Raw genomic sequence first — 56,008 nt, 5'->3', positions numbered from 1 at the left:
CGAAGTCATTGGCCTCGAGCACTTGCCTCAGCTTTTCGACAAATTCGGCCTGCTGTTCGAGCGCGGCAAACAGCTTCTTGACCTGGTCGCGGCTGATGTCGGGATTGGCGAGCGTCGCCGGAACCTCGCGCGCCATCTCGGCGCCGGTCTCGGCCTGCTCTCTGAGGATATCCAGCCAGTCAGTCACGCCACGCCATACCCTACCCGCCACAATCTTGTTCCGGACCGCGGCAATCGTCAACCGCCCGGGAGCAGCGGAGGACAGTACTTTCACGCCTGCAGCAGGAATTGCGGGCGGTGGTTTTTGTTCCCAAATCCCAAGCGCCTGCATGAAGACGCTGCAGCATAGGCAGCGCCAGGCATGCGAGGCGCAGGGACTTCTTCGTCTGCGAGGAGACGCAGCACTCACCCCTTCGCTTTCGCTCGGACATCATGCCGTTTGGCCGCTTGCTCGCATTTCTTGCGGATTTCCTCGACCTCGGTTTCGGTCAGATGCTCGATGCCGATGAAATGGTTGTGGCCGGTGCCGACCCGGATCAGCTCGTCGAGCTTGGCCTGGATCGCAGCACCGTCGCGGTTCTGGGTGTTCTGGATCAGGAACACCATCAGGAAGGTGATGATGGTCGTGCCGGTGTTGATCACCAGCTGCCAGGTGTCGGAAAAGCCGAACACCGGACCTGATACCGCCCAGGCCAACACGACAATGCAGCAGCCGAGAAAGGTCAGCGGCAGGCCGGCGGCATAGGCTACCTTGTTGGCGATCTTGGTGAAAACCTTCTCGCACATGGCCACATCCCTTCGGTGCGAAGGAAACAACCGGGCCCCGCTTCGGGTTCCGCAGCCGGCGCTTAGGCCTGCCTCGCTTCCCAGCGGTCGAGAAAGGCCTCGATCGGCAGGCTCTGCATGTCGGGGATCGCCTCGAACAGTCTTTCGCGCGGCCAATCCCACCAGGCCAGCGCCTCGATGCGGGCGATAACCTCGACGGGGAACCGCATCTTCAGCCTCTTTGCGGGCACGCCGGCAAAAACCTCAAACGGCGCGACGTCGCGCGTCACCACGGAATTCGCCCCGACCACCGCTCCATTGCCAATGCTCACACCGGGCATGATCACCGCACCATGTCCGACCCACACATCGTGTCCGATAATCACGGGCTTAGCCCTGCGACGCTCGCGGAAATCGTTGTCGACGCCGAGATAGCGGAAATACTCGTTCGGCCGGTAGCTCAGCTTGTGCGTGGTCAGCCGCTCCATCGGATGCTCTAGCGCGTTGATGCGCGTATTTGCGGCGATCGAGCAGAACTTGCCGATCGTGGTGTAGATCGCCTCGGCGTGGCGCTCGAAATAGGAGTAGTCGCCGACCACCACCTCGCGCAACACGACGCGCTCGCCGACGATCACATGGCGGCCAAGCCGGCAGCCTTTCAGCTCCGACGTCGGGTGGATTCGCGGTTCGTCATCCTTGAAGCGAAGGTTTGCTTGATCGTCCATGACGCGGATGTACGCCCGCGCCACACTGCCCGCAAGCTATTGCGGCTTGCCCTTGGCCCAGACGACGTTCTGGCCATAGAGCGGCACCGTGGTCATCGACATCTTGGCCGAGCCGTCCTGCACTTGGCGCGAATGGGCGAGATAGATTAGTGTCTCGTTTTTCTGGTCGTAGATGCGGTTCACCACCTGCTCCTTCCAGATCAGGCTGATGCCCTGTTTGAAGACCTCCTCGCCCTCCTGGCCGAGGTCGATCTCGCCAATGGTGATCGGTCCGGTCTGCTGGCACGAGATTGCGGTGTCCGACGGGTTCTCGAACCAGTTGCCTTTCTGCAGCCGGTCGATCACGCCGCGGTCGAAATAGGAGACGTGGCAGGTGACGCCCTCGACCTTGGGGTCCTTGATCGCCTCGACGATGATGTCGTTGCCGAGCCAGTCGACGCCGACCTCGCCCACCTGCTGGGCCATGGCGGGCAATGCTGCGCCGAGCGCAAGGGTGGTCGCAAGGACGGAAAGGGCAAGCCGCATGAAAGCCTCCTGAATTGGCTGAAGTCGTCCACACTTGGGTCGCCCGCGCCCGCCTTGCAAGCCAGAGACGCTGCATCCTGCTCGCGAAAAGGTGTTTTGTGGACGAATGAGAGCGTCAACATGTCCCTTTTGGCAAATCACGCGCCGCGCTATGTAGGGTTGATGAAACAGGCCTTGCCCATATCGCTTTCGGCGACCGCGTGGATCGCGCTCGGCATGATGGCGTTTGCGGCAGCTTCGGGCCTCGCCTTCGCCTCCTGGCTGGACAAGGACGCCGGCATCTTCATGTCGCTGGTCGAGGCCGGCATGTCCTGGTGCTTCTGAACCGGTCATCAATAACACCATGGAATCACAATCGATGATGCGCACGATCCTTGCCGGCATTCTGATCCTGATGGCCGCCGGCGTCGGCTGGCTGACCTTCGACTGGTACAGCAGCAAGACCAGCGCCCAGGCTTTCGGTGCGCCCTTCGTGCTTGTCGATCAGAAGGGCGCCGAGATCACCGAAGCGGCGTTCCGCGGCCAGCCAAGTGCTGTCTTCTTCGGCTTCACCCATTGCCCCGAGGTCTGCCCGACCACGCTGTTCGAGCTCGACGGCCTGCTCAAGCAGATGGGCGACGAAGGCAAGAACCTCCGCGCCTATTTCGTCTCGGTCGATCCCGAGCGCGACACGCCCGAGGTGATGAACAGCTACGTCAGCAACGTCTCCGACCGCATCACCGGCATCACCGGCTCGCCCGACAAGATCGCCGCCATGGCCAAGGCCTTCGGTATCTATTCCAAGAAGGTGCCGACCGAAGGCGGCGACTACACCATGGATCACACGGCGTCGGTGCTGTTGCTCGACAGCAAGGGTGATTTCTTCGGCACGATCGCCTATGAGGAGAACCCAGAGACCGCACTTGCCAAGCTCAAGCGGCTTGCCAAGGAAGGCTGACCCTCCTCTCCCGGACCCGACATGACCCAGACACGGCTGCACTTTACCACCGGCCGCGAAGCCGCCAACCGCATCTTCGCTGCCCTCGAAACCGCCTTCGAGGAAGATGGCTGGCCGATCGCCGTGATCGAGGTCGACGAGGACCGCGATATCCACGAGGTCTCGCTCTACACGGATGGCGATGTCGAGGACGTTGCCCGCCGCATGGCCGAGGTGGTTGCAGAAGCAGGCCACAAGGGCCCGCTGGGCCGTGAGGTGCTACCCGACGTCGACTGGGTGGCGAAGTCGCTCGAAGGCCTGAAGCCGGTGCAGGCAGGACGCTTCATCGTTCATGGCAGCCATGACCGCGAGGACGTGCGCCCCGGACAGATCGCCATCGAGATCGAGGCCGGCCTCGCTTTCGGCACCGGCCATCACGGCACCACGGCAGGCTGCCTCGCGATGATCGAAAAGGTGATGGCCGCGGAAAAACCGGCCAAGGCGCTCGACCTTGGTACCGGCAGCGCCGTGCTGGCGATCGCAGTCGCCAAGCTGGCGCCGATCCCGGTACTGGCAACCGACATCGACCCGGTCGCAACCGACGTTGCCGCCGCGAATGTCCGCCTCAATGGTGCTGCCGACCACGTCGAGACGGTCACCGCCGCAGGCTTCGACGACCCGATCTTCGCCGCGCGCGGCCCTTTCGACCTGATCGTCGCCAACATCCTGGCGCAGCCGCTGATGCTGCTGGCGCCCGAAATGGCCACGAACCTTGCGGTCGACGGCTCCCTCGTGCTGTCGGGTATCCTCGACCGTCAGCACGACGCCGTGGTCGAAGCCTATGTCGCGGCAGGCTTCCGCCACATCGAGACCTTCCACAGGGAAGGCTGGGTGACAATCCACCTCAAGAACTGAGCCCGCTGGACAAGCCGGCGGCGTTGCCAGCAACGGCCGGCGCGGATAGGTTCGCCCGACATCCAGCTTTCGGGAAACCACCATGTTCCAGTCCTTTGATTCAGCCGGCGATCCCACCGTCGGCAAGCCGCGCGTGGCGTTGCTCCGGCAATGGCTCAAGGAAAATGGGCTCGACGGCTTCGTCGTGCCCCGCGCCGATGAGCACCAGGGCGAGTATGTCCCGCCACGTTCGAATCGCCTGCGGTGGCTGACCGGCTTCAGCGGCTCGGCCGGCGTTGCGATCGTGCTCGCCCGCAGCGCCTACATCTTCGTCGACGGGCGCTACACGCTCCAGGTGCGCGACGAGGTCGATCTCGATATCTTCACCGTCGAAAGCCTGATCGACAACCCGCCATCGGTGTGGATCAAGGAAAGCCTGCCCAAGGGCGCAAGGCTTGGCATCGACCCGTGGCTGCACACCATGGGCGAGGTCAAGGCGCTGACAACGGCAACCGAAAAGGTCGGCGCCGTGCTTGTCCCCCTCGCCCGCAACCCCATCGACGCGATCTGGGAAGATCAGCCCGACGCACCGTTGGCCCCAGTCGAGATCCATCCGGAGGCCTTTGCCGGCGAACTGGCCAAGGACAAGTTGAAACGGCTCGCCGCAGCGATCGAGAACGACGGCGCCACCCATGTGATCCTGACCGACCCGTCGTCGCTCGCCTGGGCGTTCAACATCCGTGGTGGCGACGTACCCCACACGCCGCTTGCCCTTGGCTTCGCCATCCTCTCCGCCGACGGCAGCCATGCCGTGTTCATGGACAAGCGCAAACTTGGCCGCACCGAGGAGGCCTATCTCACCCAGCTTGCCGACATCAAGGCACCGAGCAAGCTCGATGACGCGGTCGCGGCCCTTGCCAAATCTGGTGCGAAGATCGCGCTCGACCCGGTGCTTGCCGCCGACAGGCTGCGCGCCCTGATCGAGGACAATGGCGGCACGGTGGTGCAAGCGCCCGACCCGGCCCGCCTGCCCCGCGCCACCAAGAATGCCCAGGAGATCGCCGGTTCGCGCGCTGCCCACCGCCGTGACGGCGCTGCTGTCGCCAAGCTTTTGTGCTGGCTCGACCGGCAGAATCCCGGCAGCCTCGACGAGATCGCCGTCGTGACCAAGCTGGAGGAATGCCGCCGCCAGACCGGTGAGGAAACGCAGATGCCGCTCCGCGACGTCTCGTTCGACACCATCTCGGGTGCCGGCGCCAATGGCGCGATCATGCATTACCGCGTCTCGAAAGCGACGAGCCGGGTGCTGGCCGAGGGTGAACTGTTCCTGCTCGATTCGGGCGCGCAATATCAGGACGGCACCACCGACATCACTCGCACTATGCCGGTCGGCAAGCCGAGTGAGGAGATGCGCGAGCGTTTTACCCTGGTGCTCAAGGGCATGATCGCGATCTCGCTGGCGCGGTTTCCCGCAGGCACGCGTGGCGCCGACATCGACGCGCTCGCCCGCATCGCACTGTGGAAGAACGGCCTCGACTACGCCCACGGCACCGGCCACGGCGTCGGGTCCTATCTCGCTGTTCATGAAGGCCCGCAGCGCATCGCCAAGACCGGCATGGAAAAGCTGCTCGCCGGCATGATCCTGTCCAACGAGCCCGGCTACTACAAGGAAGGCCATTACGGCATCAGGCTGGAAAATCTGATCCTGGTGACGCCAACCGCCGAGCTGCCCGGCGGCGACATCGCCATGCACGGCTTCGAGACGTTGACGCTGGCGCCTTTCGACCAGCGCCTGCTGCGCGCCGACCTGCTGACCCGCGAAGAGCTGGATTGGCTCAATGCCTACCATGCCCGCGTGCTGGCCGAGATCGGACCGATGCTCGACGGCGAAACGCTGGCGTGGCTGGAAAAGGCGACGGCGCAGATCGCCTGATCAGCGTGTAATGAAAACGACCGGCCGCTTCATGCGGCCGGTTTTCGTTCAGCCGATGAAATGCCGCATGGCAATCAACACGGCAGCGCCTGTCAGAAACATCGTCATCAGGCCACCACGCAGTCCAACAACGGCTGCCACGGCAAGCGCTGCCAGCTCAGCCGGACCGGCCGAGAGTGCCGCGGGTGCCACGAGCGTCGTCAGAACCGCAGCCGGCACCGCGTTCAGGCCCGCCTCGACGCGCGGATGGATGCGCTCGAAACGCGAAATGACGAGATGGCCGCCGATACGGGTCAGATAGGTGGCGACAGCGCCGGCAATGATGATCCAAAGCGTCGTGCTCATGACACCACCTCCGCCGTTTCTTCACTCGTCAGGCTCTCGTCGGACCTGACCGGCATCGCCGCCGCAAACAGCACGCCGGCCAGCGCCCCAATGGAAACATGCCAGGGTGAGCCTACGGTCTTGTAGGCGATCATCGAGGCAACGGCGCTGGCAACGACGATCGGCAGCCAGCGCGGGCGCTTGCGGAAGCTCATCACCAAACCGAGAAAATAGATCGGCAGCAGGAAGTCGAGCCCGATGGCATGGGGGTTGGGAATCAGCCGCCCGAACAGCGCGCCGAGCGCGCTTTCGGCGACCCAGAAGACATAGATCGGCAGCGCCATGCCCATGTACCAGGCAAAGGTCACCTGCTCGCCATTCTCGCCCTTGCGCTCGGCCTCGGCATATTGCGGATCGACCAGGAAGAAATAGCCGATGGCCTGCTTCAGGAACGGCCAATGGTCGATGTGCTTGCCAACGGCAGCCGAATAGAGAACGTGGCGGAAGTTGACGGCGAAGATCGATAGCACCACCAGCCACGGCGCGACATGCTGGCCGAACAACTCGATGCCGACCAGCTGGCTGGCGCCGCCATAGATCGAGGCGCTCATCAGTGTCGCCTCGACGACGGAGAAGCCGTTGTCGACGGCCAACGCCCCGAACAGGATGGCAAAGGGCGCCGACGCGACCACCACCGGCACGCTCAATCGCATGCCCTGCAAGAATTCACCGCGACGATCAGACATTAGGCCTCCGTGGCGCATCGGCCCCAGATCGAATTTTGAGCGTTGGAATGCACGATACAGGCCGAACGAGCTCGGCCAAGGCTCCATAGCTTGCGCGGGGGTCTGAATAAGTCAGCCGGCTTGGCGTGTCACATCAATTCGGTTGAGCCAACGATCAGCGCTTCTTGGCCTTCGGCGGCCGCTTCACCGAGCACGGCACATTACCGCCGGCATGAAGCCGGCCCATCGTCATGTCGAGCTTGATCGGCAGGTCGCGCAGCGCCGAGACGTTCAGCTTGCGCGCGGCTGCCAGCGCCACCTCGCCGCAGGCATGCGCGTCCTCTGCAGCATTATGGTGCCTGAAGGAGAAATCGATATGGCGCGACACCTCGTTGAGCCGGTGCGAGGTTAGCTCCTGCCACACCTTCTTCGCCATCTTGAGCGTGCAGATGTAGTCGATGTCAGGACTGACAGTGCCATACAGCTGATAGCTCGCCCTGAGCACACTCATGTCGAAGGACGCGTTGTGGGCGATCACAAGCGTGTCTGAGAGATCGTCCTCGAACTCCTCCATCACCTCGGGAAACTCGGCTGCGTCCTCGACATGTTCGGGCCGTATGCCGTGAACGGCAATGTTGAAGCGCGAGAACCGCATGTCCCGGGGGCGGATCAGTCGCTCCTCGATACGGATGACCGCGCCGTCCTCGATCCAGGCAAGGCCAATGGAGCACGGGCTGCTCCGCTGCTCATTGGCAGTTTCGAAGTCGATGGCAAGTGCTCGCATGACGTCTGTCAGCCCGCCTGCCCGACGCGTTCGAACCACTGGTCCTCTGTGATCACCTCGATACCCAGATCGGTCGCCGCCTTGAGCTTCGAGCCAGCACCTGGGCCCGCCACAACGAGGTCGGTCTTCTTGGACACCGAGCCCGCCACCTTGGCGCCAAGCTTCTCGGCCATCGCCTTGGCCTCGTCGCGCGACATCTTTTCGAGCGAGCCGGTGAACACCACCGTCTTGCCCGAAACGGGTGACGACACGTCGCCGATACGCTCCTCGTCAAGCGGCGTCACTTCGGCAAGCAGCGCATCGAGCACCTGCCTGTTGTGCTCCTCTGCGAAGAACTCGACCACCGCCTCGGCGACGATGGCGCCGATGCCGTTGACGCCGGTCAGCTCCTGCCAGGCGGCATTGCCCTTGTCACCCTTGCCCTCAGGCATCACGGCAGCAACACCAGCGGCGCGGAAGGTCTCGAAATTGATGTAGTGGCGCGCCAGGCGCTTGGCATTGGTTTCGCCGATGTGGCGGATGCCGAGCGCAAACAGGAAGCGCGAGAACTCGACCTGGCGGCGGTCGTCGATGGCCGCAAACAACTTGCGAGTCGATGTCGCGCCGAAGCCATCGATGTTCTCGAGCTTGGTGAGCGATCCTTCTTGTCGCCGCTTCAGCGTGAAGATGTCCGCCGGCGAGCCGACATGCAATGCCGGGTCCTGCGACTGGAAGAAGAACTCGATCTGCTTCTCGCCCAGGCCCTCGATGTCAAAGGCATTGCGCGAGACGAAATGGCGAAGGCGCTCCACAGCCTGTGCCGGACAGATCAGGCCGCCGGTGCAGCGGCGCACCACCTCACCCTCCTCGCGGACAGCATGGCTGTCACAGGCCGGGCAGCGCGTCGGGAACAGATAGGGCTGCGCTCCTGCCGGGCGCTTCTCCAGGACGACGTCGAGGATCTGCGGAATGACGTCACCTGCCCGCTGTACGATGACGGTGTCGCCGACGCGGATGTCATGATCCTCGTCGCGAATGGCCGCGCCGCTGTTGCCGAGGCCCTTGATGTAGTCCTCATTGTGCAGCGTGGCGTTGGTGACCACCACACCGCCCACCGTCACCGGCTGCAGCCGCGCCACCGGCGTCAGCGAGCCGGTGCGGCCGACCTGGATGTCGATGCCGAGCAGTGTCGTCGTCGCCTTTTCAGCCGGGAACTTGTGCGCGATGGCCCAGCGCGGCGAACGCGAGACGAAGCCGAGCCGCTGCTGCAGGTCGAGCCGGTCGACCTTGTAGACGACGCCGTCGATGTCGTAGCCGAGCCCGGCGCGATTGGCCTCGATCATCCGGTACTGCGACAGCAGGCCGTCGACGCTGTCGAACACCTTCATCAGCGGATTGGTCTTGAAGCCGTAGGTCTTAAAAGCCTCGACCATGCCCATCTGGGTGTCGGCCGGCATGTCGCTGACCTCGCCCCAGGCATAGGCGAAAAAGCGCAGCGGACGGCTGGCAGTGATAGACGTGTCGAGCTGGCGCAGCGAACCGGCGGCCGCATTGCGCGGATTGGCGAAAATCTGCTTGCCAGCTTCAGCATTGCGCCGGTTGAGTTCGGCAAAGTCGGCGTGGCTCATATAGACCTCGCCGCGCACTTCCAGCACCTCGGGAAAGTCGCCCTTCAGCACGTTCGGAATGTCGGCGATGGTGCGGGCGTTCGCCGTGACGTTTTCGCCGACCTGGCCGTCGCCGCGCGTCGCCGCCGTCACCAGCCGGCCGTTCTCGTAGCGGATCGACAGCGACAGGCCGTCGATCTTGGGCTCGGCGGTGATTACCACCGGCTCGTCGGCGGACAGCCTGAGGAAGCGCCTGATGCGGCCGACGAACTCGCTGACGTCCTCGTCGGCAAAGGCGTTGTCCAGCGACAGCATCGGCACGACATGGGTGACCTTGCCGAATTTTTCGGAGACGGCAGCGCCCACCGACTTGGACGGCGAGTCCTCACGCACCAGTTGCGGAAAACGCTGCTCGATGGCGAGGTTGCGGCGGCGCAGCGCATCGTAATCCGCGTCCGAAATCGTCGGCGCGTCCTCGGCATGATAACGCAGGTCGTGGCCGGCAATTTCTTCGGCCAGCCGCGCAAGCTCCGCCGCGGCTTCAGTCTCGCTCAGCGAATCGACTGGCTTGTCGGACATGGTACGGCTCCGGCTGAAAACGCGGCCACCATAGATCAGGACGCTGTCGAGCGGGAGCCGCCCGGACCGAATTCCACGTCAAATCAGCAGCATCGCGAAGGCTCCTGACATGGGAGCCGCAATCGCGTGGTCAGGAAAGGACGGCCGTGTTCTCGCGCAGCAGGCGCTCGGCGGCGGCGCGCGCTTCCTCGGTGATCGAGGCGCCAGACAGCATGCGCGCGATTTCCTCCTGGCGCGCGGTACGGTCCATCTCGTGGATACCGGTCGCCACCTTGTCGGTGTTGCCCTTCTTGGAGATCAGGAAATGCGTCGCCGCGCGGGCCGCGACCTGCGGCGCATGCGTCACTGACAGCACCTGCACCCGGCGGGACAGCCGTGCCAGCCGCTGGCCGATGGCGTCGGCAACCGCGCCACCCACGCCGGTATCGATCTCGTCGAACACCAGTGTGGGTGCCGAACCACGGTCGGCAAGCGCCACCTTCAACGCGAGGAGAAAACGCGACAACTCGCCACCCGAGGCGACCTTCATCATCGGGCCCGGTCGGGTGCCGGGATTGGTGCGCACCCAGAACTCGACCTGATCGATACCTTCCTGCATGCGATTGTCGGCTTCGCTCGACATCTCGACGATGAATTCGGCGCGTTCGAGCTTGAGTTCGGGCAATTCGGCCATGACGGTCTTGCGCAGGCTCTCGGCCACAGTCTTGCGGAGCTCCGACAGATTGGCAGCGATGCGATCATAGGCATCGCGGCTGGTCCTCGCCTGCGTTTCCAGCACCTGCAGCCGCTCCTCGCCGGCATCGAGGTCGGCGAGGTCGGCAACCATCGTGTCGCGCAGCCTGGCTAGGTCGTCGACGGCAACATTGTGCTTGCGTGCAGCCGCGCGCAGGGCAAACAGCCGCTCCTCAGCCTTTTCCAGCCGCTGCGGGTCATATTCGGTGGCGCGAAGGGCGGCATCGACGCCGGATTGCGCCGCATCAAGCGAGATCATCGCCTCGTCGAGCGATTTCACCACCTCATCGAGCAGGCCCGGCACCTCGGCCGCCTTGCGCTGCAGGCGGCGCAACAGGCTGGCAAGCTGCGGCAGCGGCGACGACGAGCCCGACAGCACGTCCTGTGCATCCTGGATTTCGGAGGCGATCTTTTCGACGCGCATCATTGCGGCACGCAGCTCGGCGAGTTCGCTCTCCTCCCCCGGCTGGGGATCGAGCTTGGTGAGTTCGGTCACCGAGGCACGCAGATATTCAGCCTCGCGCGCGGCGGCATCGACGCGGGCGCGATGGCGTGACAGCTCCTGCTCGGCACCGCGCCACAACTTCCACGCGTCGGCGGTGGCCTTGGCTTCGCCGACATGACCGCCAAAGGAATCGAGCACATCGCGATGCGCCCCGGCGTCGACAAGCGCGCGATCGTCGTGCTGGCCGTGGATTTCGACAAGCGCGCGGCCGATGTCGCGCATCAGCGTGACGCTGGACGGCTGGTCGTTGACGAAGACGCGCGTGCGCCCGTCGGCGGTCTGGACGCGTTTCAGGATGATGTCGCCATCGTCGTCGATGGCATTGTCGGCAAGCAGCGTACGCGCCGGATGGTTGCGCGGCACGTCGAAGACCGCACTCACCTGCCCTTGCGTGGCACCGTGGCGGACCAGCGATGCATCGCCGCGCGCGCCGAGCGCGAGCGACAATGCGTCGAGAAGGATGGATTTGCCCGCGCCGGTCTCACCGGTCAGCACCGACAGGCCAGGCGTGAAATCGATGTCCAGCCGTTCGATCAGGACAATATCGCGGATCGACAGGCGCGAGAGCATCTATTTCTGGTCAGGCGCCGGAGAACATCTTCCCGGCCTTGGAAATCCAGGAGCCGGCATTTTCCCGAGGCTCGAGGCCATTGGTCTGCAGCAGCTTGTACGAATCCTTGTACCACTGGCTGTCAGGATAGTTCTGGCCGAGCACGGCCGCCGCCGTCTGGGCTTCCGAGGTCAGGCCCATCGCGTAGTAGGTTTCGACGAGGCGCGCGAGCGCTTCTTCGATGTGGCGTGTGTTCGAATAGTTCTCGACAACATTGCGGAAGCGCTTTGCCGAAGCGATGAATTCGCGACGCTCGAGATAATAGCGGCCGATCTGCATTTCCTTGCCGGCGAGCTGGTCGCGGGCGAAGCGGATCTTGGCGTTGGCGTCGTCGACATATTCGGAAGCCGGCCAGCGCTGAACCACCTCGGTCATCGCCTCGATGGTGCGGCGAGCTTCCTTCTGATCCTGCGTCACGTCGCGAATCTGGCGGAAATAGCTGAGGCCGATGATGTACTGGGCGTAGGCCGCGTCGTCGGTCGAGGGATAGAGCGCGAGATAGCGCTTGGCCGAGTTGATGGCCTCTTCATAGGAGCCCTGGCGATAGCTGGCGAAAGCGCCCATCACCATCGATTTACGGGCAAACTCCGAATAGGGATGCTGACGGTCGACAGCCTCGAACTTGCGGCTGGCCTCCTTGAGGCGGCCGGCATTGAGGTTGGCGAGGCCCTGATTGTAGAGCACATCGGCCGGTTCGGTCTGCTCGACATAGGTCGCGAGATCGACATCGGCTTCGCCGGACATGCAGCCGGACAGTGCAAGCGTCGGAGCGATGAGCGAAAGCGCCACAACCAGAGGCTTCACGCGCAATTTCGATCGATCGGCTCGTATCAATGACATCACAGAGTTCCGCCCCTTTGGCGCTGTTTCGCTTTTAGGCAATGGCCATAGATCACAACTGGCTTTGCCGGGCAACGCTATCAGCCGCCAATCGCGCAATTTTGTGGCACGCAATGACGCATGCCATTTCGCCGGCCAAGTGGTGCAACAAGGTCACACCACCTCCAGGCGATTGCCGGCCGTCAGAGGGTCCAGGGCGCGTGGACTGCGGCACTGACAGCGATAAGTTCGGCCGAGCGGCCGCGCTCGCGGCGCGACGTCTCGACGACTTCGAAAGCCGACCTGTCAGAAAGCAGGCGGCGCAGCGCAGCGGCGTTCAGCCGGTGGCCACCGCGATAGGAACGGAAGCAGCCGATGAAGCGCGCGCCGGCGAGTGCCAGGTCGCCCATCGCGTCAAGCGTCTTGTGGCGCACGAACTCGTTGGAGAAGCGCAGGCCTTCCATGTTGATGATGTGGTTGTCGTCGCCGATGACCACTGAATTCTCGAGCGACGAACCAAGCGCATAGCCGGCTGCCCACAGGCGCTCGACGTCCTTCATGAAACCAAAGGTGCGGGCGCGCGAGATCTCGCGGCGGAATATGTCGTCGTTGATATCGGAAGCAAAGGACTGGCGCCCGATCGCTGGGCTCTCGAAATCGATCTCGACCTCGAATCGCGTGCCGCCATAGGGACGGAACTCGGCCCAGGAGGCGCCGCTTTCGATTCGTACCGGCTTGAGAACGCGGATGTAGCGGCGCTTGACGCACTGCACTTCGATGCCGGCCAGGTCGATGGCCTCGACGAACTGCGCGGCACTGCCGTCCATGATCGGGATTTCAGCGCCTTCGACTTCGATCAGCAGATTATCGATACCGAGGCCGAACAGAGCGGCCATCAGGTGTTCGATCGTGGCAACGTGCTGGCCGGCGGGATCGCCGAGCAAGGTGCAAAGATCGGTCGCACCCACTTCTGACACAATTGCGCGAAATTCTCGGTCAGCAACCTGAAACACCACGCCCGTATCCGCGTCTGCCGGCGCGAAATGGATGGCTACCGGCTTGCCGCTGTGAACGCCAACGCCCGACAGGGTGACACGCGATTTGAGTGTTGTCTGATAGTCCTGCAAGTCGATCCCCATATGCCCGTACTCACCACGTCCGCTTCGCCACACCACGGCGCACGGCTCTTATGCTCGCCAGACGGGACCTCATCCCCACAATACCCGTCAGCGACCTTAATCGGCGCGAAGATAGTCTTCCGGGTGAGAGACTCCAAATCACGGTTTCTTACTCTGTGTAACTGCGGGGACGCTTCGACTCGCCCCGCCAAGCTCATGTTTTAACTTATCTTTTCAGAGCAAAAGGCGGGCGTCGAGACGCCCGCCTTTCAAACAGTGTTACCGGCCGTTCACAGATCAGTTGGCTTGCCGGCGAAGGAACGCTGGAATCTCCAGCTGATCGTCCTCCTGAGTCCGTGCCTGCGGTGCCAGGCGGCCATGTTCGTCGAGCTGTCCGCGGCGCGGCGCGTACATCTGCGATTCCTGGCTGGTCATGCGGCGCTGCTCGGGCGCCGGCTGGCGCAGCTTGGGCTCGCGCGGCTGCGCGGGCTGCAGGCGTGCCGGTTCTTCCTCACGGCGGGTCAGGCCGCTGGTCAGGCGCTTGAGCAGGCCCATCGGACCACGATCCTCATGCTGCTCGGCCGGCTGAGCCTTGGCTTCGACCTCGGCCTTGACCATCGGCGGAAAGTCCTCGACGCGCGGCATGCGCGGCTGAACCTGGGCCGGCTGCATCATCTCGCGCTGCGGTGCCATCTGCGGCTGGGCAACCGGCTGCGGTGCGGGCTGCTGGAACTGCTGCGGCTGATACTGCTGGACCTGCGGCTGGGCCGGCGGAGCGGCAAACAGCTTGCTCTGCGGACGGAAGTCGTCAGCCGGAGCGGCTGGCCGCGGCTGCGCCATCGCGGCGGCATTGGCTTCGGCAAGGCGGATGGCCTCGGCAACCGGATCGTTGGTGCGCACTTCCATGCGCGGCTGTTCGACAGGAGCAGCCTGCACGACAGGACGCGGTGCCTCGACCTGACGCTGTGCCGGCTTCGGCGCCTGACGGATGGTCAGCGGTGCAGCAGCCATGTCGGCAGCCGACTTGTCGATGCCGGTGGCGACGACCGACACGCGGATGACGCCTTCGAGGTCTTCGTCGAAAGTGGCGCCCAGGATGATGTTGGCGTCCTGATCCACTTCCTCACGGATTCGGGTGGCAGCTTCGTCGACTTCGAACAGGGTCAGGTCGCGGCCGCCGGTGATCGAGATGAGCAGGCCCTTGGCGCCCTTCATCGAGGTTTCGTCGAGCAGCGGGTTGGCGATTGCTGCTTCGGCGGCGGCCATCGCACGGCCCTCGCCCGAAGCTTCGCCGGTGCCCATCATCGCCTTGCCCATTTCGCGCATCACCGAACGGACGTCGGCGAAGTCGAGGTTGATCAGGCCTTCCTTGACCATCAGGTCGGTGATGCAGGCAACGCCCGAATACAGCACCTGATCGGCCATGGCGAAGGCGTCCGCGAAGGTCGTCTTGTCATTGGCCAGACGGAACAGGTTCTGGTTCGGGATGACGATCAGCGTGTCGACGCACTTCTGCAGCTCTTCGATGCCGTAATCAGCCGTCTTCATGCGGCGCTGGCCTTCGAAGTGGAACGGCTTGGTGACGACGCCGACGGTCAGGATACCCTTTTCGCGAGCGGCGCGGGCGACGACCGGAGCAGCACCGGTGCCGGTGCCGCCGCCCATGCCGGCGGTGACGAAGCACATATGCGTGTTCGACAGGTGGTCGATGATCTCGTCGATGCACTCTTCAGCGGCGGCGCGACCGACTTCCGGCTGCGAACCCGCGCCCAGGCCCTCGGTGACATGCGCGCCGAGCTGGATGAGACGCTCGGCCTTCGACATGGTGAGTGCCTGCGCATCGGTGTTGGCCACGACGAACTCGACGCCGCGCAGGCCAGCGGTGATCATGTTGTTGACAGCGTTGCCGCCGCCACCGCCGACACCGAACACGGTGATGCGGGGCTTGAGCTCGGTGATGTCCGGCTTCTGCAGATTGATCGTCATAGTCCTCGTCCTTTTTGCCTTTCGAACCGCTTCGCCGTGCGGCCGGTAATGGGGCTGCCCCCGTCAATTCCTAAAAACTGTCTCTCAACCACTGACTCATGCGATGCAGTTTTCCGCCAGTTCCCGTTGCCCTGTAACGGGAAATCCCTTTCGCAGACTGGCTCTCGATGCCGGCCATCTGCGGGTAGATGAGAAGCCCGACGGCGGTCGCGAAAGCCGGCCCCTTGGCCGCCTCCGGCAGACCTGCCACGCCGAGTGGGCGGCCGATGCGCACATTGCGGCCGAGAATGCGTCGCGCTGCCTCGGGCAGGCCGACGAGCTGACTGGCACCGCCGGTGAGGACGACGCGTTTACCGACGGCATTGCCGTAACCCGACTTGTTGAGCCGGTCGCGCAGCAGTTCCAGCGTCTCGTCAATGCGGGCGCGGATGATGCGCGTCATGACAGAACGCGGTATCTGCAGCGGAACTTCGCTGTCGTCGACGCCGATCGGCTGGATGCTGATCATGTCGCGGTCGTCGGTGGTGCCGGGCAGCGCCGATCCATGCATGACCTTGAGCCGCTCGGCATCGTCGAGACGCGTCGACAGGCCCTTGGCCATATCCATGGTGACGTGATTGCCGCCCACAGGAATGGCGTCGGCATGGACGAAGCGCCCTTCCGCAAAGACCGAAAGCGTGGTCGTGCCACCGCCCATGTCGATGCAGGCAGCACCCATTTCGAGTTCGTCGTCGACGAGTGCCGCAAGGCCACTGGCGTAAGGCGTAGCCACCATATGCTCAACCGACAGGTGCGAGCGGTTGATGCAGAGCTCGAGATTGCGCATCGGCGCCGAATCGCCGGTCAGCACATGCATGTCGACGCCAAGCGTGTCGCCGACCATGCGGCGCGGATCGCGCACGCCGCGCTCGGCGTCGAGCGAGAAGGCGACAGGCAGCGAGTGGATGACGTCGCGCTCTGCCTTCAGCGCCTGCTTGGCACCGGCGGCGAGCACGCGCTGGACGTCGGTTTCGTCGACCTCATGGCCGCCGAGATTGATGGTTGCCGAAAACGCCTCGCTCTTGATGCGGCCGGCGGACAGATTGACGATCAGTGAGTCGGCGGTAAGGCCTGCCATGCGCTCGGCGGCGTCGACGGCGAGACGGATGGCATGTTCGGCGCGGTCGAGATCGACGACCACGCCCGACTTCACGCCCTGCGACTTCTGGTGGCCGATGCCGATGACCTGGGCCTGGTGGGTACGTCCCTTGAGCAGCTGACTGCCTTCGGCCGGCTTCAGCTTGGCGACCACGCAACAGACCTTGTTCGAACCGACATCAAGCACCGTAAGGATGCCCGAGCGACGCGAAACCGGATCCTTTTGACCGCCCAGCCAGCTCATATTCTCTTCTCCGCCTTCGCCTTGAGGGCTTTCGGCTTGTTTTTCAGCAGATCGGCGCGCCGCTCGACAGCTTCCGGCGTCAACTGCACGACCAGCCGGTCACTGAAACGCATGTCGACGGCCGCGATGTCACGGGTCAGCAGCGCGTTCTCGCGGTCGAGATCGGCAAGATCGGCAAGCGCTGCATCGACCTGATTCTCGGGCAGCTTGACGGTGATGCCGTTGTCGAGACGCAGATCCCAGCGCCGTTCGCCGACGCGAATGTAGCCTTTTACCCGCGAACCAAGCGCGGGGAACGCCTGAACCCTGGCGACGAAGTCGGCGGCACGGTCGGCGGCACCAAAGCCGACGACCAGCGGCAGCGTGGCCTGGCGCCCGCCAGCATAAGGAGCGATGATCTTGCCGTCCTTCTCGACGACGCTGAGCTGGTTTCCGTGCTGCCAGATCGCAAAAGCGTCGCGCTCGTCGATGCGAACCTCGATCGTATCGGGATAGACCTTGCGAACAGCGGCATCGCGCACCCAGGGCAAGCTGACGATACGCTCGCGCGCCTCTTCCGGATTGAAGCCGACGAGCGAAGTCCAGCCATCAAGCTCGAGCTTGTCGAGAATGTCGATTTCGGAGGTTTCGCGATTGCCCGAGACCTTGATCTGGTCGACGGCAAAGCCGCTGCGAGCGGTCACGCCCTGGACCATCGCCGGGAAGTGACCCCCGAGATAGGCGCCATAAAGCGAGCTTGCGGCAAGGAACGCAGCCGTCAGCATCGACGCAGCATAGGGCGGAGGAGTGAACTCCCCACGCCCGAAGCGCGACAGCATGCGAACCGGCTTGCGCAGCAGCCGCGGCAGCACGAAATGCTCCGCGGACAAGGGCAGCCCGAAGACGCGCGGCGCCGAGCCACCCATCCTTCTGTTCTGTCCCGACCTCAACGCAAACACGAAGCGTCCTCCACCATCCAACTCAACAACTCACCAAACGAATGCCCGGCTTGGGCTGCAATCTCAGGCACCAGCGACGTCGGCGTCATGCCGGGTTGAGTGTTGACCTCCAGCCAGACGACCTCTCCATTTTCGGAATGGCGGTCGTCGTACCGGAAGTCAGACCGGGAGACGCCCCGGCACCCGATCGCTTGGTGAGCCTTGAGCGCCAGTGTTTGTATTTTTTGGTAAATATTCGGTGAAACTTTCGCGGGGCATTCGTGCTTTGATCCGCCGGCGACATATTTTGAATCATAATCGTAGAAGGCGTGACCGGTCGGAACGATCTCGCAGACGCCAAGCGCAACATCACCCATAACGGCACAGGTCAACTCACGACCATGGACGTAACGCTCGACCATCACCGTGTCGCCGTAGCGCCACTCGGATGAGGAGATGACCTGCGGCGGATGCGACTGGTCTTCCTTGACGATGACGACACCGAAGCTCGACCCTTCGGACACCGGCTTGACCACGTAAGGCGGCTTCATCGGGTGTTGGTTGCCGATGGCAAAACGGTCGAGAACCCTGGATTCGGCAATCGGAATGCCGGCAGCTTTGGCCACCTTCTTCGACTGCTCCTTGTTCATCGCCAGTGCCGAGGCCAGCACGCCGGAATGGGTGTAGGGAATGCCGAGATATTCGAGGATGCCCTGGATGGTGCCGTCTTCGCCGAAGGGGCCATGCAGGGCGTTGAATGCGACATCCGGCTTGAGCGTCGAAAGCACTGCGCCGACATCGCGATCGACGTCCACTCGCGTGACCTGATAACCGACCTGCTCGAGCGCTTCGGCACAGGCATTGCCAGACGACAGGGACACAGGCCGCTCGGACGAAAACCCGCCCATCAGGACAGCGACGTGCTTTGACTTCATCCCCTGAGATCCCCTCTCGACTCAGACACAACGCCTTGTTTCCAAAGATCAAAAAAGAGCACCCGGAAGTTGGACCTCCGGCTGGAAACGCGGGCTACGCGTCACGCGACTCAAATCAGGAAACGCTTTAGGTCAGAGAATCAGAGACTTGATTCCGTGGCAAGAGCCGATTGGAATTCGTTGCAATTTCATGACCAATGCGACTTCCATTGACCTGCAGGATGACCAGAGGAAAAGGCGGAATTCGGGTCGCAAAAAGGCCCCGGCGAGGATGCGCCGAGGCCTTTCGAAGATCGTCATTTCGGATGGCCTTCACAGGCTCCTGCTGCTCCGGCGGAGCGCGCCGCCTAGAGCAATTGCCCCAAGAATTCCTGCACTTCGTGGCCGGGCTTGAAGTTGCCGAGACGCTTGATTTCCCACTGCAGGCGGATGCCCGAATTCTCGAGCACGCGGCTGCGCACCGTCTCGCCAAGATACTCGAGATCATAGCCGCTGGCGTTGCCGGTGTTGATCATGAAATTGCAATGCAGCGGCGACATCTGTGCGCCGCCGATCATCAGTCCGCGGCAGCCGGCGTTGTCGATTTCCTTCCAGGCCGAGGTTCCCTCGGGATTCTTGAAGGTCGAGCCGCCCGTCTTCTCGCGGATCGGCTGCACCGTCTCGCGATGGTGCTGGACCGCATCCATCGCCGCTTTGATGGCGTCCTTGTCCTCCGTATAACCCTCGAAGGTCGCCGAGGTGAAGATCAGGTCGGCTGCGGCAGCCGATTGACGGTAGCTGTAGCCCATGTCGGCATTCGACAGCAGATGCAGGTCGCCCTTGCGGTCGAGCGCGCGGACCTCGACGACGCGTTCGCGCGTCTCGACGCCATTGGCGCCCGCATTCATCCGCAAGGCGCCGCCGATGGCGCCGGGAATGCCGTGGTAGAAATGAAAGCCGCCGATGCCGTTGTCATGCGCAAGGGCTGCCACGCGCTTGTCGGGCGTCGCAGCACCAGCCTTTATGCCGGTCGCCGAAATTGCCTCGGCCTCGCCGAACCCCTTGGCCGACAGCCGAACCACGAAGCCAGGAATGCCACCCTCGCGCACCAGTAGGTTGGAGCCGATGCCGACGACCATGACAGGGATTTCTTCCGGCACAGCCTTCAGGAAGGCAGCCAGATCCTCTTCGTCCGCCGGCTGGAACAGCGCCTGGGCAAGGCCTCCGGCACGGAACCAGGTGATCTTCTCCATCTCGGCGCTGGGCGTGAGGCGTCCGCGCAGGCCGGTTAGCCGGTCGCCGAGTTTGGCTATGAGCGCCTCGCCTCCGATCACGATCCGCCCCCGGCGAGCTCGCCCGGCAGGGCGTAGGCCCATTGTGTGATGTTGCCGGCGCCGAGATAGACGACAAAGTCGCCCGGCATGGCCAGTTCGCGCACGATCGGCGCCACGGCAGCCGGGCCATCGATGTAACGCGCGTCGCGATGGCCGCCGGCACGGATGCGGGACGTCAGGGCTTCCGAGTTGACGCCGTCGATCGGATCCTCGCCGGCCGTATAGACGGGCGCGATCATGACGGTATCGGCGTCGTTGAAGCAGGCCGAGAAATCGTCGAACAGGTCGCGCAGGCGGGTGAAGCGGTGCGGCTGGGCAATGGCGATGACGCGGCCGGCGGTGGCTTCGCGCGCCGCGCGCAGCACGGCCTTGATCTCGACCGGGTGGTGGCCGTAGTCGTCGAACACCTCGACGCCATTCCAGGTGCCGGTATGGGTAAAGCGGCGCTTGACGCCGCCGAACGACGACAGCCCGCGCTTCACCGCTTCGGCAGAAAGGCCGAGTTCGGTGGCAACCGCGATGGCAGCTGTGGCGTTCGAGACGTTGTGGCGGCCCGGCATCGGCAGGCGCAGGCCCTCGATGGTGGTCGAAGTCGCCGACTTGCGGTTGCGGATGACAACGTCGAAGACCGAAACGGCACCTTCCATGTGGTGATTGGTGAAACGCACGTCGGCCTGGGCATTCTCGCCATAGGTGATGACGCGGCGATCCTCGATGTGGCTGACCAGCGCCTGCACCTCGGGATGGTCGGTGCACATCACCCCAAAACCGTAGAACGGCACATTCTCGACGAACTGGCGGAACGCTTCGCGCACCTTGTCGAAGGTGCCGTAGTGGTCGAGATGCTCGGGGTCGATGTTGGTGACGACGGCGACGTCGGCCGGAAGCTTGAGGAAGGTGCCGTCGCTCTCGTCGGCCTCGACCACCATCCACTCGCCTTCGCCCATGCGGGCGTTGGTGCCATAGGCATTGATGATGCCGCCATTGATGACGGTCGGGTCGAGCCCGCCTGCATCGAGCAGCGTCGCCACCATCGAGGTCGTCGTGGTCTTGCCGTGGGTGCCGCCGATGGCGACCGCGTTGCGGAAGCGCATCAGCTCGGCCAGCATTTCGGCGCGGCGTACGACGGGCAGAAGCTTCTCGCGTGCCGCCTGCAGTTCGGGATTGGTCTTCTTGATCGCGGTCGAAACGACGATCACCTCGGCGTCGCCAAGGTTCTCGGCCTTGTGACCGACGAAGCACTCGATGCCCTTGTCGCGCAGGCGCTGGACGTTGGCGCTCTCGGACTGGTCGGAGCCTTGCACCTTGTAGCCGAGATTGTGCAGCACCTCGGCGATGCCGCTCATGCCGATGCCGCCGATGCCGATGAAATGCACGAGGCCGATGGTCTGCGGCATCTTCATGACCGCACTCCCTTCTTGAATTCCGAAACGGGCGTTTTGGACGCAATAGCCTCTGCGAGGTCGGCGAGCAACCGTGTGGCGTCCGCTTTGCCAACTGACTTGGCGGCAGCCGCCATCGTCACCATGCGCGCCGGATCCTCCATCGCACCCCCGATCAGCTCGGCAATGCGCTCAGGCGAAAGCGTTGCCTGCGGGTGCACTTCGCCGCCGCCGGCTGCAGCCAGTCGCGCGGCGTTCGCCGCCTGGTCGTGGTCGAGCGCGTAGGGATAAGGCACCAGAAATGCCGGGCGGCCGATGACCGCAATCTCGGAAACCGTCGAGGCACCCGAGCGCGAGATCACCAGATGCGCTGCCGCCATGCGCTGCGCCATGTCGCCGAAGAACGGCGACACGTCGGCGGCGATGCCGAGCTTGGCATAGGCCGCCTTGACCTTGTCGGCATCCTCGACGCGTGCCTGCTGGGTAACACACAGGCGCTTGCGCTGCGCTTCGCTCAATAGCGCGATTGCACCAGGAACCGCGTCGGAAAAGAACTGCGCGCCCTGGCTGCCGCCGAAGACCAGCAGATTGAAGGCATCCGCGCCGGTCGACGCAATGTAAGGCGTCTTCGCCGCCTCGATGACAGCCGGGCGCACCGGATTGCCTGTCACGACGACCTTGGCGCTATTGGCGCCGGCATTCTCGGGCAGGAAGCCGCCGGCGACCGCATCGACCCTGGCTGCAAGCGCCTTATTGGCGCGCCCCATCACGGCGTTCTGCTCATGCACCATCGACGGCACGGAACGCCGCGTCGCGGCATAGAGCGGCGGCAGAGTCGGATAACCGCCGAAGCCGATGACGACGGAGGGCTTGATCTGGGCAATGACCTTCGAGGCCTGGCGCACGCCGCGCCAGATGCTCCAGAAGGCGCGCAAGAGCGCAATCGGGTTCTTCGAGCCGATGGTCGACGATGAAATCGGATGAATGGCCGCAGCCGGAAACTTGCCGGCGAAACGTTCGGCGCGGTCGTCGGTGGCGAGATGCACCTGCCAGCCGCGCGCGGTCAGTTCATGTGCCAGCGCCTCGGCCGGAAAGAGATGGCCGCCGGTCCCGCCGGCGGCAAGCATGACAGTTCCCTTGGCCATGTTATTGGGCCGCAACCACATGGCGCGGCATGGCGGAGAAACCACCCGGCCTGAGTTTTTCCGGCTTCTTGCGGGTCAAGGACAGCACCATGCCCATCGACATGGCGATCGCGATCAGCGACGAGCCGCCATAAGAGATGAAGGGCAGCGTCATGCCCTTGGCCGGCATCAGTTGCAGGTTCACACCCATGTTGATGACCGACTGGAAGCCGAAAACGACGACGAGGCCGGCAACAGCATAGCGGGTGAAGTCATCATGCTCCCTGAGCGCGGTGCGCAGGCCGCGCAGCACGATGAAGGCAAAGATCGCCATGATGATCAGGCACAGGATGATGCCGAACTCCTCGCCGGCGACGGAGAAGACGAAGTCGGCGTGGCTGTCGGGGATGACCCGCTTGACGGTGCCCTCGCCCGGTCCGACGCCGAACCAGCCGCCATTGATAATGGCGTCGCGGCCCATGTCGACCTGGAAGGTGTCGCCCTCGCCGGTCATGAAGCGGTCGATACGTCCGGCGACGTGCGGGAAAATCGTATAGGCGGCAAACAGGCCGCCGGCGCCCACGCATCCAAGCGCGATGATCCAGAACCATGACATGCCGGCCATGAAGAACATCACGCCCCAGGTGCCCAGCACCAGCATGGTCTGGCCAAGGTCTGGCTGCGCCACAAGCAATGCCACGACGAGGCCGAGCAGGATCATGGCAAACAGGTTGCCGGGGATGTCGGGCTGGCGCTCGTGCTCGGCGAACAGCCAGGCGCAGATGACCACGAAGGCCGGCTTGAGAAACTCGGAGGGCTGGATCGAGACACCGGCCAGCGACAGCCAGCGCCTGGCGCCCTTGACCTCGACGCCGATGAACAGCACGGCCACCATCATCACCAGCATGATGCAGAGCATCACCAGCGCCATGCGCCTGATCTGCCTGGTGTCGAGGAACGACACCGCGATCATCACCGCCAAGGCGGGGATGGTGAAGATGATCTGGCGGGTGGCGAAGTGGAACCCGTCCAGGCCGATGCGCTCGGCAACCGCCGGGCTTGCGGCGAATGAAAGCACGATGCCCAGTCCCATCAGCGACAGGAATGCCGCGAGGAACCATCGATCGACCGTCCACCACCACAAGGCGACGGGACTTCTGTCGAGACGGCTGGCCATTATCTTGCCCCTCCGATAGCGCTGACGCCATCAATAGCATTTACAGCTTGCCTGAAGGCTTCGCCGCGAATTTCGAAATTCTTGAACTGATCGAAGCTGGCGCAGGCTGGCGACAGCAGCACCACGGCCTCGCTCGTATCGTCCCTGGCGGCATCCTCGGCCGCGTGCTCGACGGCTGCCGCCAACGTGCCCGAGATTTCATAGGGCACCGCTTCGCCAAGCGTCGCGGAAAACGCCGGAGCCGCTTCGCCAATCAGATAGGCCTTGGCGATGCGCGGGAACAGGCTGCGCAGCGGCTCGATGCCTCCCTCCTTGGGCAAGCCGCCGGCAATCCAGTAGATGCGCGGGAAGCTCGACAGAGCGGGTGCCGCGGCATCAGCGTTGGTCGCCTTGGAATCGTTGACGAACAACACATGCCCCTTGCGGCCAACCTGCTCCATGCGGTGGGCAAGGCCGGGGAAGCTTTCGAGACCGGCCTGGATCTCGCCGAGGTCGAGCCCGACCTTGAGACAGGCAGCTACAGCTGCGAGCGCATTCTGGGCGTTGTGTTGGCCGCGCAGCGAACCGATGCCTTCGAGGAAGGCGATGCGGCTGTAGCGGCCGTCGATTGCTTCCATCAGGTCGCTGCCGTCGGCGAAATAGCCGTCGGTCAAAGGAAGACGCTTCGAAATACGCACGACTTCCTTGCCGGCGCGTTCGAGCCTGTCGGCGATCTGGGCGCAGTAGATGTCGTCGACGCCGATGATGGCGGTGTCGCTGCCGGCGACCAGGCGCTCCTTGATCGACGCGTAGTGCTGCATGGTGCCGTGGCGGTCGAGATGGTCGGGCGTCAGGTTGAGCAGGACACCGGCAGTCGGGTTGATCGATGGCGCGAGGTCGATCTGGTAGGACGAGCACTCGACGACGTAGTGGCGGTCGGGCCGCGGCGCATCCAGCGTCATCACGGCGCGACCGATATTGCCGCCCATCTGCGTATCACGACCGGCCGACTGCAGGATGTGCGCTGTCAGCGCCGTCGTCGTCGACTTGCCGTTGGTGCCGGTGATGGCGATGAAGGGCGCGGTCGGCGCCGTCGCCAGGCGTTCGCGCGCGAAAAGTTCGATGTCGCCGATGATCTCGACGCCGGCGCCACGCGCCAATTCCACGGTCCAGTGCGGTTTGGGGTGCGTCAGCGGCACGCCCGGCGACAGCACGAAGGACGCGACGCCGGCCCAGTCGGCGCCGCGCAGGTCGCCGGTCGAAATGCCCTCGGCAGCGGCCCGCGCCACGCTTTCGGGATTGTCGTCCCAGGCAAGCACGTCGGCCCCACCCTCCGCGAGCGCGCGCGCGGTCGCGATCCCGGAGCCGCCGAGGCCGAAGAGCGCCACTCGCTTTCCCTGAAATGACGTCGCGGGGATCATGGGAGCCTCAGCGCAGCTTGAGGGTGGAAAGGCCGATCAGCGCCAGGATAACAGCAATGATCCAGAAGCGGATGACAACCTGGCTTTCGGTCCAGCCAAGTTTCTCGAAATGGTGGTGGATCGGCGCCATCAGGAACACCCTCTTCCCGGTCATCTTGAAGAAGCCGACCTGAATGATGACCGAAAGCGCCTCCATGACGAACAGACCGCCGACGATCGCCATGACGATCTCATGCTTGGTGGCGACAGCAACCGTTCCGATCAGGCCACCAAGCGCCAGCGAGCCGGTGTCCCCCATGAAAATGGCGGCGGGCGGCGCGTTGAACCAGAGGAAGCCGAGGCCGGCGCCGATGACGGCGCCCAGGATGACGGCGAGTTCGCCGGTGCCGGGCACGAAGTGAATCTGCAGATACTCGGCGAAGACCGCGTTGCCCGAGAGATAGGCGATGACGCCAAAGGAAGCCGCCGCGATCATGATCGGAACGATGGCAAGACCGTCGAGGCCGTCGGTCAGGTTCACGGCATTGCCGGCACCGACGACCACGAAGCAGGCGAAGGGAATGAAGAACCAGCCGAGATTGAGCAGGAAATCCTTGATGAACGGGAATGTCAGCGACGACGAGAACGGCGCCTGGCCATTGTGCATGATGACCCATGCAGCGATGCCGGCGATGACGAATTCGATGCCGAGGCGCGCCTTGCCTGACAGGCCGAGATGCGACTGCTTGGTCACCTTGAGATAGTCGTCATAGAAGCCGATGGCGCCGAAGCCGAGGGTGACGAACAGCACCACCCAGACATAGACGGAGGTGATGTTGGCCCACAAAAGCGTCGACCCGACGATGCCGCTGAGGATCATCAGGCCGCCCATGGTCGGCGTGCCGGCCTTCTTGAAATGGGTTTGCGGACCGTCGGCGCGGATCGGCTGGCCCTTTCCTTGCCTCAGGCGCAGGGCGTTGATGATCGCCGGCCCGAAGATGAAGACGATCAGCGCCGACGTGATCAACGCGCCGCCGGTGCGAAAGGTGATGTAGCGGAAGACGTTGAAGAACGACACCTTGTCCGCAAAGTCGACAAGCAAAGTTAGCATGCGTATCGGTCCCCCGAGACCTCGTCAGGTCGGTGTGGTGTTGCCGGCCTCAGCCGGGAATGTCTTGATGAGCGCTTCAACCAGGCGATTGAAGCCAATGCCTTTCGACGACTTGATCATGACCGCGTCGCCGGGCCGCAGCGTGGTGAGGAGCACGGATTTCAGCTCCTCGACGCCGCTGCGATATTCGGCCCTGAACCCCTCGGGCAGCGTATCGGCAAGCGCCTTCATTTCCGGTCCCGCCATCAGCACCATGTCGGTCCTGGTCGAGCCGATCAGTTCGGCAAGTGCCTGATGCAGCTTGGCCGAATGGCTGCCGAGCTCCAGCATATCACCGAGCACGGCGATGCGGCGGCCGGCGCCATGGATCGGCGTCGCGTCAAGCAGCTCGATCGCTGCCTTCATCGAGGCCGGATTGGCGTTGTAGCTCTCGTCGATCAGCGTGATCGGCCCGTTCGGCAGCTGCAAAATGTGGCGCTGGCCGCGTCCGCTCTCTGCCGTCATCGAGGCGAGCGCCGTAGCGACCGTCGGAACGTCGGCGCCGCAGAGATGGGCTGCCCCCAGCACGGCGAGCGCATTCTGGACGATGTGGCGTCCTGGCGCACCGATGCGGGCCGGCACGTCACGGCCGCCGATGCGCGCCATGACCATCGAATGATCGGCTTCCAGCGTGCATTTCAGCAGGCGGAAATTGGCACGGGCGTTCTCGCCATAGCTCATGACATTGTCGATGCCGGCAGCGCGAGCGAACTTTTCCAACAGCTTGAAGCGGCCGTCGTCGCGGTTGAGCAGCACCGCCCCGCCCGGCTCGACGCCTTCGAAGATCTCGGCCTTGGCCTTGGCGATCTCGTCGAGATTGCGGAAGAAGCCGAGATGGGCCGCCGCGATCAGGGTGACGATGGCGATGTGCGGGCGGACCATGCGCACCAGTGGGCTGATCTCGCCGGGATGGTTCATGCCGATTTCGAAGACCGCGTAGTCGCAATCCTCGGGCATGCGTGCCAGGGTCAGCGGCACACCCCAGTGATTGTTGAAGGATGCGGCCGAGGCATGCACCTTGCCGACCGACGACAAAGCGTGGCGCAGGGCTTCCTTGGTCGAGGTCTTGCCGACGGAACCGGTCACCGCGATGATCCGTGCCCGCGATCGGGCACGCGCCGCAATACCGGCCTTCTCCAGTGCAACGAGCACGTCGGGCACGACGATCATGGGCGCCGTCAGGCGCCCCAGGGCGGGCAGCTTGCCTTCGGCAACGACCAGCAGGCCGGCACCGGCCTTGATCGCCGCGGTAGCGAAGTCGTGGCCGTCCATCGCGTCGCCCTTGATGGCGAAAAAGGCCTCGCCGGGTTTTAGGCTGCGGCTGTCGATGGAAATGCCCGAAATGCCTTCCGGCATCTGGCCGAGCGGGCGGCCGCCTGTCGCCTCAACGAGCGCCTCGGAGGTCCACAACAGACTCATGCCGCAACTCCGGCAAGCGCGTTGCGGACTTCCTCGTGATCCGAGAAGTGCAGTGTATCGGCGCCGATGGTCTGGCCTTCCTCGTGGCCCTTGCCGGCGACGATCAGCGTATCGCCCGCATGCAGCATGCCGACGGCCTCGTGGATCGCCCGGCGGCGGTCACCGATCTCAATGGCGCCGGGAGCCGCAGCCATGATGGCCGCGCGGATGGTTTCAGGAACCTCCGAACGTGGATTGTCGTCGGTGACGATGGTGACGTCGGCCAGTCGCGTCGCGATCTCGCCCATGATCGGGCGCTTGCCGCGATCGCGGTCGCCGCCGCAACCGAACACGACGATGACGCGGCCGGTGGTGAACGGCCTGACAGCCGCCAGCACGTTTTCGAGCGCGTCGGGCTTGTGGGCGTAATCGACATAAACGGGCGCACCTTGCGCCGTTGTGCCGACGAGGTCGAGACGGCCCGGCGCGCCTTCGAGATGTTCGAGGGCTGCCAGCGCCTTGGCAACGTCGGTGCCGGTAGCGATCGCGAGCCCCGCGGCAACGAGCGAGTTGGAGACTTGGAAATCGCCGGCCAGCGGCAGGTCGATCTCATAGATGGTGCCGCCGCATTCGATTTCGGCGCGCTGGCGGTGGCGTTCGTGCTCGACGCGCTTGAGCGCCAGGAACTGGCCGTTACGGCCGACGGTCAAGACGTCGAGGCCCGCGGCGCGGGCCGCTCCGATCGTCGGCGCGGACCAGGCATCGTCGGCGAAGACGATCGCCGGCGCGCCTTTGGGCAACAGCGTGTCGAACAGGCGCAGCTTGGCGCGGTGATAGTCCTCGACCGTCGGATGGTAATCCATGTGGTCGCGACCAAGATTGGTGAAGCCGGCGGCGGCGAGGCGCACGCCATCGAGGCGGCGCTGGTCGAGACCATGGCTGGAAGCCTCCATCGAGGCGTGGGTCACGCCTGAAGCGGCGAGTTCAGCGAGCAGCTTGTGCAAGGCGACCGGATCGGGCGTGGTCAGCTGGCCGTATTCGACCCGACCGGGCGCGACGACGCCTGTCGTACCTATGCTGGCCGCGGCCAGGCCGGCATGTTTCCAGACCTGGCGAGTGAAGGCGGCGACCGAGGTCTTGCCGCTGGTGCCGGTAACGGCAACCATGGTTTCGGGCTGGCTGCCGTAGAATTTCGCTGCCGCGAGCGCCAATGCCCGCCGCGGATCGTCCACCGTGATCACCGGCAGGCCGGCGGAAGAAAGATCGACGCCCTTGGCCGCGACGACAGCAATTGCACCGCGCCTGGCCGCATCGCCTGCATAGGTCGCGCCGTCCGCCTTGCTGCCGGAGACGGCAAAGAAAAGGATCCCCGGCGTTACCTGCCGCGAATCCGACGAAACCCCGCTCACCTCGACATCCCGGGGCAGAACCCCGTCGACGGGCAGGACACCAGCAAGGTCTTCTATTTTCATCGAGTTCCGTTCGTCACAAACAAGCAGGACGCTTCTGCGCGCCCAGAATCAAGGGTAGGAAGCCAGCGTTGCCCCAGCTTCTTGGCCGAATTCTGGCTTCACGCCAAGCAGAGACGCCGAACGGCGGATAATGTTGGCGACCATGGGTGCCGCGTTGAAGCCCGCCGTTGCGCCCACGCCCGGATGTTCACGCTTGGGTTCGTCGACGATGGTCAACACGACGTATTTCGGATTGTCCATCGGAAATGCCGCAAGAAAGGCGTTGAAACGGACGTCGGAGGAGTAGCGGCCGTTGACGACCTTCTCGGCGGTACCGGTCTTGCCGCCGACACGGTAGCCCTCGACCTGCGCTCGCGCGCCTGAACCGCCCGACCCCTTGGTCGCGTTGAGCTTGTAGAGATACCTCATATCCTCGCTGGTCTGCGGCTTGATGACCTGCGTCGCAACCGCGTCGGCTTCGGCCTCGGTCCGCGTCAGGAAAGTCGGCGGTATCAGCTTGCCGCCATTCATCAAGGCGGCGGCGCCAACCGCTGTCTGTAGCGGCGTCGTCGACATGCCGTGGCCGAAGGAGATCGTGATCGAATGCACCTTCTTCCACACCTTCGGCTCGGTCGGACGGGCAACTTCGGGCAGCTCCGTCTGCATGCGGTCGAGCAGACCCATGCGCTTCAGGAACTCGCGGTGGCCTTCGATGCCGACAACATCGGCTTCACGCGCCGAGCCGATGTTGGACGAATAGATGAACACCTCAGGCACGGTCAGCACCCTGCCCTTGCCGTGGAAGTCGCGGATGGTCTGGCGTCCGATGGTGATCGGCCGGCGCGCGTCGAAGGTGCTGTCCATCGTCACCTTGCCGGAATCGAGTGCCATCGCGGTGGTGAAGCTCTTGATCGTCGACCCCATCTCGAACAGGCCCGCCGACATTCGGTTCAGTCGATCCTTGTCCTGGGCGTTGTAGGGATTGTTGGGATCGAAATCGGGCACCGAGCCCATGGCCAGCACCTCGCCTGTCTTGACGTCGAGCACGACGGCGCCGGCGGCGATGGCCTTGTACTTCTCCAGGGCGCTGACGAGTTCGTCGCGCACGATGTGCTGGACGCGCAGGTCGATGGACAGCTTGACCGGCTTGAGGTCCTTGGCGATTGCCAGGCCCGAAGCCTGGAGGTCGGCGAGACCCTGATCGTCGATGTATTTCTCGAGGCCGGAAATGCCCTTGTTGTCGATGTTGGTCAGGCCGACGATGTGCGAAGCCGTTTCACCGCCGGGATAGAAGCGGCGCTTTTCGGTTCGGAAGCCGATGCCGGGAATGCCCAGCGCCATGATCTCGGCCTGCTGCTTGGGTGTGAGCTGGCGCTTGAGCCAGACAAAGCCGGTGCCGCTCTTGAGCTTGAGATAGGTCTGCTCGACCTCAAGGTCGGGCAGCACGGTGGTGAGCTTCTCGATCGCCTCGTCGGCATCGACGATGCGGCGCGGCTCGGCGAACAGCGACGACGTCTTGATGTCGGTGGCAAGCACCTCGCCGTTGCGATCGACGATATCGGGACGCGACGCCGTAACGCGCGATTCAGGTCCCGAAGACATCTCGGGGTCCTGCATGCCGAGATAGACGAGACGTCCGGCAATCGTCGCATAGATGCCGAAGAACACCGCCATGGTCATGACGACGCGGTTGCGCGTGCGGCCGCCGGTCGCCTTGCGCGCGCTGTCGACGACGATCGAGGGCTTGCCTTCACCCTTGCCGCGCTTCCTGCCAAGCAAGCCGATCATCGGGCAATCCCTCCGGTCACGGTCTGGTCGGGTGCGGCTTCGGCAACGCCGCCGAAACGCTCCGATGTGATGTCTTCGATGGTCAACTGGCGTTCCGGCAGATCGTTCAGGCCAACGATCTGGCGCGCATCCACCGGCTGCAGCTTGAGTTCGGCCTCATAGACCTGTGACAGCTTCTGCAGGCGCGCGGGCTGGGTGAGCAGGCTCCAGTCCGCTTTCAACAGGTCGATCGTGTCTTCCTCGAAGCGGATCTGCGCCTCGATCTTGTTGACGGCCTTGAGCTGGTTCTCGGCCTCATCCTTGGTCTTGTAGGTGAACGCCGCGGCGCCAACCATGACGGCGATCAGCACGATGTCACTGGTGCGGAACATGGTTCACCTTTCTCCCGACTGGCTGACGTCGGGAAGCTTCGGAAGCCCGAAAATGGAATAGTCTTCGGCGCGCGGTGCAGCCGTCGTGCGAACGGCAGCCCTGAGTTTGGCCGAACGCGAACGCGGATTGATTGCCGTCTCGGCGTCGCTCGGACCGACAGCACCGCCGGCCTTGTCGAAGGTCGTGGCGATGGTTTCGAGTTCCGGCATGTAGCGCGACCGCGACGGGCTCGACGAGCGGTCGGTGATGAAGCGCTTGACGATGCGGTCTTCGAGCGAATGGAAGGTGACGACCACAAGCCGCCCGCCGGGCTTCAGTGCACGCTCGGCTGCGAACAACGCCCGCGCCAGTTCGCCAAGCTCGTCGTTGACATAGATGCGCAGCGCCTGGAACACGCGCGTCGCCGGATGAATCTTGTCCTTCGGCGCGCGACCGATATGGGTCTCGATGGCGTCTGCCAGGTCGAGCGTGCGCTCGAACGGGCGGCGCTCGCGGCGGCTTTCGATCATACGGGCGATACGCCCGGCGTGGCGCTCCTCACCGAGGAAACCGAAGATACGGGCAAGATCGCCTGATTTGAAGCGGTTGACGACGTCGGCGGCGCTGGCACCGGCCTGGGCCATGCGCATGTCGAGCGGACCGTCGGCGCGAAAGGAAAAGCCGCGCTGCGCCTGGTCGAGCTGCATTGACGACACGCCGATATCGAGCACGACACCGTCGACGAGCTCGACATGCTCGTCGAGGCTGGAGAATGGCGCCTGGACGAGACGGAGCTTGCCGCTCGACTGCGCTTCGAGCTCGCGCCCGGCTGCAATGGCATCAGGATCGCGGTCGATTGCCACCACCGACGCGCCGGCCGCGAGAATAGCCCTGGTATAGCCGCCGGCACCGAACGTGCCGTCGACGACCACGTCGCCCGGCTGCGGATGAAGCGCCTTCAGAACTTCGGCGAGGAGGACCGGAATGTGGCGGGCCGGTCCGCCGACAGCAAGATGGTCATCGCCGTGGCCAGCCGTCATTCCGGTCGCTCCCCAGGCTTCGTCCCCTGCCGAAGCTTCAGGAGCCGGGCACGCACGTCCGCGCCATGGCTGCGCAGCCGCTCCGGCTCCCACATCTGAAAAAACTGCCCCCGCCCGACAAAGGCCACGTCGGTGGTGATCCCCGTATGCTCGCGCAGGAAATCCGACACCGAAATGCGCCCATCCTGATCGAGCTTGAGGAAGGTGCTGTCGCCATGGATGAAAAAGGACATGTCGTCCGCCGTCTGCAGGAACGGATCTTCTTGGGCGATGCGCTGCTCGTAACGGTCGAGCAGGTCGAGGCCGCCAACATCCAGCGCCGGCACGTCGAGTGCCCTGAGCGCATAGAGCTCGGCGTAGCCGCGCTTCTGCAATACGGCACGGAAATGCGCCGGAACGGAGACCCGCCCCTTCGCATCGATCCTGTTCACCGCGCTTGACAGAAACCGATCCATCGACTGATCCGGCCACTTCCGTGGCCGCGCCCCTCTTCGTCATGCCACCCGAGCCCCGATGGCCCGGATCAATCCCAAAAAATGCCTCCGTCGCAGGGCCAGCGCACTTCGACCTGCAGCCGCCGCGGCTGCCGGATCGGCGAACGCCTTACCCTTTACTGGAACGAAATCATGGTTACCGATTTGGGATAACATGGGGTGATATGGGCGTCAACGGGAACTGGGCACACTTGGCCGTCACCAGCGCCCTTTCGGACCCTTTCGCGGCTTCCTGATTTTTATGATCCCTTAAGGCTAACGAAGTCTTACGTGGCCCAACGCTGCGGCCCGGTTTCCGTCTTGCCGCGCAAGGACCTAGCCCCTAGCGTTGAGGTGTCATCTGCATTGCCAGGGAAAGACAGCAAATCATGTCCGAGACCATGAAAGCCCGCGCTGCCAGCCTCGCCCATCTGCGCCGTTCGAAACTCGGCGTCGGCGACCCGATCCCGGTGCCGCTGACCATGGCCTCGATCTATCACGCGCCCGGCGACGCGACGGGCTTCAACCAGTATGGCCGCTTCAGCAACGCCAACTGGTCGGCCACCGAAGAGATGCTCGGCCATCTGGAGGGCGCGCCTTGCGTGGCATTTCCCTCAGGCATGGGGGCCATTTCGGCCGCCTTCTTCGCCTTGCTCAAGACCGGCGACCGTATCCTCGTCGCCTCGGACGGCTATCACACGACGCGCATCCTGGCCGATCGCTTCCTCGGCGCCTTCGGCGTCAAGACCGACGTGCGGCCGACGGCAAGCTTTCTCGATGGCGGCTTCCAAGGCTACCGCCTCGTCTTCATCGAAAGCCCGTCCAACCCAACGCTCGACATCTGCGACATCGCGGCCGTGGCGGATGCCGTGCACAAGGCCGGCGGCCTGCTTATCGTCGACAACACCACGATGACGCCCTTCGGCCAGCGCCCGCTCGACCTCGACGCCGACATCGTCGTCGCCGCCGACACCAAGGCGCCCAACGGCCATTCCGACGTGCTGTTCGGCCATGTCGCCAGCCGCGATCCGGACATCGTCGCCGCCGTCACCGAATGGCGACAGAATGCCGGCGGCATTCCCGGCCCGTTCGAGGCCTGGCTGGTGCATCGCGGCCTGGAAACGCTCGAGTTGCGCTTCGACCGCATGTGTTCGACAGCCGAAATCATCGCGCCGCGCCTCAATGCGCACCCGGCCGTCAGCGGCTTGCGCTTCCCAGGACTGGAAGGCGACCCGTCGCACAATCTGGCCCGTGTCCAGATGGACCGCTTCGGCTTCCTGATCAGCTTCGATCTCGGCTCCGAGGAGCTGGCGGAAGCCTTCATCAATGGCTGCGAACTGATGCATGCTGCCACCTCTTTCGGTGGCGTGCACACCGTCGCCGAGCGCAGGCTGCGCCGCGGCGACGCAGTTACGCCGGGTTTCGTCAGGCTGTCGGTCGGCTGCGAGCCGGCGGAGGAGCTGTGGACCGCGATGAAGGCATCGCTGGACAGGCTGGACGGTTGACGGCAGTCAGGACGACGAAACGTCGTCGACCGAGATACCGCTATGGCCATGAAGGACGCACAGGATGTCTACGCGTCCGCCTCCAACACGACAGAAAATGACATGATCGACCTCGGCCAATCACATGCCCCGGGGCGCGGCCTCCGCGCCCTTGAATCAAGACACGCGAGATCGGCCACAAGCGATTGAAGACATGGGCAAAGAGGCAAGCGCCAGCTGGCCTGTAAGCCGGGTTCTGTATGGCCCCCGCGCCTTGCAGCACGGGAACGTGGCGACCATTCTTCTTGGGCGCATGTTGCCATGCGCCTCACGCAACCTACCCGGGCGGTGAGCCGGAAACAGCCCTGAGGGTTTCCCCTCGCACCACCCCTATTCGGTTTTGCTCCCGGTGGGGTTTACCTTGCCGCTCCTGTTGCCAGTCGCGCGGTGGGCTCTTACCCCACCCTTTCACCCTTACCGCGAAAATCGCGGCGGTTTGCTTTCTGTGGCACTTTCCCTGGGGTCGCCCCCGCCGGCCATTAACCGGCACCGTGTATCCATGGAGCCCGGACTTTCCTCACCCGCTGCCTTTCGGCAATTGCGGGTGCGGCCGCCCGGCCAGCTGGCAAGGCGTATAGAATGGTTCACACGGCAAAAGGCAAATGAAAACATTCGCCTTCAGCGCACTGTGCGTCCGAATGGACGCACCCCGGACGCTCCAACTCGCTACATCTGCGCATCGTGCTTTCCGAAAATCGCAAACGATTTTCGAGCCGATGCGGCGGGATCCCCGAGCGGTTATCCGCCGATGCGGGCCTGGACTTTCTTGCAGTAGGCGGCGGAAACCGGGTTCATGCGCTTGGCACCGTGGCCAGCATTGTACTTCAGGATTGTGCCGCAAGTCGTGCCGCCGGAAAGCTCGTGAGCCTTGGCAAGGTACTTCATGCCGAACTTGATATTGGTCTCGGGGTTGAACAGGCCCTTGGCCGAACCGCTGTAACCCATCATGCGGGCAGTCGACGGCTTGATCTGCATCAGTCCGATTTCGCCGGCGCTGCCGCGAACGTTGGGGCGGTAGTTGCTTTCGACGCTGATCACGGCATGGGCGAGCGAAACCGGAACGCCGTAGGACGAAGCGTAGCGCGCGACGATCTCACCGTAAGGTGCGTTCGCCTTGGCGGCCTTGGCCGACTTGCCAGCCTGCTCCTTCAGCGACTTCGCGCCCTTGGCGCCGATCGAGGCGGTCGTGAAATTGTCGACGGCGGTTTCCTTTTTGGCGCTGCAGCCGAACAGATATGGGCAATCGTCGCCGATCTTGTTTGCCTTGGCTGCACTGGCTTTCTTGCTGGTTTCGATGATCGCCTTCGAGGCCCTGACTGCGCCGTCCTGGGCGTGAGCGGCAAAAGAGGTCAGGCCGGCGGCACATGCCACCGCTAAAACGGTCAAATTCTTCATATTATCCTTGTTCTCGAACAGGCCGAACGACAGCCGAAAGCCGTCGCGCAGCATCCCTTCCTAAACGCCGGAGGGCCCTCTTACGGGGCATGGCAGACTTAGCCGGCGCCTTGCACGGAAATGCATGTGACGGGGGAACTGGCGGGAAAAATGACCGGACAAGTCACAATGCGTGACAGGTTGTAATCTGGCGAATCACCAACCCAGGGCTAGTCAAGCCCGCCGGGAAGCGCCGCAAGTAGCCGCCGCAGCGTCGACACGGTCGATGAATCGACCACGCCGTCAACGCAGCTGGTGCGGAAGTGACGTTGAAAAGCCTGAACAGTTACAACCGTTTGCGCGTCGAGGCGGCCGGTGATCTCGACGCCGTAACCATAGAGCGCGAGCATCGATTGCAGCTCCTCGACAGCCGCCCCGCCGTCGCCCGGTTGCAGCAGCGCGCGCCCTTTGCGCGGCGAAGGTGCGACCCAATGACCTATGCCGGACTGGGCCAGCATCCGCCACGAAAACTTCTCGCCGGGGTCGACCTTGCGTCCCAGGGCGACGTCGGAATGCGCCAGGACGCGCTCCGGCGCCACATTGTGGCGCTCGGCGATGCCGAGGCAGAGCTCGATCACCGCCCGCATCTGACGCCTGGGAAACGCGCGGTAGCCGAGCGCATGGCCCGGATTGACGATCTCGATGCCGACCGAGCAGGAGTTGATGTCGGTTTCGCCGCGCCAGGAGCTCTTGCCGGCATGCCAGGCGCGGTCGCCTTCGCGCACCATCTGAACGATGCGTCCGTCCTCATGCACCAGATAGTGCGACGACACTTCGCTTTCGGGATTGCACAGCCAGGACTCCGCACCATCGCCGGTTTCCATACCGGTGTAGTGCAGCACGATCATGTCGGGCTTCATCCCGTCGCGCCGCTGCCCGAAATTGGGCGAAAGCCGTACCTCGGCATGCGGTTGGTCGGGTTGAAAACCGCTCATGCGTGCCGGAGTCCCCTTTCGATCATCTCGTAGGCCGCATTGATCGCGGCGATGCGGGTGGTGGCGATCCTAATGAACTCTTCCGGCAGGCCGCGCGCGATCAGCTTATCGGGATGATTGCTGGCGACAAGCTTGCGGTAGTGTTTGCGCACATCTTCGAACGGCTTGCCGCGCTCGATGCCGAGCACACGATAGGGATCGGTGTCGCCGAGATCGAAATGGCGCGCCACGATTGTCTGGTAGTGCATCTCGTCGATGCGGAATATCTCGGAGACCCGATGCAGGAAGCTGCCCTCGCACTGGTGCATCATGCCGTCGGCCTTGGCGATGTGAAACAGGCCGTCGAGGATGTCCTCCAGCATTCCGCAATTGGAATGGCCGGAACCACACAGCTTGGCCATGCGTTCGGCATAGAACTCGAAGCCGGCGACGTCCTGCTGGGCAATGTCGTAGAGTCGCGCGACGTCGCGCGCATGCTCGGGCGGGACCGCAAATATTTCGTAGAAGGCGCGCACCTCGGCCTGGGAAACAACCCCATCGGCCTTGGCCATCTTCGCCGACAGCGCGATCATCGCCACTGAAAACGCCACGCGGCGGCGGGTTTCTGCGTCTCCGGAAAAGACGGTGCGCACGGCCTCGACGACGTCCGCGACGCCATTTGCCGCCGACGCAGAGATACGCGCGATGAAGTCGCCGAGACGGTCCCAAATCGACATGGCCGCTTCTTAGGATGAAACATTCGCAAATGCGAGATGCCTTGGTGCCGCGCGCATAACTTTGTCGGCAACAGTCCGGCATCTGGACCAAAATTCTGGCCCAATGGAATTTTCACGACGCAAAAGTCAGCCGCCGCTATCGATCTGCGTCATGGATGCACGCAACACCACCCAGCCGGCACGCACGGTCTCCCGCGAGACGATTGGCCTTGCCTTGGGCACGCTCGGCGTCGTCATCTTCGGCGGCACCTTGCCGGCGACTCGCGTGGCTCTCGCAACCCTTTCGCCCTGGTTCGTCACCAACGGCCGCGCGGCAATGGCCTCGCTTGCTGCGGCCGCGCTGCTGCTCGTCCTGCGCAAGCGGTTCCCGAAGGACGATGCGCCGGCATTGTTTCTCGCCGGCCTGCTTCTGGTCTTCGGCTTCCCGATCTCCTCCTCCAACGCCATGCAGACGGTACCGGCGTCCCATGGCGGGGTGGTTCTCGGCGTAGTGCCGCTGACCACGAGTATCTTTGCCGCCCTCATCGGCGGCGTGCGGCCATCCTCGCTTTTCTGGGCCTGCGGCGTCGCAGGCGCCGCTCTCGTCGTCACCTTCGCCATCAGCGACAGCGGCACGCAGCTGTCGTCAGGCGACCTGTTCCTGTTCCTCGCGGCCCTCTCGGCGAGCCTCGGCTACGTCGTGCCTGGCAAGCTGTCCCGCCGCATGCCGGGCTGGGAGGTCATCTGCTGGTCGCTGATCCTGACCGCGCCGATCTCCATAACAGGAGCCCTGCTGAGCTGGCATCCGGAGTTCGCCTCCGCCTCCTCGGCGCAGACATCTGCCTTCTTCTATCTTTGCTTCGGCTCGATGTTCCTCGGCTTCTTCGCCTGGAATGTCGGTCTCGGCATGGGCGGCATCGCCCGCGTCAGCCAGGTCCAGCTGCTGCAGACCTTCGTCACCATCGCCATCTCCGCGTTCCTGCTTGGCGAACATGTCGGCGCAAGAACTCTCATCTTCGCGCTCGCCGTCATCGCGATCGTGGCGCTTGGCCGCCGGGCCCGGGTGACGCGCTAACCTCGACACAAAAGAAAAGCCCGGAGCGATGCTCCGGGCTTGCCTCCTCCCGCAACTTTACTGCGCGGGTGCAGCCGGCTCGACGGGCTTGGGCTGCATCGGATCGGTGTTCTGCATCTCGCCGCTCGTGCCGCTCTCCGGTGCCGGCGTAATGCTCTTGGTCGTGGTGTTGTCGGTCGCCGGCGGCGAGGCCTCGGGCGTGGCCGGTGCCGGGTTCACAGGAGCCGGCTGTTCGGTCACAGGCGGTTTCACGCTTTCAGTGGTCGTGCTGTCGGTGCCGCTGTCACTACAGGCGGCGACGCCGAACAGCGCAATGGCGGAAACCGACGCGAGAATGAACTTCTTCATAACAATCTCCTTTCGAGAACGGCCCGTTGAACGAGCGTCGGAGATGAAATGCGCGAGGTCCCGCACGGTTTCGTAACGTTCGGTTGCGCCCTGACACATAAGCGCCTGTCGTGCCGCCGTCATCGCACCGTCACCGCGCTGTCACGCCGGTAGGCTACCCGCTGCGCCCAACAACGAAGCGGGGAATCGCATTTCCATGACCGACGTTTCCGGAGAACTTGTCTTTCGTCGCGGCAAGAAAGTTGGAAAGGCGGTTTACCAGAACCGCGCACTTTCGAAGGAAGGACTGTCCGAGCGGCTGTTTGCGCTGCTGTTTTCGGGCCTCGTCTATCCGCAGATCTGGGAAGATCCCGACGTCGACATGGAGGCCATGCAGCTTGGCGAGGGCCACAGGATCGTCACCATCGCCTCGGGCGGCTGTAACATTCTCGCCTATCTTACTCGCTCGCCGGCCAGGATCGACGCCGTCGATCTCAACGGTGCCCACATTGCGCTGAACCGAATGAAGCTGGCCGCGGTACGCCACCTGCCAACGCAGGGCGACCTGTTCCGCTTCTTCGGCGAAACCGATGTCGAGCACAACTCACATGCCTATGACCGCTTCATCGCGCCGCATCTCGATGCTTCGAGCCGCGCCTATTGGGAGCGCCGCAGCTGGCGCGGCAAGCGCCGCATCGCCACCTTCGACGGCAATTTCTACAAGACCGGCCTGCTTGGCCTGTTCATCGCTGCCGGTCACCGCGTCGCCAAACTCTACGGCGTCGACCCGGCCGCCATCATGGCCACCGGCAGCCAGCAGGAGCAGCGCCGCTTCTTCGACGAAAAGATCGCGCCGGTGTTCGAGCGCCGCATGCTGCGCTTCATCACGTCGCGCAAATCCTCGCTGTTCGGTCTCGGCATCCCGCCGGCGCAATACGACTCGCTTCTGACTTCGGGCGACGGCTCGATGGCCGGCGTGCTCAAGGCGCGGTTGGAAAAGCTCGCCTGCGACTTCCCGCTCGAAAGCAACTATTTCGCCTGGCAGGCCTTCGCTCGCCGCTACCCCAAGCCCGGCGAAGCCGCCCTGCCCGCCTATCTCGAGCAGGACAATTACGCCACGATCCGCGCGAGCGTCGATCGTGTCACCGTCCACCATGCCAACTTCACCGAACTTCTGGCCGACAAGGATGCCGGTTCCGTCGACCGCTACATCCTGCTCGACGCCCAGGACTGGATGAGCGACGAGCAACTCAACGCGCTGTGGACCGAAATTACGCGCACGGCCGCGCCGGGCGCCCGCGTCATCTTCCGCACCGCGGCGGAACCCAGCCTGCTGCCAGGCCGCCTGTCGCCGGCATTGCTCGACCAGTGGACCTACGAGGAACGGGCCTCGCGCGATTACACCGCCCGCGACCGCTCGGCGATCTATGGCGGCTTCCACCTTTATGTGAAGAGATCCTGATGAGCACGCCCGAGCTTTCGGCCGGCCATTCCGGGCTGATGGACAGCGTCTACCGGCATCAACGCCACATCTACGACCTGACGCGCAAATACTACCTGCTCGGCCGCGACCGCATGATTTCGGAGCTCGCTCCGCCCAAGGGCGGCACCGTGCTCGAACTCGGTTGCGGCACCGGACGCAACCTGATCCTTGCCGCGAGGCGGTTTCCCGATGCCCACTTCTACGGCCTCGACATTTCAGCCGAGATGCTGGTCACCGCCAGAGCATCGATCGCCCGTGCCGGCCTGTCGGATCGCATTTCGCTGGCGCAGGGCGACGCGACCTCGTTCGACGCCGCATCCCTGTTCGGTCGAGCCGGCTTCGACCGCATCTTCGTTTCCTATTCGCTGTCGATGATCCCTGGCTGGGAGCGCTCGGTGTCGGCGGCCCTCGCCGCTTCCACGGGTTCCGTCCATGTCGTCGACTTCGGCCAGCAAGAAGGGTTGCCCGGCTGGTTCCGCAAGCTGCTGCGTCGCTGGCTGGCCAAGTTTCATGTCGCCCCGCGCGAGACGCTCGCCTCCGACATCGCCGCGCAGGCCCGCGTCGCCGGAAAGAGCTGCCGCTTCACCTCGCTCTACCGCGGTTATGCCTGGCTCATCGTCGTCGGCGGCGCCAAGCCTATCTGAGTGCTGCCACCAAAGCCGACAGCATCGCCTGCGGCTTGTAGCGCAGCTTGGACGGCGTCAGGCCGAGCCGGACGACCACCAGATTGGCCGAAGGCACCATCGCCACAGTCTGGCCGTCATGGCCCTGCATCCAGAAGGTGTCGTCGGGAAGATCGAAGCCGACATCGGGATCCTCGCCTTCCGGCGTGCCGCCTTCCGGCCCCTGCAGCCACAACTGGCCGCGGCCATACTCACCTATCGGGGCTGCAGGAGCCTTCTCGCGCATCCAGGCGACATAGCCTTCGGGCAGGATGCGCGCGCCGTTCCAGACACCATCCTGCAGCAGGAACTGGCCGAAGCGCGCCCAATCATGCGCCGTGGCGTAGAGATAGGACGATCCGGCGAAGGTGCCGCGCGCATCGGCCTCCAGCACCGCACTGGTCATGCCGAGTGGACCGAACAGTTTTTCGCGTGGCCAGGACAGGGCCTTGGCCGGATCGCCGACGGCGTCCTGCCAGAGGCGCGACAAAAGCAAGGTCGTGCCGCTGGAATAGGAGAATTTCTTGCCGACTTCGGCGGCCAGAGGCTTGGCCGCGGCGAAGCTTGCCATGTCTGGCTCGAGATAGAGCATGCGCGTGACGTCGGTGACGTCGCCGTAATCCTCGTTGAACTCCAGCCCGCTCGACATTGCCATGAGGTCGGCCAGGCTGATTTCGGCGCGGCCATCGGCCTTCCACGGCTCGAACAGCTTCGTCTTGTCGACCGACATCTTGCCGTCGGCGACGAGCGTGCCGATGATCGCGGCCGTCACAGTCTTGGTCATCGACCAGCCGAGCAGCGGGGTCGAAGAAGCAAAACCCTCGCCATAACGTTCGCCGACGATCCGGCCGTTCTGCACGACGACGATGGCGCGCATGCCGGGGCCGGCCAGTGCCGCATCGTCAAGTACGGCCGTGATCGCCGGGTTCTGCGAGGCATCGACCTTCTCGCCCTCCGGCCACAGCGCCTCGGCATCGGCCGCGGGTGCGACCGGTACGGAACCCAGCGCAGCGGCGGCGATGTCACCGTCCGGCACGCTGCTGCAACCGGCGCCGTCATGGGCAACGGCAAGTCCTCTGCCGAAGACGCCGAACAGGCCCGCGCGCACCGTGCCGGCGCTCTGGTCGACGCTCACCGACATCAGCCGGAGCAATGGATGACCCGGTGCCTGGACATCGTCGGCCAGCACCTGATTGGCGTCGCGGCCGGCGAAGAAGACATTGGAACAGACGATCTTGGCGGCATAGCCGGAGCCGACACGGATCAGCGCCGGGGGCGCAAAGTACAACCAGGCCGACAAGCCGGCAACCACAAGGACAATGAGGGCGACCAGCCATTTCAGGATCTTGCCGATGATGCGCATAGCTTTCCCCGCCCCCTACGTCATGCGTCCGCCATGGAATTGCCGTCATTCCTCCGCCAAATCTCTGAGGCTGTCGAGCGCGATCAACGGTTTATCAACCATGATCGGCGATCACAGAGGGGGATGTGCGGTGTCTCGGGGAAACCGCTGATCCATCGGAATAGTATCCGGGCCGCAGGGCCTGCCCCATGAACGATATGCTCTGGCCGGTTCCTGCCGGCCGCAAGGAGAAGTAATGCGCCGCGCTTCGGCTCTTGTGCTGCTCGCCTTCCTCGGCGCTTGCTCGACCTCCGACACCCTGTCGCTTGGCCCCGTCGGCAATGCCGGCAACATGGCCTCCGTTTCGGTCAAGAACCCACGCTTCAGCGACAGCGATCCGCACCAGTGGGAAAGCGGCGCCCCGTGGACCTACGCCATCCATGGCACCGATGTCTCCAAGTACCAGACCTCGATCGACTGGCACCAGGCCAAGGGCAGCGGCATTTCGTTTGCCTTCATCAAGGCCACCGAGGGCGGCGACCGCGTCGACGACTATTTCGCCGAGCACTGGCGCGAAACCAAGTCCGCCGGCGTGCCGCGCGGCGCCTACCATTTCTATTATTTCTGCAGGCCTGCCGCCGAGCAGGCGCGCTGGTTCATCCAGAACGTACCGAATGAGCGCTCGTCGCTGCCGCCGATCCTCGACATGGAATGGAACCCGCAGTCGCCGAGCTGCAAGCTGCGTCCGCCTGCCGCCACCGTGCGCAGCGAGATGAAGATCTTCCTCGAAATGGTCGAGCAGCACTACGGCAAGAAGCCGATCATCTACACCTCGATCGACTTCTTCGACGACAACAACCTCGCTACGTTCCGCGGCTATCCATACTGGCTGCGCTCGGTCGCAGGCCACCCGACGTCGCGTTATGGCAGTCACCCCTTCACCTTCTGGCAGTACACCGGCACCGGTGTCGTGCCTGGGATCAGGGGCGACGCCGACATCAACGTCTTCAACGGCAGCGAAGCCCACTGGAGGAAGTGGCTCGCCGCCAACACCAGATAGTCCGGACTGCACCTCCGGGCTGCGCATTTCGCATGGCAGATGCGACAAGAAGAGGGGGTGCGGCCCTCGCCCGGGTTCTGTAGAAGGCGCGGCAAGACATTGAGCTGGCCGTCTGCCTGCTTTCGCCGTTCCGCGAAGGCCTGACCGGTCAAGCAGGAGAGCTGCCCATGAATTTGCTGAGCAAGGCGATGGTCGCCGCCCTTTTCGCCACCGCCGTTATGCCGGCAAACGCGCAGAATACCGCTGCCGTCACCCCTGCCGCGCCGGCAGCGACGCTGGAATGCGGCGACGACTTCGCCACCTGGAAACAGAACCTTGCCAACGAAGCCCGGGCCGCAGGCGTTGGTGAAAAGGGCGTTTCGGCTCTGGCGAATGCCACCCTCGACCCCAAGGTGCTCGAGCGCGACCGCGCCCAGGGCGTGTTCGCTCAGACCTTCACCCAGTTCTCCGAGCGCATGATCAGCGACTACCGGCTGAAGCATGGTGCCGCCAACCTGCAGAAATACGGCCAGTATTTCACCATGGCCGAACAGGAATTCGGCGTGCCCGGCCCGGTCATCGCCGCCTTCTGGGCGCTGGAGACCGATTTCGGCGCGGTGCAGGGCAACTTCAACTCGCTCAACGCGCTGGTGACGCTGGCGCATGACTGCCGCCGCCCGGACCTGTTCCGGCCGCAGGTCATCCCGCTGATCACGCTGATCGACCGCAACGTGCTGCCGGCCGACGTCCAGGGCGCCTGGGCCGGCGAAATCGGCCAGACTCAGATCCTGCCGTCCGACTATCTGGCGCGCGGTGTCGACGGTGACGGCGACGGCATCGTCGACCTGCGCAACACCCCCGCCGACGTCATCCTGACGACCGGCAAGAAGATTCAGTCGCGCGGCTGGAAGCGCGGCGAGCCGTGGATCGAAGAGGTTCGGGTACCGGCCGAAATGGCCTGGGAAGAAACCGGCCGCACCAACAAACAGCCGCTGTCGAAATGGGCGGCTATGGGTGTCACAATGCGCGACGGCACGCCGCTCAAGGACACCGGCCTCAAGGCAGGCATCGTGCTGCCGATGGGCCGCAAGGGCCCAGCCTTCCTGACCTATGACAATTACGACGTCTATCTCGAATGGAACCAGTCGGCGACCTACACGCTGACGGCAGCCCACCTCGCCGCCCGCCTCGCCGGCCAGCCGGCCTTCGACCGCGGCAATCCCGACGCCGGCCTGACGGGCGACGCCATGAAGGCGTTACAGCAGAAGCTTCACGACAGAGGCTACGACGTCGGCGGCATCGACGGCATTTTGGGCACCAACACCCGTGAAGCCATCCGCCAGGAGCAGATGCGCCTCAAGCTGCCCGTCGACGGTTGGCCGACAGACGAGCTGCTGGCGGATCTGTGAGGGAATAGGGAGGGATACCAACGCCTTGCCGTTGGAACCTCTCTATTCGCTATTCGCTTCCAAACAACTCCGCCACGCTGCCGTGCCTTGGTTTCCAGCCAAGCTCGGCTCGCGCCTTGTCGCCGCCCAGCCGCTGGCTGATGGCATAGCCGCGTGCCCACTCGCCGAGCCGCTCCGCAGCCTCATCGACGGCAGTAGCGCGGACTGCCGGTTGCCCCATTCCCAGGTACTGCGCCACGGCTGAGGCGATGTCGCCCACGCTCATGCCTTCAATAGCCGAACCGTTGTAGACGGAGCCAGGCCGCGCTTTCTCCATGACCCGCACATAGAGGTCGGCAAGGTCCTCGGCATGGACGAGCGGCCAGACGACATCTGTCGATCCGATGACGTCGACGGTGCCGTCCTTGCGCAGAGCATCCATGTAGGACGAGAACACCCCGCCCTCGCCGGAATAGACCATCGCCGGATGAACCACGGTGCTTTCCACCTCCGGCGCCAAGAGCACGCGGTTCATGTTCTCGATCATCCAGCCGAAGGCCGGCAGCGGATCGAACGGGCTGTCTTCAGTCGCGGCCCGCTCCCCAGTTGCACCGAACAGCCAGCAGCCGCCGGTATAGACGAAGCGCGGCCGCTTCGGCATCGCACCGAGCACCGGCAGCAGCGCGTCAAGCAAGGCCGTCTCGACCTCGCCCATGTCGTCGCCGAAGTCGGCAGCGGCATGGATCACGGCATCGACTGGTGGAAGCTTGCCGGCCCATTCGCGCGGAGTGCGCAGGTCGCCGAGCAGCGGCGTGGCACCTGCAGACTTGAGGCGTTCAGCCGACGCTTGGGAACGAGCGAGGCCGATCACATCGTGGCCGCCCTCCACCAGGCGCTGCAGGATATGGCGACCGATGAAGCCGGTGCCGCCGAGAAGGAAAACATGCATGGGAATAGTCACTTAGCGAATGGTGGGCAACGAGTGGTGAGATGCGTAGATCGGGACGCGCCCAAGGCTATTCAAGCCACGATCATTGTTTGCCTGTTCGCTCTTCCCTTCCCTCACTCCGCCGCCATCGTCTCCAGGCTGGCGAAGCCTTGCGGCGCGTCGCCTTCGTCGAACGGCGTCGTCACCTCGACGAAGGTGTCGGGGTAGAAGCCGTTGAAACGGGTGCGCAGCGACAAAGAGTAGGCGCCGATATGGCCGATTTCGATCCAGTCGCCGGTGTCGATGGTCTCGGGCAGCCAGAACGGCCGTGACAGGATGTCGACGGAATCGCAGGTCGCGCCGCAGACCTTGAACGGAACGATCTTGTCGGCGTCACCGTTGCGGGCGCGTATCGCGGGATCGGGGATGAAGCGCGCCGGCAGCGTGATCTTGCCGGTCCATGAATCCGACAGCGACGCCCAGATGCCGTCATTGATGTAGAGCCGCCTGCCCTTGCGCAACAGCACCCGCACGATCAGCGAAAGGCACCGCGCCACAATCACCCGACCCGGCTCGGCAACGAGCGGCATTTCGTCGAAATTGTATTCGTTGAGGTCGCCGCGCAAGCGCGACATGATCTGCCCGATCGAAGGCATGGCCGGCTTCTTGGAATTCGGATCGTGGCCGTATTCGGCCGGGAAGCCGCCGCCGACATCGAGTCCGGCGAGGTCAAACGACACACGATTACGCACCCAGTCGACCGAGGCGAGCGCCCGCTCATATGTGTCGGGGTCCTCGATCTGGCTGCCGACATGGAAACACAGGCCGACCTTGTAGCCGTTGCGGTTGAGCCGCTCGCACAGCTCGACAGCATTGGCCGGCCCGGCGCCGAACTTCTTCGACAGCTCATATGCCGCCGAGCCCTTGGTCTGGACACGCACGAAGACGGTGATCGCGCCGGGGTCGATGTCGAGCGCCCGCACGACACGGTTCAGCTTCATGATCTCGTCTTCGTGGTCGACCGCGATCACTCTGATGCCATAGGTCTCAAGCGCCAGGCGGATGTCGGACTGCGCCTTGACCGGATGCATGTAGATCATCTCGGCCTCAGTGGAGACTTCCCTCACCGCGGCGAATTCGCCTGGAGACGCCACGTCGAACATGGTCACGCCGGCCTCGACAAGCGCCTTGAGCACGATCAGTTCGCCATTGGTCTTCACCGCATAGGCGGTTCTGCCGGGGAACATCTCCATGAAGGCGCGTGCATCGGTCTTCAGCACTTCCGGTCGGAAGCAATAGACCGGTGCATCGGGGCGAAGAGCGAGGGCTGCCTCGCGTGCATTCTCGAATCGCTGCATGGAAGCTCCTCGTTTGCCGGCCAAAATCTAAACCAAGCGGTCCGCGATGCAACCCGACAGGGCTTGGCAGGAGTGTTGCGTCAGCCAAAGGAATCGGGTGGCCCTACCCAGGAATCGCGCGTAGCTGTCGAATGTGACGAAGCGAAGAAGGAAGCGGACATGAGTGCACGCGACTGGGCCAGGCTTTTGCTTCTGGGGGCGATCTGGGGCGGGTCGTTCTTCTGCGTGCACATCGCGGTCGCCGAGATCGCGCCGCTGAAACTGGTGCTGTTCCGGGTGCTCATCGCGGGAGCGGCACTGCAGCTGTTCCTGCTGCTCCGCGGCCCCTCCTTCCGCCTTGCTTTCCCCCACCTCGGCACGCTGTTCGTGCTCGCAGTGCTCAACAACGTCATCCCGTTCACGTTGATCTGCCTCGGCCAGACCGAGATCGGCGCGGGCCTGGCCTCGGTGCTCAACGCCACGACGCCATTCTGGACGCTGGTCATCGCCAACATCGTCACCAACGACGAGAAATTGAACTGGAACAAGCTGGCCGGCATAGGACTGGGTATCGCCGGCACCGCCATCATGGTCGGCCCGGGCATCGTCGCCGGGCTCGGCGGCCCGGTCTGGGCCAAGTTCGCCCTTGTCGGCGCCTCTCTCTCCTACGCCTTCGCGCTGATGGTGGCGCGCCGGCTGAGGGGCGTGCCGCCGGCAATCATCGCCACCGGCCAGCTGACGGCCTCATCGGTCATCATGATCCCGCTGGTCTTGATACTGTACGGCACCTCTGGCCTGTTTGCCGCCAGCACCAATGCGTGGCTGGCAACGTTTGCCTTGGCGCTGGTCGCCACCGCCTTCGCCTACATCCTGTTCTTCAAGCTGGTGGCTTCGGCCGGCGCCACCAACACCTCGCTGGTGACGCTGATCGTGCCGGCGAGCGCCATGCTCTTGTCGGTAAGCTTCCTCGGCGAGCGGCTCGAGGCCTTCGAACTGGGCGGCATGGCGCTGATCGCGCTCGGGCTCGTCACCATCGACGGACGTCTGTTCAAGCGGCGCCAGCCGGCTGGCGCGTGAGCGAAATCGGGTCGTCATTGGGAATGAGCAATGCCCAGTTCGGGATTGCTGCAGCGCCGTCTTTCGCCTTCCGAAAAGGTGATTGGGCACTGTCGTGGCTAATCGATTTGCCACAATTTCTCCACAACCCTTGCCGGTGTGTTTACCAAGCAAATCCAACGGCTAAGCGTGAGAAACGCGTCGCATTTTCCACAATCTTGTCGCAATGCAGCACATTTTTCGCTTGTGTGTGACCGAAATGCCCCTAGATTCCGGCCTGTGGCTTGCAAACAGGAGGCTATGCATGGGACTGACTAGGTCAATCAATGCAGTCATGATTTGCGCTGCCTTTGCCTTCATCGGCGCGCTTATTGTCGGAGTTCTTCCATAGGCCGTTCAACGGCGGAAGACCAAAGCACCTCCAAGGTGGAAGCTTCGAGAAGGCCGGGATCACCCTCCCGGCCTTTTTGATTCCGCCCAGTCGGATTGCCGTCAGGCGGCTGCCGATCCCTGCACAACTGGCTGCGGCCGGATGCCGATCATGTGGCACACCGCCACCACCAGGTCGGCCCGGTTCATGGTGTAGAAATGGAAGTCGTTGACGCCGCGCTCGACCAGGTCGAGCACCTGTTCCACCGCCACGGCCGACGCCACCAGCGCATGGGTCTGCGGATCCTTGTCGAGGCCTTCGAAGCGCTCGGCCAGCCAGCCCGGCACATGGGCGCCGCAGCGCGAGGCAAAGTTGGCAACCTGGGTGAAGCTGTGGATCGGCAGCACACCCGGCACGATCGGAATGTAGATGCCGGCCTTGCGGGCGCGCTCGACGTAACGCTCGTAAAGATCGTTGTCGAAGAAGAACTGGGTCACCGCGCGCGTCGCGCCATTGTCGACCTTGCGCTTCAGCATGTCGAAATCGGTGACGAAATCAGGGCTTTCCGGATGCTTTTCCGGGTAGGCCGAAACCGAGATGTCGAAATCGCCCTGCGCCTTCAGCGCGCCGACCAGCTCGGCGCCGTTGGCGTAGCCGCCGGGATGCGGCTGGTAGGCAGCACCTACGCCCTCCTTAGGATCGCCGCGCAGCGCCACGAAGCGCTTCACGCCCATGGCGGCGAACTCTGCGATCACCTGGTCGACTTCCTCGCGGGTCGCGTCGACGCAGGTCATGTGCGCGGCGGGCGTCAGCGTCGATTCCTCAAGGATGCGCTTGACCGTGCGGGCGGTACGCTCGCGGGTCGAGCCACCGGCACCGTAAGTTACCGAAACGAACTGCGGACGCAGCGGCTCGAGCCGGGTCACAGTCTCCCAGAGACGCGCCTCCATGTCGTCGTTCTTGGGCGGGAAGAACTCGAAGGAAACACGGATCTTGTTGCCGATGTCGGAACGCCTGGAGAGCGGAAATTGGTTCATCAGGCAGTTTCCCTTTGGACTTGCAGTTCAGGATTGGGATCGGCGATCAGCAGGCGCTTGTCGCGCGCCAGCCAGAGTTTGACGGTCAGGCTGGCCTTGGCCGAGCCGCGTGGTTCGAATTCTTGGGTCTCCTCGAGTTCGAGCCCGGCCTCGGACAGCCAGTCTTCGATCTGCCGATCGGAGAAGCCGAGGCGCGCATGCGCATGCTCGGAGCGCAGGAAGTCGAGCCCGTGCGGGGCGAAGTCGACGATCACCAGCCGGCCCGAAGGGCGCAGCAGCCGCGCCGCCTCCTGGATGGCGCGGGCGGGATCGTCGAGATAGTGCAGCACCTGGTGGATGGTCACGAGGTCGAAGGCATCGCGCTCGACCGGCGGCGAGAAGATGTCGCCCTGGCGCACCTGCGCGTTGGCAATTCCTGCCTTGTCGAGATTGGCGCGGGCAACGGCCAGCATTTCGCGCGACTGATCGATGCCGACGCCGCGGCGATAGATCGGGGCGAAAATTTCGAGCAGGCGCCCCGTGCCGGTACCGAGGTCGAGCATCGACTGGAACGGCCGCTTGCCGACCAGCTTGACGAGTGCGGCTTCCACGGCGCGATCAGGTGCATGCAGCGAGCGCAATTCGTCCCAGCTCGCGGCATTGGCGCTGAAGTAACGGGCCGCGCGCTCCTGGCGCTTGTGCTTGACGTCATCAAGACGCTCGAAATCGCGCACCACCTGGCTATCTGACGTATCGATGCTTGATACCAGCCCCTGCACGAAGCCACGCGCCTGGTCGGCGTCGGAAAGCCGGAAGAACGCCCAGGATCCTTCCTGGTAGCGATCGATCAGCCCCGCCTCGAGCAACAGCTTGAGATGACGCGAAACGCGCGGCTGCGACTGGCCGAGGATCTCGGTCAGGTCGGAAACCGTCAGGTCGCCACGTGAAAGCAGCGTCAGGATGCGAAGCCGGCTGGATTCGGCCGCCGCCTTCAAGGTATCTACCATGGTGTCGAGCGTCACATGCATCGGCTTTGGTTCTCGCCAAAAGACATAAACATATCTTTATGTGACGCAGCGAATGATTGCAACGCCCAATGTCGCATGCGGGCAAGAAAATGGCGCGACCGTGGGAGGCGGCATGAAGATGTTCGAACAGCGCGAGGGCGAAATCCCGCTCGCCGGCGATCCGGCGGCTGACGCCGACGACGCCCGCCTCGCCTATATCGGCCGCATCGCCTCGCCCTGGAAGCAGCGCGAGCACTGCCCCAAGAACATGAACGCCGCCCGCGAGCGTGGCGGTGGCGCGACCGTCACCGTCGACGTCCCCTACCGTGCCGGGCTCGCCGGCCTTGCCGGCTTCAGCCATGTCGTCGTGCTTAGCTGGTTCGAACAGGCGCCGCGGAATCTGATTGTCCAGAAACCGCGCCATGCCTCTGACGCGAAAGGCGTTTTTGCCCTGCGCTCGCCTGCCCGACCGAACCCTATCGGCCTTCACGTCGCGGCGATCGTCTCGCTCGACATGGAAAACGGCGTGATCGAGCTCGATGCCATCGATGCGTTGGATGGCACACCGGTCATCGACCTGAAACCCTACTTCGCTTCAGTCGACGCCATTCCCGACGCGACGCGTCCGAGCAAGGACGCCTGACCATGCCAGCCTCCACTGGCCGCCAACGTGCAGTGGCCAAATCGCTGACCGCGCTCCTGCCACTCGCGCCTTATGCCGACACGGAAGCCATCCGCGCCGACGCGCTCGCTGTGCATCTGAAGACGCTGCCGCCGTCGATCGCCGTGTGGCTGGCGACCGTCGCCCATGTCCGCCATGCCCATACCGACTACGAGAAGCTGCTGTCGGAGGGTTACGACCGCGATTCCGCCCGCTTCTTCGTCATCGACCAGGTCAACGCCACCCTCACCCGCTGGCGCGCTACCCGCCTGCTCGACGCAGACGAGGATTTGGAATGACCGGAACGCAGCCCAACAGCCGAAGTGCTGTGCCGCTCGACGAGCTCGACCGCCGTATCCTGGCCGCTCTGCAACAGGACAACCGGCTGTCCTTCGCCGAACTTGCCGAGCGGGTCGCCTCGTCGGCAGCCTCCTGCATGCGACGGGTCAAGCGCCTGCGCGATGCCGGTGTCATCATCGCCGACGTTTCGATCCTCGATCCTGTAGCCGTCGGCAAATCGCTGACAGCGGTGATCAACATCGACCTCGAGGCCGAGCAGCGCGATCTTGTCGACGCGTTCAAGCGGCAGATGCGCGCAGCGCCCGAAGTGACCCAATGCTACATGGTGACGGGCGGCGCCGATTTCGTGGTGATCGTCAACGTCGAAGACATCGACGCTTATGAGGCATTCACCCGCAAGTGGCTCTACTCCAATCCCAATATACGCAAGTTCCGCTCGATGATCATGCTGGACCGCGTCAAGTTCGAACCGCGCGTCGCCGTATAACTGCATTCGCTCTTCAAACGGCTCGACTGCATTGCTCTTGTTTCAGCAAGGCCGGGATTTTGATCAGCCTGCGTCATCTGGCCCGGCATTTTGACCGAGATGGCGTATCGCGAGGCGGCATACTCCGGTCAATCATCCTGGACGCGGAGAACCAGCGACAATGGACGTCAAGCCACAGCAATTGCCGGCGATCGAACCCCGCCACGTGGATCCGCATGCCTATCCCCAAGGCATCGCCTTCCTCGACGGCCAATATCTGCCGATGTCGGAAGCCAAGATCTCGGTACTCGACTGGGGCTTCCTGCATTCGGACGCGACCTACGACACTGTCCATGTCTGGAACGGCGCCTTCTTCCGGCTCGACCTGCATATCGAGCGCTTTTTCAGCGGGTTGGAGCGGCTGCGTATGTCGATCCCCTTCGACCGGGCTGGCGTCACCGAGATCCTGCACAATTGCGTGGCGCTGTCGGGGCATCGCTCGGCCTATGTCGAGATGCTGTGCACCCGCGGCGCCTCGCCGAACTTCAGCCGCGACCCGCGCGACGCCACCAACCGTTTCATGGCCTTCGCCGTGCCGTTCGGCTCTGTCGCCAATCCTGAGCAGCTAGAGCGCGGCCTGCATGTGTCGATCAGCCAGCGCGTGCGGATCCCGCCGGCCTCGATCGACCCCGCAATCAAGAACTACCACTGGCTCGACCTCGTGTGTGGCCTCTACGATGCCTATGACAACAACGCCGAGACGGCACTGCTGCTCGACTTCAACGGCAATGTCGCCGAGGGCCCGGGCTTCAATGTCTTTGCCGTGAAGAACGGGCGCCTGGCGACGCCGGCAACCGGCGTCCTGCCCGGCATCACCCGGCGCAGCGTCTTCGACCTCTGTGCCGAAGCCGGCCTTGTCGCCGAAGCCGTTATCGTCAGCGTCGATGCATTGCTTGGCGCCGACGAGGTGTTCATCACCTCGACCGCCGGCGGAATCATGCCGGTGACCAAGATCGACGGGACTGACGTTGCCAATGGCAAGGTTGGCCCTGTTACCACAAGGTTGAAAGACGCCTATTGGGCGAAACACGACGACCCCGACTGGTCGATGCCGGTCACCTATCCCTGACCGGTAGGGGCTGTGCTCACGCCCTGTAGATCCACTGCTCGGGCACCCGCACCGAGACCTCTTCGCCGGCCGCAATCACACCGGGCTTCTCGACCCAGCCGACGAGCCCGCGCAGCCGGCGCGACACTTTCGGAAACAGCAGCGAGCCGGCGTCGTGGTCGACCATGCCGGCATGCTCGGCGATCGAGCGACCGGCAACGCGGCACGGCGCGTTCTGGCCGTCGATCTTGATCGTCACGCCACCCTTGAAGAACAGCATGGTGCCCGAGGGCAGCATCGACAGCATTGGCACGCCCTCGAGCAGGAGATTGGCGCCGATCCACTCCGGTTTGATCTCGGCAAGGCCCATGCGCTCGGCGACGATTGCCATCTCGTCGGGTGCGACGATCGACAGCTGCCGCTCGTTGCGCATCTCGGTGCCTCGCGGATACCACGGCTCGCGCCCGCCGGAGCGCCTGGTGTGACCAGCATGGACATCGCCGACGATGCCCTCGAAGGTCAGCGGCAGCGTTTCCACCGCCCAGGTGACGAAATGGTCTTCCGGCGCGGTGTAGACACCGGCAACGCGCGCCGCGAATTTGCGGCCCGGCAGGATTTCAGGTTCGCCCTCGCGGTGCATGGTCGGGTCGAGCATCTTTAGCCTTCTCGGTTTAGGACTGCTGCTTTGAACGGCATGACCCGGGAAATCTAGACAAAAAGCCTGATCCCGGCGATCATCCGAACTGATCGATCCCCTGGTCGCCCCTTCACATCATGCGGACCAGCGCGCCGCCGATCGAGTAGCCGGCGCCGAAGGCGCAGATCAACCCGTGGTCGCCCGCCTTCATGTCCTCGTGGTTTTCCTTGAGCGCGATGACCGCACCGGCCGCCGCCGTGTTGCCCAGCCGCTCCAGCACCATCGGCGCCTTGTCGTGGTCGGCATCATGGCCGAGCGCCAGCTTCAGGATCATCGCGTTCATCCGCGCATTGGCCTGGTGCAGCCAGTAGCGCCTGATGTCGGACGGTGTCATGCCGTGGTCGGCGAGAAAGGCGGTGATGAAGCGATGCGCCGCATGGGTCACCTCCTTGAACACCTTGTTGCCGACCTGCTTGATCATGTTGCCCTCCATCTCGACGACGGAGGTGTTTTCCTGTCCGGCACGCAGCAGGAAGCCGAAATTGGTGCGGATATTGTTGGAGAACTGCGTCCAGTTGCGCGTGTCGAGCATCTCGAAGCGCCCCGGCCGGGTCTCCTTGGGTCCAATTGCCTCGACGACCATCGCCACCGAGGCGTCGCCGAAGATGAAATGCGTCTGGCGGTCACGGAAATTGAGGTGCCCGGTGATGATCTCGGGCGTCACGATCAGCACGCGCTTCTGTCCGCCCGAGCGGACGAGATTGAAAGCGACGTGCAGGGCGGCCGCCGCCGACGAGCAGCCGAGGCTCATGTCGAAGGCAGCACCCTCGATGCCGAGCTCCTTCTGGATCTCGATCGAGATCGCCGGATAAGGTCGCTGCTGGTGCGAGGCGGCGCAGATCACCATGTCGATGTCGGCGCCGGTGAGCCCGGCATGGGCGAGCGCCTCGCGTGCCGAGGCAACACCGAACTCGGCCTCGACCGAAAGGACGTCGTCGGCGCGCGGCGCGATGCGCGGCGTCATCCGCTCAGGGTCGAGAATGCCGTCGAGCGTGTGGACGTGCCGATTCTTCACGCCGGAGGCATAGACGATGAAGTCGCTGTCCGATCTCTTGATCGGCTCCTGCCCTGCGGCTTCGCGCTTGATGTTCTCGATGTCGGCCCAGGCGTTGAAGCTCTCGACAAGTTCGTCGTTGCTGATCGTTGCCTGGGGAATTTCGACGCCGATGCCACTGATGATGACGCGATGCATAAGACCGTCCATGCCTGAATTTCCGCAGCATGCCCGATAGCAGTTACCGCTTCGGAAAAACCCATGCTCCAGCGACGAAAATGGAGCCATCAGGCCCCGGCGCATCCTGCCCCCGTCTCCAGCAGACTCGCCAAGTGCAGATTACGTCACATGGAGGCGTTCGAATACGCCCTGAACGCAACACTCGCCCCGATATCCCGCCCTATGCTCGCTGTGCCACCAGGAAGATCCTGGGAAAGCGCAACAGCACCTTGCCGTCGGCGGCGGGCGGATAGGCAGCGGCGATGCGCGCCGTGTAGGCGGCGAGATAGGCTTCGCGCTCGGCCGGTTCGAGCGGATCGACGAAGGGCTTGAGCCCCGTTCCCTTGACCCACTCGACGATCGCCGCGGCGTCCGCCAGCGGGTGGTTGTAGACGGTGTGCCAGATGTCGACCCGCGCCGACAGCGGCACGAGCAGGTCATAATATGAAACGACCGATGGCAATTGCGCGCGGGCGGCGCCTGCGATCCTGGCGGCGAAGGGCACTGCGGCTGCGGTCTCGCGCATCGCCATATGCGACGGCTCGCCGATATTGTCGGGCATCTGCACTGCGAGGTACCCGCCCGGGGCGAGCAGCGTCATCAGGCGTGCCAGAACGGCCTGATGGTCCGGCAGCCACTGGAACACGGCATTGGCGAACATCACGTCGACGGGCTCGTCGGGCGTCCAGTCGCGCGCATTGGCGAGCTGGAACTCTACATCGGGCAGCCGACGCCTGGCCTGCTCGATCATGTCGGGCGACGTGTCGAAGCCGGAAACCGTCGAATCCGGCCAGCGCTCGACCAGAAGCTCGGTCGAATTGCCCGGCCCACAGCCGATGTCGACCACTCTTCTCGGCCGCTCCAGCGGGATTTGCGCCAGAAGGTCCCGGGACGGCCGCGTCCGCTCGTCCTCGAATTTGAGATATTGCGCGGCGGACCAGTCCTTCATGTCGGGGACTCCAGAAGCAATTCCGGGAAGTGCGAGGGCGTTTTCCGTCTCGCTACGCAAAGCAGCGGGCAGAAAACAAAAAACGCCCCGCTTTTTTGAACTGACCCCGTAAAGTTGGACGGTTCATTGAGCTGGTAGATTTAAGGGCTGGGTCCTGTATTGCACAGGGGCCAGCCCTTTCAGTTTCAGTT

The 56,008-nt window shown here is 63.9% G+C and carries 54 protein-coding genes and 1 other RNA gene (1 of these 55 cut by a window edge); 15 read left to right on the top strand and 40 right to left on the bottom strand.

Annotated features, from left to right (window positions below; translation table 11 throughout):
- The 4 genes from HNQ95_RS26895 to HNQ95_RS26880 form a co-directional block, all read right to left on the bottom strand.
- Window positions 1-187, bottom strand: partial view of a hypothetical protein gene (locus HNQ95_RS26895; RefSeq protein WP_182575655.1) — the 5' portion only. Its footprint begins 116 nt before the window's first position; only the first 187 of its 303 coding nucleotides appear in the window; its start codon is at window positions 185-187; its stop codon lies off the left edge, out of view.
- 218 nt (window positions 188-405) lie between these two features.
- Complete coding sequence (locus tag HNQ95_RS26890) at window positions 406-786, bottom strand: low affinity iron permease family protein (RefSeq protein ID WP_182575654.1); 381 nt, start codon at window positions 784-786, stop codon at window positions 406-408.
- 62 nt (window positions 787-848) lie between these two features.
- Entirely contained in the window at window positions 849-1,490 is a 642-nt protein-coding gene (locus HNQ95_RS26885; protein ID WP_182575653.1) for a DapH/DapD/GlmU-related protein, read from the bottom strand.
- Window positions 1,491-1,526: 36 nt separating this feature from the next.
- Entirely contained in the window at window positions 1,527-2,015 is a 489-nt protein-coding gene (locus HNQ95_RS26880; protein WP_182575652.1) for a CreA family protein, read from the bottom strand.
- A gap of 162 nt (window positions 2,016-2,177) precedes the next feature.
- Between HNQ95_RS26880 and HNQ95_RS26875 the strand changes: the two genes are divergently transcribed.
- The 4 genes from HNQ95_RS26875 to HNQ95_RS26860 all read left to right on the top strand — a co-directional run bounded on the left by HNQ95_RS26875 (window position 2,178) and on the right by HNQ95_RS26860 (window position 5,758).
- Window positions 2,178-2,339 (top strand): hypothetical protein, encoded by a 162-nt coding sequence (locus HNQ95_RS26875; RefSeq protein ID WP_182585838.1) that lies wholly within the window; start codon window positions 2,178-2,180, stop codon window positions 2,337-2,339.
- Between the two features lie 34 nt (window positions 2,340-2,373).
- The gene (locus tag HNQ95_RS26870) at window positions 2,374-2,952 is read left to right on the top strand and encodes an SCO family protein (protein ID WP_154386678.1); all 579 of its coding nucleotides are present in this window, start codon (window positions 2,374-2,376) and stop codon (window positions 2,950-2,952) included.
- A 21-nt stretch (window positions 2,953-2,973) separates the two neighbouring features.
- Complete coding sequence (locus HNQ95_RS26865) at window positions 2,974-3,846, top strand: 50S ribosomal protein L11 methyltransferase (protein WP_182575651.1); 873 nt, start codon at window positions 2,974-2,976, stop codon at window positions 3,844-3,846.
- A gap of 82 nt (window positions 3,847-3,928) precedes the next feature.
- Window positions 3,929-5,758, top strand: a complete 1,830-nt coding sequence (locus HNQ95_RS26860) for an aminopeptidase P family protein (RefSeq protein WP_182575650.1) — start codon at window positions 3,929-3,931, stop codon at window positions 5,756-5,758.
- A gap of 48 nt (window positions 5,759-5,806) precedes the next feature.
- On the opposite strand, the gene HNQ95_RS26855 is transcribed toward HNQ95_RS26860, so the two are convergent.
- The 23 genes from HNQ95_RS26855 to mraZ form a co-directional block, all read right to left on the bottom strand.
- A complete protein-coding gene (locus HNQ95_RS26855) occupies window positions 5,807-6,103 on the bottom strand; it encodes a branched-chain amino acid transport AzlD family protein (protein WP_154386681.1) in 297 nt (98 codons plus the stop codon).
- Window positions 6,100-6,828 (bottom strand): AzlC family ABC transporter permease, encoded by a 729-nt coding sequence (locus HNQ95_RS26850; protein WP_246340994.1) that lies wholly within the window; start codon window positions 6,826-6,828, stop codon window positions 6,100-6,102. The genes HNQ95_RS26855 and HNQ95_RS26850 overlap by 4 nt, the downstream gene beginning before the upstream one ends.
- Before the next feature lie 154 nt (window positions 6,829-6,982).
- On the bottom strand, window positions 6,983-7,591 hold the full coding sequence (locus tag HNQ95_RS26845; protein WP_154386708.1) for a 3'-5' exonuclease: 609 nt from the start codon (window positions 7,589-7,591) through the stop codon (window positions 6,983-6,985).
- A gap of 8 nt (window positions 7,592-7,599) precedes the next feature.
- A complete protein-coding gene (ligA, locus tag HNQ95_RS26840) occupies window positions 7,600-9,756 on the bottom strand; it encodes an NAD-dependent DNA ligase LigA (RefSeq protein ID WP_154386683.1) in 2,157 nt (718 codons plus the stop codon).
- 130 nt (window positions 9,757-9,886) lie between these two features.
- Complete coding sequence (gene recN / locus HNQ95_RS26835; protein WP_067960423.1) at window positions 9,887-11,563, bottom strand: DNA repair protein RecN; 1,677 nt, start codon at window positions 11,561-11,563, stop codon at window positions 9,887-9,889.
- 10 nt (window positions 11,564-11,573) lie between these two features.
- Window positions 11,574-12,443, bottom strand: coding sequence for an outer membrane protein assembly factor BamD (locus HNQ95_RS26830; protein WP_067960420.1), 870 nt, complete (start codon window positions 12,441-12,443; stop codon window positions 11,574-11,576).
- Window positions 12,444-12,625: 182 nt separating this feature from the next.
- Window positions 12,626-13,561, bottom strand: coding sequence for a UDP-3-O-acyl-N-acetylglucosamine deacetylase (gene lpxC, locus HNQ95_RS26825; protein ID WP_182575649.1), 936 nt, complete (start codon window positions 13,559-13,561; stop codon window positions 12,626-12,628).
- 276 nt (window positions 13,562-13,837) lie between these two features.
- Window positions 13,838-15,526, bottom strand: a complete 1,689-nt coding sequence (ftsZ, locus tag HNQ95_RS26820) for a cell division protein FtsZ (protein WP_067960410.1) — start codon at window positions 15,524-15,526, stop codon at window positions 13,838-13,840.
- Between the two features lie 70 nt (window positions 15,527-15,596).
- Window positions 15,597-16,907: a cell division protein FtsA gene (gene ftsA / locus HNQ95_RS26815; RefSeq protein ID WP_067960407.1), complete on the bottom strand. Its 1,311-nt coding sequence runs from the start codon at window positions 16,905-16,907 to the stop codon at window positions 15,597-15,599.
- Entirely contained in the window at window positions 16,904-17,845 is a 942-nt protein-coding gene (locus HNQ95_RS26810; protein ID WP_067960405.1) for a cell division protein FtsQ/DivIB, read from the bottom strand. Before HNQ95_RS26810 ends, ftsA begins: the two co-directional genes overlap by 4 nt.
- Complete coding sequence (locus tag HNQ95_RS26805) at window positions 17,833-18,759, bottom strand: D-alanine--D-alanine ligase (protein ID WP_067960401.1); 927 nt, start codon at window positions 18,757-18,759, stop codon at window positions 17,833-17,835. Before HNQ95_RS26805 ends, HNQ95_RS26810 begins: the two co-directional genes overlap by 13 nt.
- Window positions 18,760-19,106: 347 nt before the next feature.
- Window positions 19,107-20,072 carry a UDP-N-acetylmuramate dehydrogenase gene (gene murB / locus HNQ95_RS26800; RefSeq protein WP_067960398.1) on the bottom strand — a complete coding sequence of 322 codons (966 nt, stop codon included), beginning with the start codon at window positions 20,070-20,072 and terminating at the stop codon, window positions 19,107-19,109.
- Window positions 20,069-21,475, bottom strand: a complete 1,407-nt coding sequence (murC, locus tag HNQ95_RS26795) for a UDP-N-acetylmuramate--L-alanine ligase (protein ID WP_182575648.1) — start codon at window positions 21,473-21,475, stop codon at window positions 20,069-20,071. The genes murB and murC overlap by 4 nt, the downstream gene beginning before the upstream one ends.
- A complete protein-coding gene (gene murG / locus HNQ95_RS26790; RefSeq protein ID WP_067960393.1) occupies window positions 21,472-22,599 on the bottom strand; it encodes an undecaprenyldiphospho-muramoylpentapeptide beta-N-acetylglucosaminyltransferase in 1,128 nt (375 codons plus the stop codon). Before murG ends, murC begins: the two co-directional genes overlap by 4 nt.
- Before the next feature lies 1 nt (window position 22,600).
- The gene (gene ftsW / locus HNQ95_RS26785; protein ID WP_067960389.1) at window positions 22,601-23,755 is read right to left on the bottom strand and encodes a putative lipid II flippase FtsW; all 1,155 of its coding nucleotides are present in this window, start codon (window positions 23,753-23,755) and stop codon (window positions 22,601-22,603) included.
- Window positions 23,755-25,155: a UDP-N-acetylmuramoyl-L-alanine--D-glutamate ligase gene (murD, locus tag HNQ95_RS26780; protein ID WP_154386686.1), complete on the bottom strand. Its 1,401-nt coding sequence runs from the start codon at window positions 25,153-25,155 to the stop codon at window positions 23,755-23,757. The genes ftsW and murD overlap by 1 nt, the downstream gene beginning before the upstream one ends.
- 7 nt (window positions 25,156-25,162) lie before the next feature.
- Window positions 25,163-26,245, bottom strand: a complete 1,083-nt coding sequence (mraY, locus tag HNQ95_RS26775) for a phospho-N-acetylmuramoyl-pentapeptide-transferase (protein ID WP_067960384.1) — start codon at window positions 26,243-26,245, stop codon at window positions 25,163-25,165.
- Between the two features lie 24 nt (window positions 26,246-26,269).
- The gene (locus HNQ95_RS26770; protein WP_067960381.1) at window positions 26,270-27,703 is read right to left on the bottom strand and encodes a UDP-N-acetylmuramoylalanyl-D-glutamyl-2,6-diaminopimelate--D-alanyl-D-alanine ligase; all 1,434 of its coding nucleotides are present in this window, start codon (window positions 27,701-27,703) and stop codon (window positions 26,270-26,272) included.
- Window positions 27,700-29,154, bottom strand: coding sequence for a UDP-N-acetylmuramoyl-L-alanyl-D-glutamate--2,6-diaminopimelate ligase (locus tag HNQ95_RS26765; protein WP_067960378.1), 1,455 nt, complete (start codon window positions 29,152-29,154; stop codon window positions 27,700-27,702). The genes HNQ95_RS26770 and HNQ95_RS26765 overlap by 4 nt, the downstream gene beginning before the upstream one ends.
- 48 nt (window positions 29,155-29,202) lie before the next feature.
- Window positions 29,203-30,921 (bottom strand): peptidoglycan D,D-transpeptidase FtsI family protein, encoded by a 1,719-nt coding sequence (locus tag HNQ95_RS26760; RefSeq protein WP_067960374.1) that lies wholly within the window; start codon window positions 30,919-30,921, stop codon window positions 29,203-29,205.
- Entirely contained in the window at window positions 30,918-31,292 is a 375-nt protein-coding gene (gene ftsL, locus HNQ95_RS26755; RefSeq protein ID WP_067960370.1) for a cell division protein FtsL, read from the bottom strand. Before ftsL ends, HNQ95_RS26760 begins: the two co-directional genes overlap by 4 nt.
- Before the next feature lie 3 nt (window positions 31,293-31,295).
- Window positions 31,296-32,312, bottom strand: a complete 1,017-nt coding sequence (gene rsmH / locus HNQ95_RS26750) for a 16S rRNA (cytosine(1402)-N(4))-methyltransferase RsmH (protein ID WP_067960368.1) — start codon at window positions 32,310-32,312, stop codon at window positions 31,296-31,298.
- A complete protein-coding gene (gene mraZ / locus HNQ95_RS26745) occupies window positions 32,309-32,767 on the bottom strand; it encodes a division/cell wall cluster transcriptional repressor MraZ (protein ID WP_067960365.1) in 459 nt (152 codons plus the stop codon). Before mraZ ends, rsmH begins: the two co-directional genes overlap by 4 nt.
- A gap of 407 nt (window positions 32,768-33,174) precedes the next feature.
- Between mraZ and HNQ95_RS26740 the strand changes: the two genes are divergently transcribed.
- Window positions 33,175-34,290, top strand: coding sequence for a cystathionine gamma-lyase (locus tag HNQ95_RS26740; protein ID WP_182575647.1), 1,116 nt, complete (start codon window positions 33,175-33,177; stop codon window positions 34,288-34,290).
- Between the two features lie 208 nt (window positions 34,291-34,498).
- On the opposite strand, the gene rnpB is transcribed toward HNQ95_RS26740, so the two are convergent.
- The 4 genes from rnpB to HNQ95_RS26720 all read right to left on the bottom strand — a co-directional run bounded on the left by rnpB (window position 34,499) and on the right by HNQ95_RS26720 (window position 37,414).
- Window positions 34,499-34,895, bottom strand: an RNA gene (gene rnpB / locus HNQ95_RS26735) — RNase P RNA component class A.
- A gap of 172 nt (window positions 34,896-35,067) precedes the next feature.
- On the bottom strand, window positions 35,068-35,778 hold the full coding sequence (locus HNQ95_RS26730; RefSeq protein ID WP_083948550.1) for a lytic transglycosylase domain-containing protein: 711 nt from the start codon (window positions 35,776-35,778) through the stop codon (window positions 35,068-35,070).
- Between the two features lie 155 nt (window positions 35,779-35,933).
- Complete coding sequence (locus tag HNQ95_RS26725) at window positions 35,934-36,698, bottom strand: N-acetylmuramoyl-L-alanine amidase (protein WP_154386691.1); 765 nt, start codon at window positions 36,696-36,698, stop codon at window positions 35,934-35,936.
- Window positions 36,695-37,414, bottom strand: a complete 720-nt coding sequence (locus tag HNQ95_RS26720; RefSeq protein WP_182575646.1) for a J domain-containing protein — start codon at window positions 37,412-37,414, stop codon at window positions 36,695-36,697. Before HNQ95_RS26720 ends, HNQ95_RS26725 begins: the two co-directional genes overlap by 4 nt.
- 151 nt (window positions 37,415-37,565) lie before the next feature.
- On the opposite strand from HNQ95_RS26720, the gene HNQ95_RS26715 reads away from it, so the two are divergent.
- On the top strand, window positions 37,566-38,468 hold the full coding sequence (locus HNQ95_RS26715) for a DMT family transporter (RefSeq protein WP_182575645.1): 903 nt from the start codon (window positions 37,566-37,568) through the stop codon (window positions 38,466-38,468).
- A gap of 57 nt (window positions 38,469-38,525) precedes the next feature.
- On the opposite strand, the gene HNQ95_RS26710 is transcribed toward HNQ95_RS26715, so the two are convergent.
- Window positions 38,526-38,816 carry a hypothetical protein gene (locus HNQ95_RS26710; protein WP_154386692.1) on the bottom strand — a complete coding sequence of 97 codons (291 nt, stop codon included), beginning with the start codon at window positions 38,814-38,816 and terminating at the stop codon, window positions 38,526-38,528.
- Between the two features lie 196 nt (window positions 38,817-39,012).
- Between HNQ95_RS26710 and HNQ95_RS26705 the strand changes: the two genes are divergently transcribed.
- Both HNQ95_RS26705 and HNQ95_RS26700 read left to right on the top strand, forming a co-directional pair.
- Window positions 39,013-40,257, top strand: coding sequence for a BtaA family protein (locus tag HNQ95_RS26705; protein ID WP_067960349.1), 1,245 nt, complete (start codon window positions 39,013-39,015; stop codon window positions 40,255-40,257).
- A complete protein-coding gene (locus HNQ95_RS26700; protein ID WP_067960347.1) occupies window positions 40,257-40,922 on the top strand; it encodes a class I SAM-dependent methyltransferase in 666 nt (221 codons plus the stop codon). Before HNQ95_RS26705 ends, HNQ95_RS26700 begins: the two co-directional genes overlap by 1 nt.
- Here the strand turns inward: HNQ95_RS26700 and HNQ95_RS26695 are convergent.
- Complete coding sequence (locus tag HNQ95_RS26695) at window positions 40,915-42,303, bottom strand: serine hydrolase domain-containing protein (RefSeq protein WP_067960344.1); 1,389 nt, start codon at window positions 42,301-42,303, stop codon at window positions 40,915-40,917. The two genes, HNQ95_RS26700 and HNQ95_RS26695, sit on opposite strands and share 8 nt — an antisense overlap.
- Window positions 42,304-42,538: 235 nt before the next feature.
- Here HNQ95_RS26695 and HNQ95_RS26690 point away from each other — a divergent pair, with 235 nt between their 5' ends.
- Complete coding sequence (locus HNQ95_RS26690) at window positions 42,539-43,342, top strand: glycoside hydrolase family 25 protein (protein ID WP_067960341.1); 804 nt, start codon at window positions 42,539-42,541, stop codon at window positions 43,340-43,342.
- 167 nt (window positions 43,343-43,509) lie between these two features.
- Window positions 43,510-44,730: a lytic murein transglycosylase gene (locus HNQ95_RS26685; protein ID WP_182575644.1), complete on the top strand. Its 1,221-nt coding sequence runs from the start codon at window positions 43,510-43,512 to the stop codon at window positions 44,728-44,730.
- 49 nt (window positions 44,731-44,779) lie between these two features.
- Here HNQ95_RS26685 and HNQ95_RS26680 read toward each other — a convergent pair whose 3' ends face one another.
- Together HNQ95_RS26680 and HNQ95_RS26675 are read right to left on the bottom strand one after the other, a co-directional pair.
- On the bottom strand, window positions 44,780-45,658 hold the full coding sequence (locus HNQ95_RS26680; RefSeq protein ID WP_067960338.1) for an NAD-dependent epimerase/dehydratase family protein: 879 nt from the start codon (window positions 45,656-45,658) through the stop codon (window positions 44,780-44,782).
- A 113-nt stretch (window positions 45,659-45,771) separates the two neighbouring features.
- Entirely contained in the window at window positions 45,772-46,995 is a 1,224-nt protein-coding gene (locus HNQ95_RS26675; protein ID WP_154386697.1) for an alanine racemase, read from the bottom strand.
- Between the two features lie 159 nt (window positions 46,996-47,154).
- On the opposite strand from HNQ95_RS26675, the gene HNQ95_RS26670 reads away from it, so the two are divergent.
- Window positions 47,155-48,051, top strand: coding sequence for a DMT family transporter (locus HNQ95_RS26670; RefSeq protein WP_067960332.1), 897 nt, complete (start codon window positions 47,155-47,157; stop codon window positions 48,049-48,051).
- A 471-nt stretch (window positions 48,052-48,522) separates the two neighbouring features.
- Here the strand turns inward: HNQ95_RS26670 and metF are convergent, their stop codons facing one another.
- Together metF and HNQ95_RS26660 are read right to left on the bottom strand one after the other, a co-directional pair.
- Window positions 48,523-49,437: a methylenetetrahydrofolate reductase [NAD(P)H] gene (gene metF / locus HNQ95_RS26665; protein ID WP_067960329.1), complete on the bottom strand. Its 915-nt coding sequence runs from the start codon at window positions 49,435-49,437 to the stop codon at window positions 48,523-48,525.
- Window positions 49,437-50,444, bottom strand: coding sequence for an ArsR/SmtB family transcription factor (locus tag HNQ95_RS26660; RefSeq protein WP_067960326.1), 1,008 nt, complete (start codon window positions 50,442-50,444; stop codon window positions 49,437-49,439). The genes metF and HNQ95_RS26660 overlap by 1 nt, the downstream gene beginning before the upstream one ends.
- Window positions 50,445-50,562: 118 nt before the next feature.
- Between HNQ95_RS26660 and tsaA the strand changes: the two genes are divergently transcribed.
- The 4 genes from tsaA to HNQ95_RS26640 all read left to right on the top strand — a co-directional run bounded on the left by tsaA (window position 50,563) and on the right by HNQ95_RS26640 (window position 52,979).
- Window positions 50,563-51,066, top strand: a complete 504-nt coding sequence (gene tsaA, locus HNQ95_RS26655) for a tRNA (N6-threonylcarbamoyladenosine(37)-N6)-methyltransferase TrmO (protein ID WP_154386710.1) — start codon at window positions 50,563-50,565, stop codon at window positions 51,064-51,066.
- Window positions 51,067-51,068: 2 nt separating this feature from the next.
- Window positions 51,069-51,383, top strand: coding sequence for a DUF2293 domain-containing protein (locus HNQ95_RS26650; protein WP_067960323.1), 315 nt, complete (start codon window positions 51,069-51,071; stop codon window positions 51,381-51,383).
- The gene (locus tag HNQ95_RS26645; protein ID WP_154386698.1) at window positions 51,380-51,871 is read left to right on the top strand and encodes an Lrp/AsnC family transcriptional regulator; all 492 of its coding nucleotides are present in this window, start codon (window positions 51,380-51,382) and stop codon (window positions 51,869-51,871) included. The genes HNQ95_RS26650 and HNQ95_RS26645 overlap by 4 nt, the downstream gene beginning before the upstream one ends.
- 160 nt (window positions 51,872-52,031) lie before the next feature.
- Window positions 52,032-52,979: an aminotransferase class IV gene (locus HNQ95_RS26640; protein WP_067960318.1), complete on the top strand. Its 948-nt coding sequence runs from the start codon at window positions 52,032-52,034 to the stop codon at window positions 52,977-52,979.
- A gap of 16 nt (window positions 52,980-52,995) precedes the next feature.
- Here the strand turns inward: HNQ95_RS26640 and HNQ95_RS26635 are convergent, their stop codons facing one another.
- The 3 genes from HNQ95_RS26635 to tam form a co-directional block, all read right to left on the bottom strand.
- The gene (locus tag HNQ95_RS26635) at window positions 52,996-53,613 is read right to left on the bottom strand and encodes an MOSC domain-containing protein (RefSeq protein WP_067960316.1); all 618 of its coding nucleotides are present in this window, start codon (window positions 53,611-53,613) and stop codon (window positions 52,996-52,998) included.
- A gap of 112 nt (window positions 53,614-53,725) precedes the next feature.
- A complete protein-coding gene (locus HNQ95_RS26630) occupies window positions 53,726-54,847 on the bottom strand; it encodes a beta-ketoacyl-ACP synthase III (protein WP_154386711.1) in 1,122 nt (373 codons plus the stop codon).
- A gap of 202 nt (window positions 54,848-55,049) precedes the next feature.
- Window positions 55,050-55,817: a trans-aconitate 2-methyltransferase gene (tam, locus tag HNQ95_RS26625; protein ID WP_182575643.1), complete on the bottom strand. Its 768-nt coding sequence runs from the start codon at window positions 55,815-55,817 to the stop codon at window positions 55,050-55,052.
- Window positions 55,818-56,008: the final 191 nt, after the last annotated feature.

This window comes from Aminobacter ciceronei, from assembly GCF_014138625.1.
Taxonomy (GTDB): Bacteria; Pseudomonadota; Alphaproteobacteria; order Rhizobiales; family Rhizobiaceae; genus Aminobacter; species Aminobacter ciceronei.
Note: the sequence above shows the minus strand (reverse complement) of the source record. Positions and strands in the feature narration are given on the sequence as shown.

Coding starts and splice junctions, on each gene's coding strand:
- HNQ95_RS26675 (WP_154386697.1), bottom strand. CDS start 46,995: ATGCAGCGATTCGAGAATGCACGCGAGGCAGCCCTCGCTCTTCGCCCC.
- ftsZ (WP_067960410.1), bottom strand. CDS start 15,526: ATGACGATCAATCTGCAGAAGCCGGACATCACCGAGCTCAAGCCCCGC.
- HNQ95_RS26860 (WP_182575650.1), top strand. CDS start 3,929: ATGTTCCAGTCCTTTGATTCAGCCGGCGATCCCACCGTCGGCAAGCCG.
- HNQ95_RS26715 (WP_182575645.1), top strand. CDS start 37,566: ATGGATGCACGCAACACCACCCAGCCGGCACGCACGGTCTCCCGCGAG.
- tam (WP_182575643.1), bottom strand. CDS start 55,817: ATGAAGGACTGGTCCGCCGCGCAATATCTCAAATTCGAGGACGAGCGG.
- HNQ95_RS26855 (WP_154386681.1), bottom strand. CDS start 6,103: ATGAGCACGACGCTTTGGATCATCATTGCCGGCGCTGTCGCCACCTAT.
- ftsA (WP_067960407.1), bottom strand. CDS start 16,907: ATGAGCTGGCTGGGCGGTCAAAAGGATCCGGTTTCGCGTCGCTCGGGC.
- HNQ95_RS26730 (WP_083948550.1), bottom strand. CDS start 35,778: ATGCTGCGCGACGGCTTTCGGCTGTCGTTCGGCCTGTTCGAGAACAAG.
- HNQ95_RS26705 (WP_067960349.1), top strand. CDS start 39,013: ATGACCGACGTTTCCGGAGAACTTGTCTTTCGTCGCGGCAAGAAAGTT.
- HNQ95_RS26720 (WP_182575646.1), bottom strand. CDS start 37,414: ATGTCGATTTGGGACCGTCTCGGCGACTTCATCGCGCGTATCTCTGCG.
- HNQ95_RS26630 (WP_154386711.1), bottom strand. CDS start 54,847: ATGCATCGCGTCATCATCAGTGGCATCGGCGTCGAAATTCCCCAGGCA.
- HNQ95_RS26660 (WP_067960326.1), bottom strand. CDS start 50,444: ATGCATGTGACGCTCGACACCATGGTAGATACCTTGAAGGCGGCGGCC.
- HNQ95_RS26690 (WP_067960341.1), top strand. CDS start 42,539: ATGCGCCGCGCTTCGGCTCTTGTGCTGCTCGCCTTCCTCGGCGCTTGC.
- HNQ95_RS26695 (WP_067960344.1), bottom strand. CDS start 42,303: ATGCGCATCATCGGCAAGATCCTGAAATGGCTGGTCGCCCTCATTGTC.
- HNQ95_RS26650 (WP_067960323.1), top strand. CDS start 51,069: ATGCCAGCCTCCACTGGCCGCCAACGTGCAGTGGCCAAATCGCTGACC.
- HNQ95_RS26865 (WP_182575651.1), top strand. CDS start 2,974: ATGACCCAGACACGGCTGCACTTTACCACCGGCCGCGAAGCCGCCAAC.
- ligA (WP_154386683.1), bottom strand. CDS start 9,756: ATGTCCGACAAGCCAGTCGATTCGCTGAGCGAGACTGAAGCCGCGGCG.
- HNQ95_RS26670 (WP_067960332.1), top strand. CDS start 47,155: ATGAGTGCACGCGACTGGGCCAGGCTTTTGCTTCTGGGGGCGATCTGG.
- HNQ95_RS26870 (WP_154386678.1), top strand. CDS start 2,374: ATGATGCGCACGATCCTTGCCGGCATTCTGATCCTGATGGCCGCCGGC.
- HNQ95_RS26680 (WP_067960338.1), bottom strand. CDS start 45,658: ATGCATGTTTTCCTTCTCGGCGGCACCGGCTTCATCGGTCGCCATATC.
- HNQ95_RS26710 (WP_154386692.1), bottom strand. CDS start 38,816: ATGAAGAAGTTCATTCTCGCGTCGGTTTCCGCCATTGCGCTGTTCGGC.
- murG (WP_067960393.1), bottom strand. CDS start 22,599: ATGGCCAAGGGAACTGTCATGCTTGCCGCCGGCGGGACCGGCGGCCAT.
- lpxC (WP_182575649.1), bottom strand. CDS start 13,561: ATGGGGATCGACTTGCAGGACTATCAGACAACACTCAAATCGCGTGTC.
- ftsW (WP_067960389.1), bottom strand. CDS start 23,755: ATGGCCAGCCGTCTCGACAGAAGTCCCGTCGCCTTGTGGTGGTGGACG.
- HNQ95_RS26850 (WP_246340994.1), bottom strand. CDS start 6,828: ATGTCTGATCGTCGCGGTGAATTCTTGCAGGGCATGCGATTGAGCGTG.
- HNQ95_RS26880 (WP_182575652.1), bottom strand. CDS start 2,015: ATGCGGCTTGCCCTTTCCGTCCTTGCGACCACCCTTGCGCTCGGCGCA.
- HNQ95_RS26740 (WP_182575647.1), top strand. CDS start 33,175: ATGTCCGAGACCATGAAAGCCCGCGCTGCCAGCCTCGCCCATCTGCGC.
- HNQ95_RS26725 (WP_154386691.1), bottom strand. CDS start 36,698: ATGAGCGGTTTTCAACCCGACCAACCGCATGCCGAGGTACGGCTTTCG.
- mraZ (WP_067960365.1), bottom strand. CDS start 32,767: ATGGATCGGTTTCTGTCAAGCGCGGTGAACAGGATCGATGCGAAGGGG.
- HNQ95_RS26770 (WP_067960381.1), bottom strand. CDS start 27,703: ATGAGTCTGTTGTGGACCTCCGAGGCGCTCGTTGAGGCGACAGGCGGC.
- HNQ95_RS26645 (WP_154386698.1), top strand. CDS start 51,380: ATGACCGGAACGCAGCCCAACAGCCGAAGTGCTGTGCCGCTCGACGAG.
- recN (WP_067960423.1), bottom strand. CDS start 11,563: ATGCTCTCGCGCCTGTCGATCCGCGATATTGTCCTGATCGAACGGCTG.
- HNQ95_RS26805 (WP_067960401.1), bottom strand. CDS start 18,759: ATGAAGTCAAAGCACGTCGCTGTCCTGATGGGCGGGTTTTCGTCCGAG.
- HNQ95_RS26685 (WP_182575644.1), top strand. CDS start 43,510: ATGAATTTGCTGAGCAAGGCGATGGTCGCCGCCCTTTTCGCCACCGCC.
- HNQ95_RS26830 (WP_067960420.1), bottom strand. CDS start 12,443: ATGTCATTGATACGAGCCGATCGATCGAAATTGCGCGTGAAGCCTCTG.
- HNQ95_RS26635 (WP_067960316.1), bottom strand. CDS start 53,613: ATGCTCGACCCGACCATGCACCGCGAGGGCGAACCTGAAATCCTGCCG.
- ftsL (WP_067960370.1), bottom strand. CDS start 31,292: ATGTTCCGCACCAGTGACATCGTGCTGATCGCCGTCATGGTTGGCGCC.
- murC (WP_182575648.1), bottom strand. CDS start 21,475: ATGAAGATGCCGCAGACCATCGGCCTCGTGCATTTCATCGGCATCGGC.
- mraY (WP_067960384.1), bottom strand. CDS start 26,245: ATGCTAACTTTGCTTGTCGACTTTGCGGACAAGGTGTCGTTCTTCAAC.
- HNQ95_RS26885 (WP_182575653.1), bottom strand. CDS start 1,490: ATGGACGATCAAGCAAACCTTCGCTTCAAGGATGACGAACCGCGAATC.
- metF (WP_067960329.1), bottom strand. CDS start 49,437: ATGAACCAATTTCCGCTCTCCAGGCGTTCCGACATCGGCAACAAGATC.
- rsmH (WP_067960368.1), bottom strand. CDS start 32,312: ATGACGGCTGGCCACGGCGATGACCATCTTGCTGTCGGCGGACCGGCC.
- murD (WP_154386686.1), bottom strand. CDS start 25,155: ATGATCCCCGCGACGTCATTTCAGGGAAAGCGAGTGGCGCTCTTCGGC.
- HNQ95_RS26845 (WP_154386708.1), bottom strand. CDS start 7,591: ATGCGAGCACTTGCCATCGACTTCGAAACTGCCAATGAGCAGCGGAGC.
- HNQ95_RS26765 (WP_067960378.1), bottom strand. CDS start 29,154: ATGAAAATAGAAGACCTTGCTGGTGTCCTGCCCGTCGACGGGGTTCTG.
- HNQ95_RS26875 (WP_182585838.1), top strand. CDS start 2,178: ATGAAACAGGCCTTGCCCATATCGCTTTCGGCGACCGCGTGGATCGCG.
- HNQ95_RS26760 (WP_067960374.1), bottom strand. CDS start 30,921: ATGATCGGCTTGCTTGGCAGGAAGCGCGGCAAGGGTGAAGGCAAGCCC.
- HNQ95_RS26640 (WP_067960318.1), top strand. CDS start 52,032: ATGGACGTCAAGCCACAGCAATTGCCGGCGATCGAACCCCGCCACGTG.
- HNQ95_RS26700 (WP_067960347.1), top strand. CDS start 40,257: ATGAGCACGCCCGAGCTTTCGGCCGGCCATTCCGGGCTGATGGACAGC.
- tsaA (WP_154386710.1), top strand. CDS start 50,563: ATGTTCGAACAGCGCGAGGGCGAAATCCCGCTCGCCGGCGATCCGGCG.
- HNQ95_RS26890 (WP_182575654.1), bottom strand. CDS start 786: ATGTGCGAGAAGGTTTTCACCAAGATCGCCAACAAGGTAGCCTATGCC.